This window comes from Caulobacter sp. P1_D6 (assembly GCF_056406095.1).
The window spans coordinates 109,587-167,257 of record NZ_JBFUAW010000008.1 but is presented as its reverse complement, the minus strand read 5'-3'; the positions used below and the strand labels follow the sequence as shown (position 1 = coordinate 167,257).

At 69.8% G+C, this 57,671-nt stretch carries 39 protein-coding genes (2 of these 39 cut by a window edge); 23 read left to right on the top strand and 16 right to left on the bottom strand.

Annotation, left to right across the window (positions count from 1 at the left end; genetic code table 11):
- Together AC1DYP_RS05680 and AC1DYP_RS05675 are read left to right on the top strand one after the other, a co-directional pair.
- On the top strand, positions 1–2,469 hold the 3' portion of the coding sequence (locus AC1DYP_RS05680) for an autotransporter outer membrane beta-barrel domain-containing protein (RefSeq protein WP_477045510.1). Its footprint begins 774 nt before the window's first position; 2,469 of the gene's 3,243 nt are visible here — the last part of the coding sequence; the start codon falls outside the window, past its left edge; the stop codon is at positions 2,467–2,469.
- A 146-nt stretch (positions 2,470–2,615) separates the two neighbouring features.
- Positions 2,616–3,353 (top strand): response regulator, encoded by a 738-nt coding sequence (locus AC1DYP_RS05675; RefSeq protein ID WP_477045509.1) that lies wholly within the window; start codon positions 2,616–2,618, stop codon positions 3,351–3,353.
- Here AC1DYP_RS05675 and AC1DYP_RS05670 read toward each other — a convergent pair.
- Positions 3,350–4,270: a bifunctional helix-turn-helix transcriptional regulator/GNAT family N-acetyltransferase gene (locus AC1DYP_RS05670; protein WP_477045508.1), complete on the bottom strand. Its 921-nt coding sequence runs from the start codon at positions 4,268–4,270 to the stop codon at positions 3,350–3,352. The genes AC1DYP_RS05675 and AC1DYP_RS05670 overlap by 4 nt on opposite strands.
- Positions 4,271–4,544: 274 nt before the next feature.
- A complete protein-coding gene (locus AC1DYP_RS05665) occupies positions 4,545–5,870 on the bottom strand; it encodes an oxygenase MpaB family protein (RefSeq protein WP_477045507.1) in 1,326 nt (441 codons plus the stop codon).
- A gap of 132 nt (positions 5,871–6,002) precedes the next feature.
- Here AC1DYP_RS05665 and AC1DYP_RS05660 point away from each other — a divergent pair, with 132 nt between their 5' ends.
- On the top strand, positions 6,003–6,608 hold the full coding sequence (locus AC1DYP_RS05660; RefSeq protein WP_477045506.1) for a TetR/AcrR family transcriptional regulator: 606 nt from the start codon (positions 6,003–6,005) through the stop codon (positions 6,606–6,608).
- Between the two features lie 10 nt (positions 6,609–6,618).
- On the opposite strand, the gene AC1DYP_RS05655 is transcribed toward AC1DYP_RS05660, so the two are convergent.
- Entirely contained in the window at positions 6,619–9,324 is a 2,706-nt protein-coding gene (locus AC1DYP_RS05655; RefSeq protein WP_477045505.1) for an exo-rhamnogalacturonan lyase family protein, read from the bottom strand.
- A gap of 122 nt (positions 9,325–9,446) precedes the next feature.
- On the opposite strand from AC1DYP_RS05655, the gene AC1DYP_RS05650 reads away from it, so the two are divergent.
- Positions 9,447–10,685, top strand: a complete 1,239-nt coding sequence (locus AC1DYP_RS05650; RefSeq protein WP_477045504.1) for an SGNH/GDSL hydrolase family protein — start codon at positions 9,447–9,449, stop codon at positions 10,683–10,685.
- A gap of 4 nt (positions 10,686–10,689) precedes the next feature.
- Here the strand turns inward: AC1DYP_RS05650 and AC1DYP_RS05645 are convergent, their stop codons facing one another.
- Complete coding sequence (locus AC1DYP_RS05645) at positions 10,690–11,703, bottom strand: LacI family DNA-binding transcriptional regulator (RefSeq protein ID WP_477045503.1); 1,014 nt, start codon at positions 11,701–11,703, stop codon at positions 10,690–10,692.
- 108 nt (positions 11,704–11,811) lie between these two features.
- On the opposite strand from AC1DYP_RS05645, the gene AC1DYP_RS05640 reads away from it, so the two are divergent.
- From AC1DYP_RS05640 to AC1DYP_RS05610, 7 genes are all read left to right on the top strand, one after another.
- Entirely contained in the window at positions 11,812–13,320 is a 1,509-nt protein-coding gene (locus tag AC1DYP_RS05640) for an MFS transporter (protein WP_477045502.1), read from the top strand.
- A gap of 641 nt (positions 13,321–13,961) precedes the next feature.
- Complete coding sequence (locus tag AC1DYP_RS05635) at positions 13,962–17,342, top strand: TonB-dependent receptor (protein WP_477045501.1); 3,381 nt, start codon at positions 13,962–13,964, stop codon at positions 17,340–17,342.
- A 72-nt stretch (positions 17,343–17,414) separates the two neighbouring features.
- Positions 17,415–18,977, top strand: coding sequence for a tryptophan halogenase family protein (locus AC1DYP_RS05630; RefSeq protein ID WP_477045500.1), 1,563 nt, complete (start codon positions 17,415–17,417; stop codon positions 18,975–18,977).
- Positions 18,977–20,455, top strand: a complete 1,479-nt coding sequence (locus AC1DYP_RS05625; RefSeq protein ID WP_477045499.1) for a tryptophan 7-halogenase — start codon at positions 18,977–18,979, stop codon at positions 20,453–20,455. Before AC1DYP_RS05630 ends, AC1DYP_RS05625 begins: the two co-directional genes overlap by 1 nt.
- Positions 20,455–21,501 carry a cupin-like domain-containing protein gene (locus tag AC1DYP_RS05620; RefSeq protein ID WP_477045498.1) on the top strand — a complete coding sequence of 349 codons (1,047 nt, stop codon included), beginning with the start codon at positions 20,455–20,457 and terminating at the stop codon, positions 21,499–21,501. Before AC1DYP_RS05625 ends, AC1DYP_RS05620 begins: the two co-directional genes overlap by 1 nt.
- A complete protein-coding gene (locus AC1DYP_RS05615) occupies positions 21,498–22,220 on the top strand; it encodes a DUF6445 family protein (protein WP_477045497.1) in 723 nt (240 codons plus the stop codon). Before AC1DYP_RS05620 ends, AC1DYP_RS05615 begins: the two co-directional genes overlap by 4 nt.
- Positions 22,221–22,362: 142 nt before the next feature.
- On the top strand, positions 22,363–24,414 hold the full coding sequence (locus AC1DYP_RS05610; RefSeq protein WP_477045496.1) for a glycoside hydrolase family 97 protein: 2,052 nt from the start codon (positions 22,363–22,365) through the stop codon (positions 24,412–24,414).
- An 11-nt stretch (positions 24,415–24,425) separates the two neighbouring features.
- On the opposite strand, the gene AC1DYP_RS05605 is transcribed toward AC1DYP_RS05610, so the two are convergent.
- Positions 24,426–24,800 carry a nuclear transport factor 2 family protein gene (locus AC1DYP_RS05605; RefSeq protein ID WP_477045495.1) on the bottom strand — a complete coding sequence of 125 codons (375 nt, stop codon included), beginning with the start codon at positions 24,798–24,800 and terminating at the stop codon, positions 24,426–24,428.
- Positions 24,801–24,896: 96 nt separating this feature from the next.
- Here AC1DYP_RS05605 and AC1DYP_RS05600 point away from each other — a divergent pair, with 96 nt between their 5' ends.
- Entirely contained in the window at positions 24,897–25,355 is a 459-nt protein-coding gene (locus AC1DYP_RS05600; RefSeq protein ID WP_477045494.1) for a MarR family winged helix-turn-helix transcriptional regulator, read from the top strand.
- 139 nt (positions 25,356–25,494) lie between these two features.
- Here the strand turns inward: AC1DYP_RS05600 and galA are convergent, their stop codons facing one another.
- Together galA and AC1DYP_RS05590 are read right to left on the bottom strand one after the other, a co-directional pair.
- Entirely contained in the window at positions 25,495–28,014 is a 2,520-nt protein-coding gene (gene galA, locus AC1DYP_RS05595; protein WP_477045493.1) for a beta-galactosidase GalA, read from the bottom strand.
- 191 nt (positions 28,015–28,205) lie between these two features.
- Positions 28,206–30,860, bottom strand: a complete 2,655-nt coding sequence (locus AC1DYP_RS05590; protein WP_477045492.1) for a TonB-dependent receptor — start codon at positions 30,858–30,860, stop codon at positions 28,206–28,208.
- 305 nt (positions 30,861–31,165) lie between these two features.
- Here AC1DYP_RS05590 and AC1DYP_RS05585 point away from each other — a divergent pair, with 305 nt between their 5' ends.
- Positions 31,166–31,873, top strand: coding sequence for a DUF899 family protein (locus AC1DYP_RS05585; protein WP_477045491.1), 708 nt, complete (start codon positions 31,166–31,168; stop codon positions 31,871–31,873).
- 149 nt (positions 31,874–32,022) lie between these two features.
- Here the strand turns inward: AC1DYP_RS05585 and AC1DYP_RS05580 are convergent, their stop codons facing one another.
- Both AC1DYP_RS05580 and AC1DYP_RS05575 read right to left on the bottom strand, forming a co-directional pair.
- The gene (locus AC1DYP_RS05580) at positions 32,023–33,384 is read right to left on the bottom strand and encodes a glycoside hydrolase family 53 protein (protein WP_477045490.1); all 1,362 of its coding nucleotides are present in this window, start codon (positions 33,382–33,384) and stop codon (positions 32,023–32,025) included.
- Positions 33,385–33,646: 262 nt separating this feature from the next.
- Positions 33,647–35,971 (bottom strand): acyl-CoA dehydrogenase, encoded by a 2,325-nt coding sequence (locus AC1DYP_RS05575; protein ID WP_477045489.1) that lies wholly within the window; start codon positions 35,969–35,971, stop codon positions 33,647–33,649.
- 153 nt (positions 35,972–36,124) lie between these two features.
- Here AC1DYP_RS05575 and AC1DYP_RS05570 point away from each other — a divergent pair, with 153 nt between their 5' ends.
- From AC1DYP_RS05570 to AC1DYP_RS05555, 4 genes are all read left to right on the top strand, one after another.
- Positions 36,125–36,706 (top strand): RNA polymerase sigma factor, encoded by a 582-nt coding sequence (locus tag AC1DYP_RS05570; protein ID WP_477045488.1) that lies wholly within the window; start codon positions 36,125–36,127, stop codon positions 36,704–36,706.
- Positions 36,670–37,620, top strand: a complete 951-nt coding sequence (locus tag AC1DYP_RS05565; RefSeq protein ID WP_477045487.1) for a FecR family protein — start codon at positions 36,670–36,672, stop codon at positions 37,618–37,620. Before AC1DYP_RS05570 ends, AC1DYP_RS05565 begins: the two co-directional genes overlap by 37 nt.
- 74 nt (positions 37,621–37,694) lie before the next feature.
- Complete coding sequence (locus tag AC1DYP_RS05560) at positions 37,695–40,529, top strand: TonB-dependent receptor (RefSeq protein WP_477045486.1); 2,835 nt, start codon at positions 37,695–37,697, stop codon at positions 40,527–40,529.
- A 200-nt stretch (positions 40,530–40,729) separates the two neighbouring features.
- Positions 40,730–42,202 carry a CehA/McbA family metallohydrolase gene (locus tag AC1DYP_RS05555; protein ID WP_477045485.1) on the top strand — a complete coding sequence of 491 codons (1,473 nt, stop codon included), beginning with the start codon at positions 40,730–40,732 and terminating at the stop codon, positions 42,200–42,202.
- Positions 42,203–42,244: 42 nt separating this feature from the next.
- Here the strand turns inward: AC1DYP_RS05555 and AC1DYP_RS05550 are convergent, their stop codons facing one another.
- From AC1DYP_RS05550 to AC1DYP_RS05535, 4 genes are all read right to left on the bottom strand, one after another.
- A complete protein-coding gene (locus AC1DYP_RS05550; protein WP_477045484.1) occupies positions 42,245–44,008 on the bottom strand; it encodes a chloride channel protein in 1,764 nt (587 codons plus the stop codon).
- A gap of 72 nt (positions 44,009–44,080) precedes the next feature.
- Complete coding sequence (locus AC1DYP_RS05545; protein ID WP_477045483.1) at positions 44,081–44,929, bottom strand: SMP-30/gluconolactonase/LRE family protein; 849 nt, start codon at positions 44,927–44,929, stop codon at positions 44,081–44,083.
- 99 nt (positions 44,930–45,028) lie between these two features.
- Positions 45,029–45,541: a methylated-DNA--[protein]-cysteine S-methyltransferase gene (locus AC1DYP_RS05540; protein WP_477045482.1), complete on the bottom strand. Its 513-nt coding sequence runs from the start codon at positions 45,539–45,541 to the stop codon at positions 45,029–45,031.
- Complete coding sequence (locus AC1DYP_RS05535) at positions 45,531–47,051, bottom strand: AlkA N-terminal domain-containing protein (RefSeq protein ID WP_477045481.1); 1,521 nt, start codon at positions 47,049–47,051, stop codon at positions 45,531–45,533. The genes AC1DYP_RS05540 and AC1DYP_RS05535 overlap by 11 nt, the downstream gene beginning before the upstream one ends.
- 335 nt (positions 47,052–47,386) lie before the next feature.
- Here AC1DYP_RS05535 and AC1DYP_RS05530 point away from each other — a divergent pair, with 335 nt between their 5' ends.
- The 3 genes from AC1DYP_RS05530 (at position 47,387) to AC1DYP_RS05520 (ending at position 51,098) form a co-directional block, all read left to right on the top strand.
- Positions 47,387–48,433, top strand: a complete 1,047-nt coding sequence (locus tag AC1DYP_RS05530) for a hypothetical protein (RefSeq protein ID WP_477045480.1) — start codon at positions 47,387–47,389, stop codon at positions 48,431–48,433.
- A gap of 279 nt (positions 48,434–48,712) precedes the next feature.
- Positions 48,713–49,801 (top strand): hypothetical protein, encoded by a 1,089-nt coding sequence (locus AC1DYP_RS05525; RefSeq protein WP_477045479.1) that lies wholly within the window; start codon positions 48,713–48,715, stop codon positions 49,799–49,801.
- A 244-nt stretch (positions 49,802–50,045) separates the two neighbouring features.
- Positions 50,046–51,098, top strand: coding sequence for an aspartate-semialdehyde dehydrogenase (locus tag AC1DYP_RS05520; protein WP_477045478.1), 1,053 nt, complete (start codon positions 50,046–50,048; stop codon positions 51,096–51,098).
- A 183-nt stretch (positions 51,099–51,281) separates the two neighbouring features.
- On the opposite strand, the gene AC1DYP_RS05515 is transcribed toward AC1DYP_RS05520, so the two are convergent.
- The 3 genes from AC1DYP_RS05515 to AC1DYP_RS05505 all read right to left on the bottom strand — a co-directional run bounded on the left by AC1DYP_RS05515 (position 51,282) and on the right by AC1DYP_RS05505 (position 54,493).
- On the bottom strand, positions 51,282–52,589 hold the full coding sequence (locus AC1DYP_RS05515; protein ID WP_477045477.1) for an acyl-CoA dehydrogenase family protein: 1,308 nt from the start codon (positions 52,587–52,589) through the stop codon (positions 51,282–51,284).
- Between the two features lie 93 nt (positions 52,590–52,682).
- Positions 52,683–53,435: a hypothetical protein gene (locus AC1DYP_RS05510; RefSeq protein WP_477045476.1), complete on the bottom strand. Its 753-nt coding sequence runs from the start codon at positions 53,433–53,435 to the stop codon at positions 52,683–52,685.
- Between the two features lie 68 nt (positions 53,436–53,503).
- Positions 53,504–54,493: a transporter gene (locus AC1DYP_RS05505; RefSeq protein WP_477045475.1), complete on the bottom strand. Its 990-nt coding sequence runs from the start codon at positions 54,491–54,493 to the stop codon at positions 53,504–53,506.
- Positions 54,494–54,735: 242 nt separating this feature from the next.
- On the opposite strand from AC1DYP_RS05505, the gene AC1DYP_RS05500 reads away from it, so the two are divergent.
- The 3 genes from AC1DYP_RS05500 to AC1DYP_RS05490 form a co-directional block, all read left to right on the top strand.
- Positions 54,736–55,338: a GNAT family N-acetyltransferase gene (locus AC1DYP_RS05500; protein ID WP_477045474.1), complete on the top strand. Its 603-nt coding sequence runs from the start codon at positions 54,736–54,738 to the stop codon at positions 55,336–55,338.
- A 203-nt stretch (positions 55,339–55,541) separates the two neighbouring features.
- The gene (locus AC1DYP_RS05495) at positions 55,542–56,870 is read left to right on the top strand and encodes a hypothetical protein (RefSeq protein WP_477045473.1); all 1,329 of its coding nucleotides are present in this window, start codon (positions 55,542–55,544) and stop codon (positions 56,868–56,870) included.
- Positions 56,871–56,994: 124 nt separating this feature from the next.
- Positions 56,995–57,671: the 5' portion of a hypothetical protein gene (locus AC1DYP_RS05490; RefSeq protein WP_477045472.1), read on the top strand. The gene runs 541 nt beyond the window's last position; only the first 677 of its 1,218 coding nucleotides appear in the window; the start codon lies at positions 56,995–56,997; its stop codon lies beyond the right edge, outside the window.

Genomic DNA, 57,671 nt, shown 5'->3' with positions numbered 1-57,671 from the left:
GACCTGCTGCAGGGCGGCGGCGGGGTGAAGGTCACGGCCGACGTGGCCGGCGGCGTGCTGCTGGACGCCCCGCCCACCGACACCAACGACGACACCTCCGACGACGAGGACGCCGACGGCGTCACCGACAGCAGCGAGGGCACGGCCTCGATCACCGCCTACGGCTCGGCTCCCGCCCTGCTGATCGGTTCGGACACCCGGGCCGTGACCCTGGGCGCGGTCGGAACCGGCGACGACGCCTATGGCCTGATCATCAAGGGCTCGATCACGGCGGCGGGCATCCATGACGGGATCAGCGCCACGGGCCTGCAGCTGGGCGGCGACACCGGTCAGTCCACGATCATCACCGGCGGGGTCAAGCTGAGCGGCTCGATCTCGGCCAGCGCCTACGAGGCCGACGCCGTGGGGCTGAAGCTGAACGCCGGCGCCGTGGCCGACACCCTGTGGAACACCGGCGGGATCGCCGCCTCGGTCACGGGCGACACCGCCGTCACCGCCAAGGCCGTGAGCATCGCCGCCGGCGCCAGCATGACCAGCATCACCAACGCCGGGACCATCACCGCCACGGTCGGCGGCGAGGGCGGCTCGTCCTACGCCATCATCGACGAGACCGGCGGCCTGACGACCATCACCAACACCGGCTCGATCGCCGCCTACGTGGTGGCCACCGACGACGCGTACGACACCGACGACAGCGACACCGACGCCGCCAACGAGACGGTCACCGGCGTGGCGACGGCCATCGACGTGTCGAAGAACACCACCGGCGTGACCATCGTCCAGAGCGGCGTCAACGACGGGGACGACGGCGACGACGACGTGGCCGACACCGATACCGACGGCGATGGCGTGGACGACGCCGACGAGCCGATCATCCGCGGCCGGGTGCTGCTGGGCTCGGGCGCCGACAGCCTGTCGATCCTCAACGGCGGCCTGATCGGCGACGTCTGGTTCGGCGACGGGGCCGACAAGCTGACCATCGACGGCACCGGCTACATGATCGGCGCCCTGCACGACAGCGACGGCCTGCTGGACATCAAGATCGGCAACGGCACGCTGGGCCTGACCAACGCCGAGACCATCAAGGCCACCAGCCTGAACCTGGGCGCCGACAGCGTGCTGATCTTCACGGTCGATCCCACCGCCGGAACCCAGACCAAGCTGGTGGTCGACACCGCCACGGTCGAGACCGGCGCCTCGCTGGGCCTGAACTTCAAGAGCCTGCTGACCACGCCGACCACCTACACCGTGATCCAGGCCGGCGCCCTGACCGCCGGGACGATCGACCAGGACCTGCTGGGCCACGTGGCCTACATGTATGTCGCCAACGCCTATGCGACGGGCAACGAGGTCAATATCGACGTGCGGCGGCGCTCGGCGTCCGAGGCCTCGATGTCGCGCAGCCAGACCAGCGCCTACGACGCGGTGTTCGCGGCCCTGTCGAACGACGCCGACATCGCCGGCGCCTTCCTGAACCAGAGCACCCAAGACGGCTTCTTCGGCCTGTACGACCAGATGCTGCCCAGCCAGGGCGAGGGCCTGTTCTCGGCCCTGCAGGCCGTGCAGCAGCAGATCTCGGCGGCCACCGCCAACCGTCCCGACGTCGGCGACCGCTATGGCCCCGACAGCGTCTGGCTGCAGGAGATCAACGCCCTGGTCCGCCGCGAGGACGGCGACACCCAAGGCTCCGACACCCAGGCCCTGGGCATGGTGGCCGGCTACGAGGCGATGGGCGACGCCGGCGGGGCGCTGGGCCTGACCCTGGCGGCGGTCAGCCTGGAAGAGCACGACACCGTCGCCAAGCTGGGCGAGAAGACGACCGCCTCGATCCTGCAGGCCGGCCTCTACTGGCGGCGGTCGGTCGGCGGCTGGCGGTTCAACCTCGGCGGCGGGGCCGGCTACAGCCGTTTCAACGGCGACCGCGGCTTCGTCAGCGCCGACATCGACGGCGACGGCACGGCCGATGTCAGCCTGACCAACACCGCCGCCTGGAACGGCCTGGTCGCCAACGCCTTCGCGGGGCTGGCCTACGAGGCGCGGCTGGGCGACGTCTATCTGCGCCCCGAGGCCCGGCTGGACTATGTCTGGCTGTGGGAAGGCGAGCGTAAGGAGCACGGCGGCGGCGCGGGCTTCGACCTGGCCGTGGCCGAGCGCGAGGCCGACAACCTCAGCGGCGACCTCGGCCTGGTGCTGGGCAAGCAGTACGGCAAGGAGGTCTGGGTGCGGCCCGAGCTGCGGGTCGGCTACCGCCAGACCCTGGCCGGCGCGATGGGCGACACCATCGCCAGCTTCGCCGGCGGCTCGGCCTTCACCCTGGCCGCCGCCAACGACAAGGAGGGGGCTGTGACCCTGGGCTTCGCGCTGCGCGCCGGCTCGGCCCTGTCCTACGTCGCCCTGGAAGGCGGCGCCGAGGCCTCGCGCAAGCAGACCAAGTACACCATGCGGCTGAGCGGAAGGGCGATGTTCTAGATGACCGCCTCGCCTTGCTTCACGCCCCCAACGTCCGTCTTCCCGGCGAAGGCCGGGATCCAGATTCATCCTGAGCGTCTCGCGGGCTTCACCTGGGCCCCGGCCTTCGCCGGGGAGACGGAGAGCCCACGGCGAAAGGGACCGACATGCTGAGTCCCGTGGAAAAGCGCATCCTCATCCTCGACGGCGACCCCGTGGCCCGCCACGACATGACGGGCCTGCTGGCCGGCTACGGCCTGACCACCCTGGGGGCCGGCAGCGCCCGCGAGATGGAGCAGATCCTGCGCGAGACCCAGGTCAATCTGGTGATGCTGGACATGATGCTGCCCGACGCCTCGGGTTTGTTCGTCTGCTCGCGCCTGCTCAGCCTGCCCTCGCCGCCGGCGATCATGATGGTCTCGCACTCGGGCGAGGAATGCGACGTGGTGGTGGGCCTGGAGCTCGGGGCCGACGACTATGTGATCAAGCCCTACCGCCCGCGCGAGCTGCTGGCCCGGGTCAAGGCGGTGCTGCGCCGCCACGACGACACGCGTCCCGAGGAGCCGGCCCGCGAGGCGCCCGCCGTCTACCGCTTCGAGGGCTGGCGGCTGAACGCCGCGACCCAGGAGCTTTTCGATCCTCGCGGCCGGCCCATGGCGCTGTCGACCGCCGAGTTCCTGGTGCTGTGGGCCCTGGTCGCCAGGCCCAACCAGGTGCTGACCCGCGACGAGCTGCGCCAGGGTCCGCCCGACGCCCACGCGCGGCCCGCGCCCCAGCAGGTCAACGTCGCCATCAGCCGTCTGCGCGGCAAGCTGGACAGCGTCGACGGCGGCGCGCACCTGATCCGCACGGTGCGCCATGTGGGCTACATCTTCGCGGCCCGGGTGGACCGGGTGCAGGACTAGGTCAGGTCCAGCGCCCAGGTCTGGCCCACCAGGTCGTGGCCGAACGAATGGTGCGGCGCCTCGTCGACCAGCACGAAGCCGGCTCGCTGGTAGATCCTCCGCGCGGCGACCAGGATGCTGTTGGTCCACAGCTCCAGCCGGCGATAGCCGACCGCGCGGGCCCGGTCCGTGCAGGCCTGGACCAGCATCGCGCCCACGCCGCGGCCCCGCGTGTCGGGCTCGACATACAGCAGCCGAAGCTTGCCGACCTCCGGGGCGTCGCCGCGCACCAGGAAGATCGAGCCCACCACGCGGCCGTCGATTTCGGCGATCCACGCGGCCTCGCGCGCCGGATCGAAGGACTGGACGAAGTCGGCCAGGATTTTCGCCACCAGGGCCTCGTAGTCCTGGGTCCAGCCGTATTCCTGCGTGTAAAGCACCGCTTGGCGATGGACGATCCAGCCCAGGTCGCCGGGCCGCAGGTCGCGCAGGATCACCGCGCCGGCGGGCGCCTCGTCGAACACCTGGCGGATGGACTGGGCGGCCGCGAGCAGGCTCTGGCGCTTGGCCGTCGGCAGGTCCGTCAGCAGGCCGGCGATGGCGTCGTAGGTGTTTCGATCCAGCGCGGCGAACGCTTCGCGGCCGGTGGCCGTCAGCCGGATCGACCGGCTGCGCCCCCCGCCGGGATGCGGCGCCGTCTCGACCAGGTCCCGCGCCTCGAAACGCTTGAGGGTCCGGCTCAACTGCGCCGGGTCCAGGCCGAGGGCGCGGGTGATCTCGGCGGCGCTCGGATCGGTCCGGTGGGCGAGTTCGTAGAGGATGCGGGCCTCGGTCAGCGAGAACGGGCTGGCGTCCAGCTGAGGGTTCAGCAGGCCGAGCTTGCGCGTGTACAGCCGGTTGAAGGCGCGCAGGGCGGCGATTTGCGTCTCCGGGATCATGGCGAGCTCCACCTGCTATGTTGACTGAGGCAAATAATCGATATCTTGACTGAGTCAACATGCGAGGGGAGGGCGTAGAGAGGCAACGCGTCGGTTGCTTCCCTTGTCCCGTCATTCCCGCCCTTGTGGCGGGAACCCCTGGTTCAGCTGACGGTGAGGCGCCTTGGCGCGCTGGCGCGCCACACCCCTGCACCTGCGGCGGACAGAGGGGTTCCCGCCACAAGGGCGGGAATGACGGCCGAAAGAGGCGATCACACCTGAATGTCTCCAGCCGCTACGCCGCCGCCGGCGCGGGGTGGGCCGAGCGGTACTGCGCCGCGTCGGTTACGTATTCGGCGTGGCCGTAGCGGGCCAGCAGCTTGCGCACCCGGTGCTCCAGGGTGGCGTTGGCCGCCTCGCGCAGACCCGGGACCTTGTCCGCCGCCTTGAACGCCAGCATCCGTGCGATCACCCCCAGGGCCACGGTCGCGAACACCAGCCGGTCGAGCGGGTCCACCGAGATCCCCATCCGCGCCGCCGCCGCCCGGTCGCCGTTCATGAAGTGGCGCAGGAAGAAGGCCTTGGCGAAGCGGCGCTCGATGCGGTCGTGCAGGCGGTTGGCGGGCGAGCGGTCGGGCGGCAGGTAGGCGGCCAGGGTGGCGCGGATCAGCGCCCCGCAGGTCTCGTCGTCGAAGCCCTGGCGCAGGGTGGTGTTGCGGGCCGTCATGATCCGCACCACCCCCTCGGGCGTGTCGGCCAGCAGGTCCTGCGGCAGGCCCAGCAGGAAGCAGCGATAGCGCGCCAGCTCCACCTTGGCCCGCTCCTCGCGGGTGAAGTGGCGACGGCCCTGGCGCAGGATCTTGAAGGCCATCAGGAACACCGGGATCAGCCCGGCCGGCATCTGGTCGACCTGTGGGATCGGCACGCCGTAGACCGACACGTCCCAGCGGCCCGAACGAATGGCGTTGAACCGCACCATCGAGTGCATCAGCCGCACCATGGCGGCGGCCTTGAACCCGGCGCCGTGACGCTCCAGCGCCCCCGGCAATACGGTGGTGGCGAAGAAGGTCGCGGTCTCGTTGACGCGCCGGGCGGCGGTGTCGCTGCTCAGGGTCCCGGTCAGGGCCATGGGCAGGGCCGAGTACTTGTTCAGGAAGGTCGCCACGAACGCCCCGCGGATCGCGAACGGCGCCAAATGGGCCGTGGCGTTGAGGTCCAGCCGCGCCCCCTCGCGCACCAGGTCCATGTCGACCCAGTCGGGCGTGGCCTCCATGTCGGCGATGAAGGCGAGGAGCTCCGGCGGCGCGTCGGCCACCGCCTCGACGCCGTGCTCGCAGGCGGTGGTCAGCATGTCGATCAGCCGGCGAAAGCCGTACTTGGGGATCAGGGCGGCGTAGGCGTCGGCGACGATGTCGCCCAGCATGGTGTAGGCCTGGACGCGGTCCAGGTCGTCCTGGGTGACGGTCACGCCCAGGGGGGCGCGGTCGCGGACCACGGCCTTGGACGCGTCCGGTGTGAAGCGTTCGGGCACGGCGTCGAAGTCGACGTTGCCGTACAGCGCCGGCAGCAGCGTCTTCTGCGACGCCACCTTGGCGCGGACCTGGTCGATCGAGAGGCTCATCGGGCTCCTGGGGTTTGCCGAACCCGCCGATAAAGGCGGATCCTGGTGTCGCCGATCAGGTTATGTAAGCGTCGTTCACGTTCCTACTCGCCTTCCCTCGGACGGCGTGGAGCGACGCAGGGAAGGTGGCAAGTGCCTGAAAGACAACGCAGAACGCCGCGCCAGGCCCGTTCGGAATCGACGATCGACGCGATCCTCGACGCGACCTTTCAACTTCTCGAGGCCGACGGCGTCGACAAGCTGACCACCAACCACATCGCCGAGCGGGCCGGGGTCAGCATCGGCACGCTCTACCAGTATTTCGCCGGCAAGCAGGACATCCTGGCCGCCATCGCCCAGCGCCGGGCGGCCAGCGTGCGCGACGCCATCGCCGAGACGGTGATCGAGCGGCCGGAGCTGGGCAGCGTGCGGTCGATCGTCCGGGCCCTGATGCGCGGCTTCGAGGGCTCGCCCGCCACCGGCCAGGTGCTGTTCGACGCCTTGTTCCAGAAGGGCGAGGACGGGATGCTGATGCATCACCACAAGGCCTTCATGGCCTCGATCGCCGGCAAGGCGCGGCTGGAGATCGCCCTGACCGACGAGTCCGCCTTCGTCCTCACCCACGCGGTCATCGGCCTGCTGCGCGCGGCGGCCGCCGAGAAGGACCTGGGCCTGGACCCGGCGGCGCTGGAGGATGAACTGGTGCGGCTGATGGAGGCCTATGTGGCGGCGTTGGCGACCACGCCGCGCAACGCCTGAGGTCCTCTTCCTACTTGGTCGCCACCGACCCCAGCGCCTCCGGCACCAGGGCCAGGTTCATGATCGCCGCCAGGCCCCATTGCGCCGTGCCGTTGGTGGTGACCCCGGCCGCCTCGTCGATGGGGTTGAGCACGTCGGGCCCATCGAAGCGCTTGGTGGCCGTCGACAGGTTCAGGTCCTCGACCACGCCCCTGCCGAAGAACTCCTTCCAGGTCCGTTCGGCCAGAGCCTTGTCGCCCAGCCGCCAGGCCGCATAGGCGGTCAGCCGCGAGTGGCCCTGGCGCAGGCCGTTGGCGCCCAGCGGCTGGCCGAACCGGGCCGTCTGCTCGTCGCGCGGGGCGTTGTACCAGCGGCAATAGTCCAGCCAGGCCTTGTCGTAGGCGGGCTCGCGGATCAGGGCCAGCATCTCGACATGGATCTCGGGCGCGCCGAACGCCGCGTTCAGGTGGCTGACGGCCAGCTTGTCGCCCGCGCCGGAGAACTTGCCGGTCTTGACGTCGTAGGTCGCGCTGCCGGCGAACCACTGCTTCTGCAGGGCGGCGATGGTCCTCATGCCGTCGACGATCCGGGCCCGCCAGCGCGGGTCGCCGGTGCGCTCCCACTCGGTGAACCAGGCCCCGCACAGCGAGCTCCAGTCGGTGCCGAACGAGGCGCGGATCTCGCCCTTGGGCCAGGCGTCGTTCTGCAGCTTGCGGCCGATATTGACCCGGGTCAGGGCCTCGTCGCCGTCGAGCAGGTCGCGCATCAGGTCGCCCACCCGCTCGTCGGCGGTCAGGTAGTAGTAGATGCGGCGGTAGATGGCGTTGCTGACCCGCGGCTGCTTGGAGCTGTCGCCCCAGTGCTGCACCCCGTGCCGGGTGCCCAGGCCGCGGTAGGGACCCACGTGATAGACGTCGACCTCGCCGGTGTGGCGGGTCATGGCCTCGGCCATGCGGAACACGTCGGCCCGGCCGCCGCGCAGATAGCTCAGCCACAGCCACAGGTCGGTCGACAGCTCGGAATTGTCCCAGGCGAAGCCGCCGATGTCGTAGCGCCAGACGTGGCGGTCGACGTCGTAGCTGTGCATGAAGTCGCCGTAGTCCCAGAAGCCGTACCAGCGGCGCTGCTCGATCTGGCCGAGGTAGAACTTCAGCAGCTGGTCCTGGCGGTCCTCGATCTGGGCCTTCAGGGGCGTGCTCCGGTCGGGCAGGCTCCAGGCCCCCAGCACGTCGGCGGCGTGGATCCGCTCGGGCGTGGCCATCAGGCGGGGCGGCTGGTCGTTCAACCGCGCCATCTTCGGGAAGGCCTCGCGGGCCGGCGTCGTGTCCAACGCCCACAGCCGCAGCTCGGTGGTGCGGGCGACGCCGGTGGGCGTGCCCCAGTTCTTTTCGTAGTCCTCGTAGGTGATGTTGAGGCCTTCGGTCTCCTGGGCGTGCGTCTCCATGCCCAGGCCGTCGTGATAGAAGCGGGTGTCCATCACCGGGGCGTCGGGCGACCACAGCCAGGCGGTCAGCTGGGCGACGTTGCCGGCCGCGTTGCGGACCTCCAGGGCGGTCGGCGGGGCGCGCCAGAAGTTGCCCAGGCCGATCGCCGCCCCGCCGGCCGCGCCGCCGACATAGGCCACGCCGCTGGCCCGCTGGCCGCCGTCGGCGTGGATCCAGGCGTGGCCCGGCTCGGTGCGCTTGCGGATGGTGAAGCCGTCGGCCGTCGGCTGCGACAGCAGGAAGTCGCCCCAGTTGGGGATCAGGTGCAGGCCCGCACGGACGGGGGCGGGCATCTGGTCGGCGGGCGGGGTCTTGCGGCCGGCGATCTGGGCGTCGCGGAACGCCTTGCCGGCGTCGCGGCGGAGGCCGGTCAGCGGCTTGACGGCCTCGGCCCAGAGGCCCTCGTCCTGGCCGGTGAAGCGGACGTGGCGGTCGTACAGTTCGTCCGCCATCGGAACGTCTGCGGTGACGCCCAGGCCGCAGACGAAGTCCTTGGCCGCGTCGCCGTCGAAGATGAAGGTGTGCATCATCCGCAGCGAGTCCGCGCCGGCATAGGCGTAGAAGCGCACGATGAACGGCGCCCAGGCGCGGGTCCCCTGCTTGTGGCGGCCCTCGACGCGGATCACCGCGCGGACCGGGCCGGACTGCTCCACCGTCACCTTGTCCAGCGCGCTCTCGAAGGTCTTGCGGGCCACCGGCGTCTGGTCGATCTCGGGCGCGTCCTGGGTCTGCAGGACCAGGCGGACGTTGCGCAGCACCTCGCGGCCGCCCCGGGCGGCGGAGGCGATCAGGGCCGAGCCGTCGCGGGGGAAGCGCCAGGTCGCCGGGCCGGTCGAGACCTCGACGGCGGCCGGAGTCTCGGTCACGCGCACGCCGGCGGCGGCCTCGGACCTGCCGGGCTCGATCGTCAGGCGTTCGCCGATCTCGCCCGCGCCGACCGCGTGGGCCGTCCACTTCAACGAGCCATCGGGCCAGTAGGCGAGGGGCCAGGTCTGCAGGGCCACGGCGGCGCCGTTCGCGCCCTTGGCGCGGAAGGCCTGCTTGCGGGAGTACAGCCCTTGCGGCCAGGGCGTGCCCCAGGTCTGCCCCGCGTTCAGGGCCGGCGGCTTGCCGTCGATCCAGCGGATGTCGGTGGGGGGCAGGGCGCGCGCCCCCTTGGCCGGGGTCGCGGCCAGGACCGGGCTCGACAGTCCGGCCAGGGCTCCGGCCAAGGTGGCTTGCACCAGCACGTCGCGTCGTGTGGGGGTGGTCATGGCCGCTTCTCCCTGTGTGCGTCGTCGTCGGCGTCAGCGGCCGGGCAGCGCGATCTTGCCAGCGACGCTAATTCCATATTCTGTGACGTCAATCCATTTTGTGAGATATTCGGGAGGGCGTCATGGCACGGTTCGGAGCACGGTTCCTGGGGTTGGCGCTGTGCGCGGGGCTGGCCTGGCCGGCGGCGGCCGCGCCGCGTCCGGGCTGGACCGGCTCGTGGGCGACGGCGGTGGTCGCGACCGATGCGGCCAACCTGCCCGCGCCTCAGGGCGAGATCACGATCCGCCAGGTGGTGAGGCTGGGCGCGGGGGGACCGCGCCTGAGGCTGCGGCTGGCCAACACCTTCGGGACCGCGCCGCTGCGGATCGACGGCGCGCGGGTGGCGCTGGCGGGCGCTCCGGGCGGCTCGGCGATCGAGGCGGGGACCGATCGAGCCGTGACCTTCGACGGTCAGGCCGGCGTGACCATCCCGCCCGGCGCGACCTGGCTGTCCGACCCGGTGGCCTTGCCGGTCGAGGGTCTCGCGCGACTGGCCGTCAGCCTGCGTCTGCCCGAGGCTCCGCGCCAGGCGACCGTGCACCGCTCGGCCCGCACCACGGCCTTCGTCGTCGCCGGCGACCAGTTGGCCGCGCCTGAGCTGGCGGGCGCCGCGACCTTCACTCAGTGGGTGCAATTGGCGGGCGTCGACGTGGAGCGGTCGGGAGGCGCGGCGGTCGTGACCCTGGGCGACTCGATCACCGACGGCTCGGGGGCGGGCGTCGATGTCTATGAACGCTGGCCCGACGTGCTGGCCGCGCGGCTGCAGGCCGATCCCCGCACCCGCAACGTCTCGGTGCTGAACGTCGGCATCGGCGGCAACAAGATGTTGAAGGACGGCAGCGGTCAGGCGGCCCTGGCGCGCCTGGATCGCGATGTCCTGGTCCAGCCGGGTGTGAAGACCCTGGTGCTGCTGATCGGGATCAACGACATCGGCGGCTTGTCGCGCGAGGGCGAGGTGACCCCGGAGAAGCGCGCGGCGGTGGTGGCGGGGCTGATCGCCGGCTACCGCCAGCTGATCGCCCGGGCGCATGAGCGCGGAATCCGGGTGGTGGGCGCCACGATCCTGCCGTGCGGGGGCACCAAGATCTACCGCTCCGACGCGGACGCCGACGCCGATCGCCAGGCCGTGAACGCCTGGATCCGGAGCTCGGGCGTATTCGACGCGGTCATCGACTTCGATCGCGTGACCCGCGACCCGGAGCATCCCGAGCGGCTGCTGCCGGCCTATGATTCCGGCGACCAGCTGCATCCCTCGCCGGCAGGGTACAAGGCGATGGGCGAGGCGATTCCGATCGAGGCGCTGGTCGGACCGCGCCGCTGAGATCCTAAGCCCCGCACGACTCCCGCACGATCAGGTCCGTCGACAGCCGCTCCGGGCGGTGGTCGCCGTCGGCGTCCAGGACGCGGGCGACCAGCAGGCGGCCGGCCTTGTAGGTGTCCTGCTTGATGGTGCTGAGCGCCGGAGTGGAGAGCCGGCTCAGCAGCATGTCGTCGTAGCCGACCACCGAGACGTCCTCGGGCACCCGCATGCCCGCCCGGCGCAGGGCGCGGATGGCGCCCAGGGCGATCAGGTCGCTGGAGGCGAAGATCGCGTCGAAGGCCACCTTGCGGCGGACCAGGGTGTTGACCGCGGCCTCGGCCGACTCCAGCTCGAAATCGACCGGGCAGATCAGGGCCGGGTCGGCCTCGAGCCCGCTCTCCTTGAGGGCCTCCATATAGCCGGCGCGACGCTGCATGGCTTCCGGCTCGGTTTCGCCGAGGAAGACGATGCGCTTGCGGCCCAGGCGCGCGAGGTGCGCCGTCGCCCGCCGGCCGCCCAGCAGATTGTCCGAGCCGATCGAGCAGTACTTCTGGCCCGCCAGCTGCGCGCCCCACACGGCGAACCGCGCGTCGGTCCCCGCCAGCTGGTTGAAGGCCTCGTGCAGGGTGCTCTGGCCCAGGAAGATCACGCCGTTGGCCCGGCTGGTGGTCGCCGCGGCGAACAGGTCGTCGAAGCTGGCGGGCGAGGTGTGGCTGACCGTGAAGTCGCAGCCCCGATCGCGCGCCGCCTCGCCGATGCTGGCCAGCAGCTCCAGGAAGAACGGATGCGACAGCGGCAGGGGGCGGCCGTGGGTGCGCGGGGTGACGATGGCGATCGAGCCCTCCGACCCGATCGGCCCCGCCGGCATGTAGCGGCGGAACGGATAGTCGTGCTCCTTGGCCAGCGCCCAGATCCGCTGCTTGGTGCGGGTGCTGATGGACGGATGGTCGTTGAGCGCCCGCGAGACGGTCGACGCGGAGACGCCCGACAGCTTCGCCAGATCGTCCAGCGTGGTGCTGTTGTTGCTACCGCTGCCCATTGCGTCCAGATAATGAGAAAACCACGTTCGCCACCTTTAGCGCACTGAAGGGATTGATTTGCAAGGCAAGCGCCAAGACGTCGCCGGGCCTATCCGGACCCGCGCCGCATGACCAAGGCGCGCCTGTCTTTCACGCAAATCTGGAACATGTGTTGCGGTCTGTTCGGGGTCCAGATCGTCTGGGGTCTGCAGAACGTGAACACCAGCCGGATCTTCCAGACGCTGGGCGCGGACGTCAACGAACTGGCCATCCTGTGGATCGCCGCGCCGGCCACGGGCCTGCTGGTCCAGCCGATCATCGGCCATCTGAGCGACCGCACCTGGGGCCGACTCGGCCGGCGCCGGCCCTATCTGTTCTACGGCTCGATCCTGACGGCGATCTCGCTGTTCCTGATGCCCAACGCGGGCAGCGTGCTGACCGCCAGCCTGATGCTGTGGGTGCTGAGCGCCTCGATCAACGTGGCCATGGAGCCGTTCCGGGCCTTCGTCGCCGACACCCTGCCCGAGGAGCAGCGCACCACCGGCTTCGCCATGCAGGTGTTCTTCATCGGCGCGGGGGCGGTGTTCGCCTCGGCCCTGCCGTGGGCCCTGACCCACTGGTTCGGCGTCTCGGGCCAGGCCGCGCCCGGCCAGCTGCCGCGCTCGGTGCACGTGGCCTTCTATGTCGGCGGCCTGACCCTGCTGGCGGCGGTGATGTGGACGGTCTTCACTACCCGCGAACACCCGCCCGAGACCCTGGCCGACGGCGCCCGCGTCCTGCCCGAGCACCGCACGCCCAGCGTCGAGGGCGCGGCCCTGATGCTGAAGAGCGGGGCGCTGTGGACCATCGCCGGCCTGGTGGCCTGCGCCCTGGCCTTCATGAGCGGCTGGGCGCGCGAGATTTATGTGCTGGCCGGTTTCGCCACCGCCTTCGGCGCCGCCCAGCTGGCCGCCACCTGGCTGCGGCGCCAGGGCCGCGCCTCGCTGGGCGTGCTGGAGGTGGTCGAGGACATGCTGCACATGCCCCCGGTGCTGATCCGCCTGGCGGTGGTGCAGTTCTTCACCTGGTTCGGCCTGTTCGCCATGTGGATCTACACCACGCCCGCGGTGACCGCCCGCCACTACGGGGCGACCGATCCGGCCTCGACGGCCTACAACCAGGGCGCCGACTGGGTGGGGGTGCTGTTCGCCGGCTACAACGGCGTGGCCGCCCTGGTCGCCCTGCTGTTGCCGGCCCTGGCGGCGCGGATCGGCCTGCGGGCCAGCCACGCCCTGTGCCTGGCCATGGGCGCCCTGGGCTTCGTGGGCTTCGTGATGATCGACGACCCGGCCCTGCTGTGGATCCCGATCGTCGGCATCGGGATCGCCTGGGCGTCGATCCTGTCGGTGCCCTACGCCATGCTGTCCAGCGCCGTGCCGCCCCACAAGATGGGCGTCTACATGGGCATCCATAACCTGTTCCTGGTCCTGCCCCAGCTGATCGCCGCCGTGGTGCTGGGACCCGTGGTCGGGCGCCTGTTCAAGGGCGAGGCGATCCTGGCCCTGGGTCTGGCGGCGGCGGCCTTCGCCCTGGCGGCCGTCAGCGCCCTGGCCATCCGCGACCCCGTTCTCGCGCCCAAGCCCGCCCCGGCCCAATAGCCCGTCGATCCCGCCGCCGAGGGCTGGCGGCAAAGCTTGCGCGCGTCTTGTGGGAATCGCTGGCATCCCGGCGTCCTCGAATTTACGCAAGAATTGCGTAAATCAATCGCCACCGCAAGTCCGTAATCGGCATTCCATCGTTCCAAAAATGCCACAACCAACGATTCCGCCCTAAAGTTACCGCTAACGGCCCCAATTTTCGCAAAACAACGCTATTGCGTTCGACGCAAAAGAACGCAAGATTGCGCAAGTCGAGTGACTGGCCGGGGTGCGGGAGCCTATCCACGCCCCAGCCGGAGCCCTCGGCTCCGCAAATCTTGCGAGCCGAGGGGTGAGGCGTTCGCGGCGGAAGACGACGGACAACGGCGAACGCCGTGACGAAGAGGAGGGGAGGGGATGACGGGGCCGCGCGCCCCGCGAGCGACCTGGTCGGGATGACCGGACGCTCAGCGTGTCGAAGCTGGCCGCGCGCCGCGCGACACCGACTGTCTTTCAGCGAAATCCACGATCCGACGCGCCTTCCGGGATGCGGGCGGATCGAGACTGCAGGGGTCCCGCGACGCTCCCGGGAGGGGGGACGCGGCTTCATCAAAAAAAACCCCGCGCGACCAAGGCGCGGGCAGAAAATCAGGGAGAACGGGATGAGCAAGTTCAGTTTCAGCCGCACGCTTAGCCGAGGGGGTCGTAAGACGCTTCTGCGCGGCGGCGTTTCGCTGGTCGCGCTGACCGCGATGAGCGCCGCCATGGGCGCGGCCGCGCCGGCCTTCGCGCAGGACAAGGACGCAGCCGTCGTCGACGAAGTCGTCGTCATCGGCGTGCGCAAGTCGCTGGCGACCTCGCAGGAAATCAAGAAGAACGCCGACACTGTGGTCGACTCGATCACCGCCACCGACATCGGCGCCTTCCCCGACAAGTCGGTCGCCGAGGCGCTGCAGCGCGTGCCGGGCATCACGGTGTCCCGCCTGCAGTCCAGCGACGACAGCTCGCACTTCTCGGCCGAGCCGGCCGGGGTGCTGATCCGCGGCCTGACCCAGGTGCGCACCGAGTTCAACGGCCGCGACAGCTTCTCGGCCGACGCCGCGCGCGGCCTGAACTTCAACGACATCTCGCCGGAGCTGATGGCCGGCGTCGACAGCTACAAGAACCAGACGGCCGAGATGATCGAGGGCGGCATCGCCGGCACGGTCAACCTGCGCACCCGCCTGCCGTTCGACAGCAAGGACCAGGTGATCTCGCTCTCGGGCAAGGCCAACTACGGCAACCGCTCCGAGAAGGTCACCTACGAGTACTCCGGCATCATCAGCAAGACCTGGGACGTCGACATGGGCCGCATCGGCATCATGGCCGACTACGCCTATTCGCACGTGCTGACCCAGACCGAAGGCGTGGTGATGCAGCGCATCGGCACCTTCTGCTCGGCCGGCATGAACGACGTCAACGGCAAGGCGATCGTCAACGCCGACGGCTCGATCCCCTGCACGGCCAATCCCTACGGCGGCTCGGGCTGGCGCTACATCCCCGACCAGGTCAACTACTCGCAGGTCGAGTATGACCGGGTCCGCAAGGGCACGGCCCTGGCGTTCCAGTACGAGAACAACGACGGCACCGTCCGCTTCAAGGCCCAGTACAACGACTCCAAGTACAAGAACGCCTGGCTCGAGCGCAGCGTGAACGTGGTCGGGTTCGGCCTGTGGGCCGCGCCGGCCTATTCGCCGCAGACCACGGCCTTCCTCGCCCCGGCCCAGGGCTCGCCGGCCTTCACCTTCGGCCCGGACGGCATGCTGACCTCGGGCATCCTGACCCAGCCGACCGGCGACTGGGGGTCCAGCACCCAGGACAACATCAACCGCGGCTCGGCGGTCCCCGGCCAGCCCTTCGTCAACTACTGCGGCGGCATCCCGGCCTGCGCGACCCAGCGCCAGGGCCTCTACATCGAGAACCAGGCCCGCAACTTCGACCACTCCGAAGGCACCAGCGACATCTCGGCCAACCTGCAGTGGGACGTCAGCGACCGCCTGCACACCAGCTTCGACGTCCAGTACATCGACGCCGACACCAACAACTACGACATCCTGGTCGCCAACCGCACGATGGCCGACGCCCAGTACCGGGTGAACGGCGACGGCACGCCGCAGATCACCCTGCAGCCGGGCTCGAACGTCAATTACGCGCCGGGCTTCCTGTCGAACCCGCACAACTACTGGATCCCGTTCATCCAGGACCACTACGAAGACAACGACGCCACCGAACTGGCCCTGCGGGCCGACGGCGAATACGAGTTCAACGAGGGCGGCTGGCTGAACTCGCTGAAGGTCGGGGTCCGCTATGCCGACCGCAAGCAGAAGGTCCGCTACTCGACCTACAACTGGTCGCCGGTGGCCGCGCCGTGGAACTGCAACGGCCCGGGCTTCAACATCGACAACACCACGCCCCAGCCCTATCCCGCCGCCTGCGGCCACGCCGGCGACTTCAAGGGCTACGGCGCGGGCATCTGGAGCGTCGCCAGCCTCGACAATTTCTACAACGGCAAGGTGTTCCCCAACAACGAGCTGGTGTTCCTGAGCAAGGCCACGCTGGCCGACCACGACGGGCTGATCAAGGCGCTGAGCGGCGCGACGACCAACTCGCCGATGGCCTGGACCCCGCTGTGCCAGCGCACGACCAACACCGAGGGCTGCTTCATCGATCCCGAAATGGTCGATGTCGAGGAAGAGACCATGGCGGCCTACGGCATGCTGCGGTTCGGCGGCGACGACATGACGATCTTCAACGGCGTCACCGTGCAGGGCAATGTCGGCCTGCGCTTCGTCCAGACCAAGACCACCAGCTCGGGCGGCGTCGCCTTCCCGACCAGCACATGGTACACCTCGGCCGCGACCACGCCCTGCTCGGCGCCGCTGGGTCCCAACTCGGTCACGAACATCTCGTGCTGGCTGACGCCCGACCTGCTGAACTTCAGCAACGGCGGCGGCGCGGAGAACGACTTCAGCGGCAAGCACGACAACTGGCTGCCCAGCTTCAACGTGCGGTTCGGCCTGAGCGACAAGAGCTTCATCCGCTTCGCCGCCTCGCGGGCCATGTCGCGGCCCGACTTCGGCCTGCTGCGCAACTTCGTCGGCGTGCAGAGCCCGGCCCTCAACACCACGCCGGACTCGCCGTTCGTGATCTGGACCGATCCGAACGCCCCGCACGTGGCGGCCAACGTCAAGGGCTATAACTTCCAGTTCAACGCCGACTCCGGCTTCGGCGCGCTGAAGCCGATCACGGCGGACCAGTTCGACCTAGCCTTCGAGCACTACTTCAACGAAAGCAGCTCGTTCAGCTTCGACCTCTTCTACAAGAAGCTGAACGGCAGCATCGCCTACGGCGAGTTCCTGCGCTCGTTCACCAACAACGGCGTGACCCAGAACGTGCTGGTCCGCGGCCCGCGCAACGGCAACGGCGGCGGCGAACTGAAGGGCTTCGAGGTCGCCTACCAGACCTTCTTCGACTTCCTGCCGTCGCCGTGGGACGGCCTGGGCGTCCAGGCCAACTACACCCACACCAAGCAGGAGGGGATCAACAACTCCAACCTGGCCACCCAGCCGGGCTACGCGGCCGGCGGCACGGTGGCGTTCGGCGGCGGCCTGCAGGTCAATGGCGCGGTCATGGACAGCCACCGCCTGGCCGGCATCTCGGACGACTCCTACAACCTGGTGGGCCTGTACGAGAAAGGCCCGATCGCCATGCGCCTGGCCTACAGCTGGCGCTCGTCGTTCCTGACCAACAACCTCGACTGCTGCATCGGCCTGCCGATCTATCAGAAGGGGACGGGCTTCCTGGACGGCTCGATCCGCTATCAGGTCAACAACAACATCGAAGTGTCGCTGGACGGCTCCAACCTCCTCGACACCAAGACGGTGTTCCAACAGCAGGTCTTCGGCGACTCGGCCCTGACCCCCGGCGCCAAGCCGGTGAAGATCGACTCGTCGTGGATCCGCAACGACCGTCGCGTCCAGCTCGGCATCCGCTTCAAGTACTAGTCCCGATCGGGCGACGCCGTCGCGGAGGTCCCGCGGCGGCGTATGCTCCGGCGTAAACGGGAGGCCACGATCATGCAGACTGACAAAGCCGAGGCCCTGAAGGTCGTCATCGTCGGCGGCGGCACGGCGGGCTGGATGTGCGCGGCCGGCCTGGCGCGGCTGCTGGACCCGAAGGCCTACGACGTCACCCTGATCGAGTCCGACGAGATCGGCACGGTGGGGGTCGGCGAGGCGACCCTGCCGCACATCAAGACCTACAACGACATGCTGGGGATCGACGAGGCGCAGTTCCTGCGCGAGACCCAGGGGACCATCAAGCTGGGCATCGAGTTCCGAGACTGGAACCGTCCCGGCGACCGCTACATCCACCCGTTCGGCACGTTCGGCGAGCCTTGGAACGGGGTCGACTTCCAGCACCACTGGGCGCGCGCCCGCCTTGCCGGGCGGGAGGTGGCCCCCTTGCAGGCCTATTCCTACGCCGTGGCCGCGTGCCGGGCGAACGCCTTCGAATTTCCGAACCAGGACGACAAGTCGATCCGCTCGACCTACGCCTATGCCTACCATTTCGACGCCAGCCTCTATGCCGGTTTCCTGCGCCGGTGGTCGACGGCGCGGGGCGTCAAGCGCGTGGAAGGCATGGTCGCCGACATCGCCCGCGACACGGCCTCGGGCCACGTCCAGGACCTGACCCTGAAGTCGGGCGCGCGGATCGCCGGCGACCTGTTCATCGACTGCACCGGCTTCCGTTCGCTGCTGCTGGGCGGGCAGATGCAGGTCGCGTGGCAGGACTGGGCCCAGTGGCTGCCCTGCGACCGCGCCCTGGCCGTGCCGTGCAGGACCGGCGGCGACGGCCTGACGCCCTATACGCGGGCCAGCGCCGATGTCGGCGGCTGGCGCTGGCGCATCCCGCTGCAGCATCGCACCGGCAACGGCTACGTGTTCTCCAGCGCCTTCCTGGGCGAAGATCAGGCGCGCGAGACCCTGCTGGCCAAGCTGGACGGCGAGGCGCTGGACGAGCCCCGGCTGCTGCGCTTCAAGGCCGGTCGGCGGGTGCGCGGCTGGAGCGGCAACGTCGTGGCCATGGGCCTGGCCAGCGGCTTCCTGGAGCCGCTGGAATCGACCAGCATCTTCCTGATCCAGGCGGCCGTGATCGACCTGGTGAACCTGATGCCGACGCCGGGGCCGGGCGACCGCATGGACCCCCGGCTGGTCGCCGAGTTCAACCGGCTGTTCGAAATCCAGTACGACCGGGTTCGCGATTTCCTGATCCTGCACTACCGCGCCAACAGCCGGTTCGGCGAGCCGCTGTGGGACCATGTGCGGACCATGGCTATCCCCGACAGCCTGGCGGCGAAGATGGAGTTGTTCGAGGCCCGCGCGGCCCTGCCGGACTACAAGTACGGCCTGTTCTCGCGTGACAGCTGGCTGTCGGTGTTCGAGGGGCAGGGGCTCGCGCCGCGCGCCCATGACCGTCTGGCCGAGAGCCTGAGCCTGGACGATCTTGAGACCAAGCTGGCCGACCTGAAGACCCGCATCGACAGCAATGTCGCGACCATGACCCCGCACGCCGACTTCCTGGCCCACTACGCGCCCGGCGAGGTCGTTGCGCCGGTCCTGACCCCGGCGGTGGCGTGATGGGCGCGCCCAGCAGCATCGTCGTCGTCGGCCGTGACGCGGCGCTGTGGCTGTCTGCCTGCGTGCTGCGCCGGGCCCTGCGCCCGGCCGGCGTCAGCGTCACGGCCGTCGAACTGCCCACCCGTCTCAGCGCCGCCGACCTCCACGCTAGCCTGCCGCCGCTGGAGGCCTTGCACGGCCTGCTGGGTCTGGACGAGGCGGCCCTGCTGCGCGCCACGCGCGGCGCCTTCTCGCTGGGCCAGAACTTCGCCGACGTCTCCGGCGCGACCCCGGCCTTCTTCCACGCCCACGGCGCCTATGGCGCGCCGATCGACAACCGCGACTTCTTCCCGTTCTGGCTGAAGGCCCGGGGCCTGGGGCTGAACGTGGCGCTGGACGAGTTCTCGCTGACGGCGGCCGCCGCTCGGCAGGGCCGGGTGCTGCTGCCCGACGAGGAGACCGAGGTCTTCGGCCGCACCGACTACGGCTACCACCTGCCGGCGCTCGCCTACGCCGCCAGCCTCAAGACCCTGGCCGGACGCCTGGGGGTGGAGCTGCATCAAGCCCTGGCCGTCACGCCGACCTTGGACGCGGACGGCGAGATCGCCGCCCTGGACCTCGGCGAAGGCCGCTGCGTCGGGGGCGACCTGTTCGTCGACGCCACGGGGGCCGAAGCCGTCCTGATGACCGCCCTGGGCGTGGCCCGCGAAAGCTGGCGTGAACACTTCCCCGCCGACCGGGTGCTGCGCGCCCAGGGTCCACGCTTCACAGCCTTGCCGCCCTATGCCGACATCCGGGCCTGGGCGCGCGGCTGGGTTGGGTTGTATCCGAGCCAGGCTCACACCCACGTGACGCAGGTCTATGCGAGCGATCTGTGTACGGACGACCAAGCCCTGGAGCTGGCTGGCCGCATCTCGGGCCAGGCCCTGACCGACGCCGTCGTCGCCGTCAGCGATCCCGGCCGCCGCGACCAGGCCTGGGCCGGCAACTGCATCGCCGTCGGCGAGGCGGCCTGCGCGTTCGATCCGGTGCACGGCGTCGAGCTGCAGGCCGTGCAGCTGGGGCTGGTGCACCTGCTGTCGCTGTTCCCGGTCGCCGGCGAGTTCGCCGCCGAGCGCGCCGCCTATAACGCCACGATGCGGGAGGTGTACGAGCGCCTGCGCGACTTCCAGTCGGCCCACCACGTCGCCAACCGCTACGCCAAGGCGCCGTTCTGGGAGCGGGCCCGGGCGGCGACCGCCTCCGAGGTTCTGGCCCACAAGATCGCGGTCTTCCAGGCGCGCGGCGAGGTCCCGCCGTCCGAGCACGAGACCTTTGTCGCCGACAGCTGGCGGGCCCTGTTCAGCGGTCACGGCCTGACGCCCGAGACCCACGCGCCAATGATCGACCGCACCCCGCCCGAGACCATGAAAGGCGAGTTCCGGCGCATCCTCTCCTTCATCAAGGAGCAGGTGCTCAAGCAGCCGACCCACGACCTCTATCTGGAAAGCTTCTGCTGATGGATGGCGGCGGCTTGATCAGCGGCGACAGCCTCGACATCGACGCCCTGCCGCGCGTGGCGGCGGTCTCGTGCCCGTCGTCGGCCGAGTTCGACGCCATCGTCCGGGCCGAGCGGCCGGTGGTGATCCGGGGCCTGCTCGACGCCTGGCCCGCCCTGGCCGCCGGACGCCAAGGGCCCGCGGCGCTGAACGCCTATCTCAAGGCCATGGACACCGGCGCGCCGGCTCCGGTCATGGAGGCTCCCGCCGCGACCGGCGGCCGCTTCGGCTATGGCCCCGACCTGCGCGAGTTCGCCTTCTCCAAGCGCCAGGCCGGGATCAGCGAGACCCTGGACCGCATCGAGCGCCTGCTGGGCGATCCGGTCGCGCCGTTCGTCGCCATCCAGATGCTGCCCCTGGCCACGCACCTGCCGGAGTTCGTGCGGCAGAACCCGACGCCCCTTCTACCGTCCCGGGTCATGCCGCGCCTGTGGATCGGCGGGGCAGTGCGCACCCAGACCCACAACGACCGCGACCACAACCTGGCCTGCGTGATCGCCGGCCGCCGCCGCTTCGTGCTGTTCCCGCCGACCCAGCTCACCAATCTTTACGTCGGCCCGCTGGACAACCCGCCGCCGCTGTCGCTGGTCGATCCCGAGGTGCCGGACCTGGCGCGGTTCCCCCGCTACCGCGACGCCTACGCGACCGCGCAGGTCGCTTGGCTGGAGCCGGGCGACGCGCTGTTCGCGCCGAAATACTGGTGGCACCACGTCACGTCGCTCGAGCCCTACAACGCCATGGTCAACTACTGGTGGGGCGACACGGGCGCCGGGCTGGAGCGGGCTAACGACGTCTTCCTGACCGCGCTTCTGGCCTTCAAGGACCTGCCGCCGGGCGAGCGCGCCTACTGGAAGGCGATGTTCGAGGCCTATGTCTTCGCCGCCGACGACGAGGCGACCGCCCACATCCCGGACGCCCTGAAGGGCGCGCTGGGACCGATGAGCCCGTCGTTCCGCGCCGCCTTGAAGCACCAGTTGAAGATGGCCTTCCTGAAGGGCGGCGCATGACCGTGGGCGTGGCGGTTCCTCCCCTGCTGATCGGTCGCCAGATCCGCGTCCAGCTGCGGCATGTCGGCCAGGAGCGCCAGCCGCTGCTGATCGTCGACGACGTGCTGGACGATCCGGACGCGATGATCGAGGCCGCCCGCGAGGCCGAGTTCTACGCGCCCAAGCACACCCACTATCCGGGCCTGAACGCGCCCTTGCCGGAGTCGTACTACCGCACCGTGGTCACCGCCTTGCGCGGCCCGATCGCGGCGGCGTTCGGCCTGAGCAGCGACGCCTACCTCAAGTATTTCGGCTTCTTCGCCCTGGCCACGACGCCGGTGCGCGAGGCCGAGCCGATCCAGAAGATCCCGCACCACGACGGGCCCGATCCCCAGCGGCTGGCCATGGTCCACTACCTGTGCCGGGGCGACCACGGCGGCACCGGCTTCTTCCGCCACAAGGCCACCGGTTTCGAGAGCATCGACCGCGACCGCCACGAAACCTATGTCGCCGTCGCCCAGGCCCAGTTGGCCGCGCGCGGGGTCGGGGCGGCGACCTATGCCGGCCCCGACATGGCCGACTACCAGTTGATCGGCCAGGCGGACTGCGTGTTCAACCGGCTGATCCTCTACCGCAACCACGTCCTGCACTCGGCCCTGCTCGGCCCCGAGCCGGGCAGCGGCGATCCCGGCCAGGGCCGCCTCACCGCCAACGGCTTCATCGAGGCGGTGAAGTCCTGATGCGCCGCTTCACATCCCTTTTCGTCGTCTCCGAGCGGGCGGCGGGACAAGTCCTCCCCTGCGTCTCGGTTCTGGCCTGCGGGGCCGAGACGCCCTTTTTTCTTCTGACGCCCCACTTCCTTCTGACGAAAGAGACCGTTCGATGATGTTGCGAACCTCGGCCCTGTTCGGCGCGCTGCTGAGCGCCCTGGCCGCTCCTGCTTTCGCGCAGGCGGCTGACCGCGAGTGCGCGCAATCGCCGGGCAAGGTGATCGAGGTCTGCGTGTTCGCCAAGGACGGCGGGGCCTTCTACGAGGTGTCGCGCGGCGGCAAGCCGGTGCTGGCGGCCGCGCCGCTGGGCCTGACCTTCGCCGGCGAGCCCGCCGCCCGGATCACCGCCCTGACGGCGGCCAAGCGCGGCGCGTCCGACACCACCTGGGAGCAGCCCTGGGGCGAGCAGCGGACGATCCGCGACAACCACTCGGAACTGACCGTCTCGCTGGCCGGCGACACGGCGCTGAACAAGACCTTCGACGTGACCTTCCGGCTGTTCGACGACGGCCTGGGCTTCCGCTACGCCTACGGCGCCATTCCGACCGGTACGAACGTCGCCGTCACCGATGAGCGCACGGCCTTCAAGCCCGTCGGAGCCTATGACGCCTGGTGGTACGAGGGCCTGGGCCAGGAGCGCGACGAGTACCTCTACAAGCAGACCGACGCCCGCCGGATCACCCTGGCCGAGACGCCGCTGACCCTGAAGCGCACCGACGCGCCCAAACAGGGAGAGGGGGGCCTGTACCTGTCGTTCCACGAGGCGGCCCTGGTCGACTTCCCCAGCATGCTGCTGGCCGGCGACGGTTCGGGCGTGCTGAAGGCCCGGCTGATGCCCTGGCAGGACGGGACCCTGGCCAAGAAGACCGGCCCCTTCACCACCCCCTGGCGCACGGTGCTGATCGGCGAGACCGCCGGCGCCCTGGCCGACAGCCGCATCGAGCTGAACCTCAACGAGCCCAGCAGGATCGCCGACACCTCGTGGATCAAGCCGGGCAAGTACGTCGGCATCTGGTGGGAGATGCACCTGGAGCGGTCCACCTGGGGCAGCGGTCCCAAGCACGGCGCCAACACCGCCAACACCAAGCGCTACATGGACTTCGCGGCCAAGTACGGCTTCGACGGCGTGCTGGTCGAGGGCTGGAACGAGGGCTGGGACGGCGACTGGATCAGCAACGGCGAGAAGTTCAGCTTCACCAAGGCCTATCCGGACTTCGATCTGAAGGCGATCACCGACTACGGCAAGGCCAAGGGCGTCAGGCTGATCGGCCACAACGAGACGGCCGGGGCGGTGCCCAACTACGAGGCCCAGTTGGAAGACGCCATGAAGCTCTATGAGAGCGTCGGCATCTCGCAGGTGAAGACCGGCTATGTCCGCCACAGCGGCACGATCCTGGACCAGACCGGCGAGAAGCAGTGGTTCGCCGGCCAGTACATGGTCCGCCACAACCTGCGCGTCGCCCAGGTGGCGGCCCAGCACCACATCTCGATCGACGCCCACGAGCCCGTGAAGGACACCGGCCTGCGCCGCACCTGGCCCAACATGCTGAGCCGCGAAGGCGCGCGGGGCCAGGAGTTCAACGCCTGGGGCAATCCGACCAACCCGCCCGAGCATACGGTGATCTTGCCGTTCACGCGGATGCTGGCCGGGCCGATGGACTACACGCCGGGGGTCTTCGACGTGGTGCACGGCAAGGCCGATCTGACCCGCCGCGGCCAGTCGACCCTGGCGGTGCAGCTGGCCCTGTACGTGGTGCTGTACAGCCCCATCCAGATGGCGGCCGACCTGCCGGAGAACTACGAGGCCCGCCCCGACGCCTTCCAGTTCATCCGCGACGTGCCCACCGACTGGGAGGTCTCCAGGACCCTGCAGGGCGAGATCGGCGACTACATCGTGGTGGCCCGCCAGCCGCGCGGCGGCAAGGACTGGTTCCTGGGCGCCCTGACCGACGAGGCCGCCCGCAAGCTGACCCAGAAGCTGGACTTCCTGGCGCCCGGTAAACGCTACGAGGCCCAGATCTACGCCGACGGTCCGGGCGCGGACTACATCACCAACACCACGGCGTTGGCGGTGTCGAAGAAGGTAGTGACCAGCAAGGACAGCCTGGACTTCGCGATGGCCCCGGGCGGCGGGACGGCGGTGCGGTTCAGGGCGCTGGACTGATCGCCTGCGCCCTAGGCGGCGTCCTGGATGTCGAAGCGCGCCACCTTGCCGTCCCGAAGACGGAAGACGTGTCCGACCGTCTTGTCCTTGAGCCCGTGCGTCTGCCCCTGGAGCGGCCGGCCTTCGAGGTCGCGGACGGTCTGCAGGACCTCCGCGACGATCGCGCCGTCCGCGGTGCGGCGAAAGCCCACGGGCTCGACGTGCGGACTGACCATGGCCCATTGGCGCGTCCAGTATTCGCGCACGGCCTCGCGGCCATGGACGTGGCCGCCGTCCATGCCGTTGGCCCAGGCGACGTCGTCGGCGAGCGCGGTCAGCACACCGTCGATGTCCCGCGCGTTGAAGCGATCGTATAGGCGTTCAACGGTTTTGACGTCGTCGTCCATCGGGTCTCTCCTTGCGGGGCGCGGGTGTTGCGTTGAAGGGCAACTCAGATACATATGTGCATATGTATCTGAGTTGCGGCGGACGCAAGGGCTGAGATGACGACGAACCTGGATGTGCTCTCGACGCCTGGGCACCTGATCAGCCTGGCGGCGCGCGGGTTCGCCCGGCTCAGCGAGGCGCGGCTCAAGCCGCTCGGATTCGGCGTGGGGCACCTGCCGGTGCTGGTCGCGCTTCGGGACGGCCGGGCCGGCACCCAACGGGACCTCGCCCGCTTCGCCAAGGTCGAGCAGCCGCCGATGGCCCAGATGCTGGCCCGCATGCAGCGCGACGGGCTGATCCAGCGCACGCCCGACCCGGCCGACGGGCGCAGCAGCCGCATCACCCTGACCAAGGTCGCGCAAGCGCGCATGCCGGACGCCGTCGCCGTCCTGCTGCGGGGCAACCAGGAGGCGCTGAGCGGCTTCACGGACGAGGAGGCCGGCCTGCTGGTCGACCTCCTGACGCGTCTGATTGCCAATCTCGACCGGGTCGCGAGCGCCGAGGCGTCGCCTTAGAACGCATCGACATGCAGCGCCTGGGACGAAAACCTCGTCCTTCGACAAGCTCAGGATGAGGTTTCTACGACACAGACCTGTGAATGGTCCTCATCCTGAGCCTGTCGAAGGACGAGGACCACGCACTGGGTCGACAGCTCTAGCCCACCGTCACGCTCACCATGCTGGCCTTCAGCCCCGGCGCGGACGCGGTCACCCGCAGCTCGCCAGCCTGACCGCGTCGTGTACGGACGATCGCCTGGGCCAGGCCGTTGAAGGCCTGGCGCTGGCTGGCGACGTCGGATTCGTGGCTGGTCGGGTTGCCGTTGCCGACGCCGATCACCTGGCCGGGACCGCTGAGCGTGAACGAGATCAGGTTGTCGGCGCGGGGGACCGGCCGGCCCTTGGCGTCCAGCACTTCCACCTTGAGGATGGCGACGTCCTGGCCGTCGGCGGCCACGCGCGAGCGGTCGGCGGTCAGGCGCAGGGCAGCGGGCGCACCGGCGGTCTCGCGGCGTTCGCGCAGGATGACCTTGCCGGCCTTGTAGCCGTGGGCCTCGATCACGCCGGGGGCGTAGGGGACCGACCACTCGACGTGGTGGTTGGGCACGACGTCCCGCACGCCCTGGCTCTTGCCGTTCAGGAACAGCTCGACCTTGTCGCAGTTGCTGTGCGCCCAGACCGCGATCGGCTGGCCCTCGCGGCCTTCCCAGTTCCAGTGCGGCAGCAGGTGCAGCAGCGGCTCGGGACGCCACCAGGCGCGGTAGTAGTAATAGTTGTCCTTCGGGAAGCCGCAGGTGTCGAACGCGCCGAAATGCGAGCTGATGCTGGGCCAGCGGTTGAAGGGCGTGGGCTCGCCGCGATAGTCGAAACCCGTCCAGATGAAGCCGCCGGCCAGCCACGGACGGTCGGCCGCGTGGCTCCACCACTTCTCGGCCGTGGTCGCCCACCAGGGGTGGTCGGTGTCGTAGGCCGGGACGTAGCTCTTGGCCTCGTCGCGCACGTACTCGCCGCGCGTGGTGACCACGCTGGCGCTCTCGGTGCCGATCACCGGCACGTTCGGGAAGCGGGCGTGGAAGTCGTCCATCTTCTCGTGGCGATAGTTGAAGCCCTGGACGTCGATGACGGCGCTGATGCCCTCGCCGAAGCCGGAGTCCATGGCCGCGATGACCGGGCGGGTGGGGTCCAGGCGGTTGACCAGCCGCTTCATGGCGGCGGCCACCTTGGCGCCGCGAGCGGTGCCCTGCTGCGGCTCCTCGTTGCCGATCGACCACAGGATCACCGACGGATGGTTGCGGTCGCGGCGGACCAGCCGCTCCAGCTCGTCCATCGACGTCGGGTCGCTGGACATCCGGCGGGTCTCGTCGATGACGAGGATGCCCAGGCGGTCGCAGGCGTCCAGCAACTCGGGCGTGGGCGGATTGTGCGCGGCGCGATAGGCGTTGTTGCCCATCGACTTCAGCTGCTCCAGCCGCCAGACCTGCAGCGCGTCGGGAATGGCCGCGCCCACGCCGGCGTGGTCCTGGTGATTGCAACTGCCCTTCAGCTTCACCGATTGGCCGTTCAGCAGGAAGCCCTTGGCGCCGTCGAAGGCGATCGAGCGCACGCCGAACCGGGCGACATGGCGATCCACGACCGCGCCGCCGACCTTCACCTCGGTGACCAGGCTGTAGAGGTGCGGGTTCTCCAGCGTCCAGAGGACGGGGCTGGCCAGGGTCACGGTCAGCGACAGCGACTGGCGCTCCCAGGCCGGCAAGCGGCCGGACGCGGCGGCGGGAGTCAGCACCGGCTTGCCGGCGGCGTCCAGCACGGTGTGCAGCAGCTCGAACTCGGCCCTCGTGTCGCCCTCGTTGACCAGGTCGGTGTCGATGGAGACGGTCCCGTCGAGCTTGGCGCGCACGAACACGCCCCACCGCGGCACGTGGACCGGGGCGGTCTTGACCAGCCAGACGTGGCGATAGAGGCCCGCGCCCTCGTAGAACCAGCCCTCGCCCAGGCTGGCGTCGACCCGCACCACCAGGGTGTTTTCGTCGCCGATGTTGGCGATGTCGGTGATGTCGACGCGGAACGGGCTGTAGCCGCTGTCCTCGCGCTCGAGGATGTAGCCGTTGACGATGACCAGGGCGTCGCGGAAGGCGCCGTCGAACTCGATCGACAGCCGCTTGCCGGCGTCGGCGGCGGGCAGGGCGAAGGTCTTGCGGTACCAGCCGACGCTGGTGTCGGGGAACTCGCGGCCCAGGGGCTTGTAGCCGTGGGCGGCGCGCAGGTCCTCGTCGTCGGGCTTGCCGGACGGGACGTAGGCGGGGTTGTCGACGAAGGGCAGCTCGACCGCCCAATCGTGGGGCAGGGTGACGGGCGCCCAGGCGCCGGCGTCGAACTTCGGGTCGGACAGCTGGCTGACCTGCCAGTTCGCGGCCGTCGCGCCGGCCTTGGCGAAGGTGCGCTGGTTGGCCCCGAAGCCGAAGTCGCGGGCCGGGTCCTGGGCGTGGCCCAGCTTGAAGCGCCAGTCGAAGTCCAGCGACAGGCGCTCGCGCGGGGCCAAGTCGATGGCGGGAACGGGCGAGAGCGCGGGCGCGGAAGCCTCGCTCTTGGAAGCGGCGGCGCGGGCGGTCCCAGCGCCGACAAAGGCGGCGGCGCCGGCGGTGGCGGCCAGGGCTTGGCGGCGGCTGAAGTCGACCATGGAGTCCTCACGCGGAAAGGCAAAAAAATGGGGAGGAAGCGGTGCGCTTCCTCCCCCAGTCGCAGGATCATCGGGGAGGGTGATGAATCCCAGCTTGGCGAGCCCGGAGCCTTTGCGAAAGCAAAGGTTCCAAATCAAAGATGGAGCCCGCCGCCGCCACCCTCCGCAGGACCAGAGGGTGACGGAAAGGGTTAGAACTTCAGGGTCACGTCCGCGAGGAAACGACGACCGTAGCTGTCGTAGCGGCCGATCCGGTTGGGATCGTTGTCGCGGTACATCCGCAGCTCTTCGTTGGTCAGGTTGTTGACCTGGAAGCGCACCGCGACGTGATCGTTGAAGGTGTAGGAGGTGCTGAAGTCGAGGGTCTTCTCGCTCTCCAGGGTCTGCAGGTCCGAGCCGTTCCAGCCGTAAATCACGGTCATCGGGCTGTGGTACTTCCAACCCAGGCGCGCTTCGATCGGGCCGTTGGCGTACCACAGGTCGACGGTGGCGGTGTGGTCGGCCAGGCCCGTCATGGAGAGCGGGTTGGTGGCCGGCGAGAACTCCTTCAGGTCGGAGTCGACATAGGCGTAGTTCGAGTAGATCCCGAACTTGCTGAGCGGACCCGGCAAGAAGAAGAACGGCGTCTGGAAGGTCAGTTCCAGGCCCTGGATGTAGCCCTTGCCGCCGTTGGCCGGGCTGGCCACGGTGTAGGTCTGGCCGCCGTAGGTGACAGGGCTCTGCTTCCAGCCGATGTAGGAGTCGACGTCCTTGTAGTAGTAGGACGCGGCGACCAGGGCTTCCGGACGGAAGTACCATTCGGCCGAGGCGTCCAGCTGCCAGGCCTCGAACGGCTTCAGCGTCGGATTGCCGGCGCTGCCCGTCCAGGGCGACCAGTTGGCCAGGGTGCGGCTGGCGCGCAGCTCGTCCAGCGGCGGACGGGCGATCACCTTGGCCAGGCCCAGGCGGAACACCTTGCCGTCGCCGAAGTCGAACTTGGCGTTCGCCGAGGGCAGGATGTCGGTGTAGTCGTTGTCCACCGTCACGGCGTTGAACGCGCCGGCGGTGTCCTGCTGCATGCCGTCGCTGCTGGTCTCGGTGTGGACCACGCGGACGCCGACGTTGCCGCTGGCCCACGAGCCGGCGAAGCTGTCGGCCGCGAAGTTCAGCTTGCCGTAGCCTTCGAAGACCTTCTCGTTGACGCTCCAGCGCTCGCCCAGCTCCTCGGTCGCGTTCGACAGGGCGAAGGCGTTGGGCGCGTAGGCGACCGCCGCGATCTTGTCGATGTCGCCGGTCAGCAGGGCCGGGACGTTGGCGCCGTCGCTCAGCGTGTAGGCCGTCAGCAGGTTGGCCGGAATGGTCGCGCCGGTCGCCGCGGGGGCGAAGCTGAAGCTGGTGTGGTCCTTGGTGCGGTCCGAAGCCCGGACGCCGAACTGGAAGCTCTTGAACGGCACGCCCGTCAGGTCGCGCGTGAAGTCCAGGGTCCCGGCCTTCAGCTCGTCGTTGAGGTGCTCGGGACCGTCATGCGAACCGGCCAGGTCGGCGGTCTGGCTGAGGCTCAGGCTGTCCTGGCTGGTGGTGATGGTCGGGGTCTTGCCGGCGCGCCAGTCGAAGCTGGTCCAGGTCGGCCAGGCCTCGAAACGCACGGCCTTCCAGGTGTTGGTCCGCTCGGCCTTGGAGTAGGAGGCGTCGGCGACGACGGTCCACTGGTCGCCGGTCCACTTGCCGTTCAGGCCGCCGGCGAACAGGTCCTTGTCCTCGGAGTATTTGGCCAGCACGGTCTGCACCGAGCTGAAGGGCAGGGTGGCGGCCACCACGGTGTTGTTGACCAGGGTGAACGAGGCGCCGGCCGCGTGATAGTCGGCGTCGTTCCAGCCGAGGTTGGTGCCGTCGCCGCGGTTCCAGTTGCCCCAGTTGTTGGCGCCCCAGACGGTCTGGTCCTGGACCTCGGTGATCTCGATCTTCGAATAGAGGGCGTCGGCCTTCAGTTCGAAGTTGTCGCTGGGCTTGTATTGCAGGCCGCCCGAGACGCCGGTGCGCTTCTGGTCGATGCGGCTGGCCGACATCTGGGCGCCCCACGGGGTGGCGTCCAGCTTGCCGTCGCCGTTCAGGTCGCTGCTGTAGTCGCTGGCGCCGGCGGGCGGGCGGGCGGCGGAGTCGTTGTAGCCCCAGCCGGTGAACGAGCCGTAGCCGTTCTTCTGGCGCTGGCTGGTCAGGCCCAGCACGAAGGCCAGGTCGTCGTTGATCTTGTGGACCCACGAGCCCGAGGCGCGGTAGCCGGTGGTGTCGTAGTTCGGGATGTCCTTGCCGCCGTCATAGAAGACCGGGCCGGCGCGGAGCACGAATTCGGGGCCCTTGTAGTCGAGCGGGGCGATCGTATCGATGTTGATGGTCGCGGCCACGCCGCCGGCGATCAGGTCGGCCGACTGCGACTTGTAGACCTGGACGCCCGAGACGACTTCCGACGGGTAGATTTCCCAACGGACGTTGCGGTCGGGCTCGGACGAGGCGACTTCGCGGCCGTTGACCAGGCCCAGCACCAGGCGGGCGCCCAGGCCGCGCACGACGGCCTGGCTGTCGTTGCCGCGGTCGCGGGTGGCGTTGACGCCGGGCAGGCGGGCGATCGATTCGGCGATGGTGACGTCGGGCAGGACGCCGATGTCCTTGGCCGAGATGGCTTCGACGACCTTGTCGGAACCGCGCTTCACGTCCAGGGCCTCGCGCAGGCTCTTGCGCACGCCGGTGACGACGACTTCGTCGACCTGGGCGGAGTCGGAAGCCGGGGCGGGCGCGGTTTGCGCGTGGGCGCCGGCGGCGGCCATCAGGGCCAGGCCGCTGACGGCGGAAAGAAGCTTGTAGTGAGACATCATGGTTCCCCCAAAGGACGACGGCGCGGCGTTCTTAAGACACCGCTGCTCATGTTGTGATGCGGACTGGTGTGGCCGGCGCTGAAAGACCGCCGATACAGGTGGGCGCGGTGGCCGCGCCGATGCGCTTCTGACGAACGCTCCCCGCCGACGTCGAGCGCCAGCTGGGAAGCGCTATTTATCATATCAATCACACATGACAAGCCTGGCCATGGATAGCGGTGTCAATTCACGGTCTTGGTGTGGCGCGGGGACCACTTGGGCCGCTCGCGGGTTATGCTGTGGCCGGACACGGAGACCCGACCATGGACGCCCGTACGACCCTCACCCCCGCCGCCGAGCTGGCCGCCCGAAGCCCGGTGCGGTTTCCGGGCGAGAGCCCCGAATACCGCGCCGCCCGCACGGCCCTGCTGGCCGAGGAGCTGGAACTGCGTCGCCACCTCGAGCGCGTGGCCGAGCAGCGSCGCGCCCTGCCGCCGGGCGGCGAGGTTCGCGGCGACTACCGGTTCGAGGGCGAGGAAGGGCCCGTCGACTTCGCCGGCCTGTTCCGTGACAAGCAGACCCTCGGCGTCTACAGCTTCATGTTCGGCCCGCAGCGCGAGCGGCCCTGCCCGATGTGCACGGCGCTGCTGGGACCGCTGGACGCCAACGCGGCGGACCTCGACCAGAAGATGTCGCTGGCGGTGGTGGCCCGCTCGCCGATCGAGCGCCTGGTCGCTTTCAAGAAGGAGCGCGGCTGGCGCAACCTGCGGCTCTACACCGACCTGAACGGCGAGTACTCCCGCGACTATTTCGGCCTGCTGCCGAACGGCGACGAGATCCCGGCCTACAACGTCTTCACCCGCCAGGACGGGACGATCCGCCACTTCTGGTCCGGCGAAATGACCGGCGACAGCGCCGACCCCGGCCAGGACCCGCGCGGCGCGCCAGACCTGGTGCCGCTGTGGAACTTCCTGGACATGACGCCGGAGGGGCGCGGCGGGGATTGGTATCCGAGCCTGGAGTATAGGTGAGGGCTAAAATGATCCGCTCATCCCGGCGAATGCCGGGACCCAGATGGAATGGCTTTGCGGCTGACGCCAAAAAGCTCTGAGCTATTCCAATCCGCCACACCGCTATGGGATCTGGGTCCCGGCATTCGCCGGGATGAGCGGATTTTATCTTACTCCCCCACCTTCACCACGCTGGCCCGCTGCCCGACGGTCGCCGTCACCGCCGATGCGCCGGCCACCGCCGGAGCGGTCGCGGCCGTGGCCACGGTCACCGAGGTCCCGGGCGCCAGGCGGGTGCGGTAGACGAAGGCGTCGCCTTCGCGGACCATCGGGCGGGGCCCGACGCCGCCCAGGAAGTCGCCGTCGATGAAGGCGGTGTCGCCCGAGACCTTGGTCTTGAACGTCACCTCGACCGGCAGGACGTAGCTGTGCTTCAGCCAACCCTCGGCGCTGTCCAGGGCGGCGCCCTTGTAGTCGAACACCGCGGCGTTCTCCCAGTTGGAGCCCTTGCCCCAGCGGGTGCCGCAGGTCTTGGTCGAGACCCAGGCCGGCTCCCAGTAGAAGACGCCCGTGCCGCCGTTGTTCAGCACCAGCTGGGTCAGGTCGACCAGGTACTTCTCCTGGCCGGCCGGGGTGGCCGGATAGCCGGCGATCAGCGAGTCCTCGCCCAGCAGGTTGGGCGAGCTGTCGGCGTTCTCCGTCGTGAACGGATAGGCCGTCTCGACCACCAGGACGTCGGCCGCATAGGTGTTGCGCAGGCGGTTGATGGTCTGGCCCAACTGGGCCATCGAGCGCTTGGACCACTTGCTGTAGTAGCTGAGGCCGATGATGTCGTAGTCGGTGACGCCCGCCTTGGCCGCGGCCTCGAACCAGGGCTCGGCGTTCTCGGGCTGGGCGATGTGCAGCATCAGCCGGGGCTTGGTCCCGGTCTCGCGGCTGACGTCGCGCACCGCCTTGATGCCGGCGTTGAACAGCAGGGCGTTGCGGTCCCAGTTGATCGGCTCCTTGGCCTTGGCCAGGCTGGAGACGATCTCGCCGTTGGTCTCGTTGCCCACCTGGACCAGCTCGGGCGTCAGGCCCTCGCGGTTCAGCTCGGTCAGGGTGTCGTGGGTGAAGGCGTACAGCGCCTTGGCCTGGTCGGGCGTGGAGAGCTTGGCCCAGGCCTTGGGGGCGATCTGCTTGTCGCCGTCGGCCCAATCGTCGGAATAGTGGAAGTCCAGAAGCACCTGCATCCCGGCCTGCTTGGCCCGGCGGATGCTGCGCTTGACGTCGGCCAGGTTGGAATACTTCGTCCAGTCCGGATCGTTCCAGATGCGGATCCGCGCCACGTTGGCGCCGGCCGACTTGAAGAACTTGAACTGGTCGACGCTCGTACCGCCGGATTTGTAGACCGCGCCGCAGTCGTCCATCTCGTTGGCGTAGGAGATGTCGACGCCGAGGTAGATCGGGGGCTTCGTCGGCTCGGCCTGGGCCGTGGCGAGGCTGATCAGGCTGGCCATGGCGACCAGGGTGAAGCGGCGTTTGCCCCGCATGACGTTTCCTTCCGACGTTACGCGCCTCGTCGAGGAGGCGGCGGGAAGGTCGCTGCAATTATATTATAAATCAAGCCTGCATTTGGAAACCCTCTCCATGGGGAGAGGGAGGGGCCCAAGCGAAGCTTGGGAGGGTGATGGGGTAAGACGTCAACCGGCGTGCCGGCAGGGCGTTTGAGTGAAAACGGTGAGGGTGTAACCCCTCACCCTCCCACCGCTACGCGGCGGGCCCCGCCCTCTCCCTCAGGGAGAGGGTTCAAGATTACAGCGTCACGCCGCCGAACGTCCGTTGCTCCTCGACATCGAGCTCAGGCCGCTGCGTCACGCCGTCGGTCCAGATCGGACGCTTCGCCAGCCGCGCCTCCGACGCCGCCCGCATCGCCAACCCGTCATGCGCGAAGTCGTCGACCTCGATCACCGCCGCCACGGCCTTGTCGGCGGCCTCAAGCGCGGCGATCTCGTCGGCCGTGACCCAGCCGCCCTCGACCCCGTCCTTCCAGTGGCGGATCTTCTGGGCGCGCAGGCGGTCGTGGATCGGCTGGGTGGCGACCACGCGTTCGAAGGCGTCGATCAGCTGGCCGACCGCCTCGTCCTTGCCGCCGACATAGACGTTCTCGATCAGCCGGTCGCGGGTCTCGGACGGCGCCAGCAGCAGCTCGGCGCAGGCGGTGGTGACCTTGTCCGACGGGCCCCGGCGGCGCGGTCCCAGCGGCAGGATCGCCGCGCGCAGCAGCCAGCCCGCGAGCTGGTTGGGCAGGTTGGCGAACACCTCGTCGAAGCGCTGCTCGATGGTGGCGAAGCCCGTATCCATGCACCATTGCAGCAGCGGGAAGTCGGCGTCCTGGCGGCCCTCGTCCTCCCAGCGCTTCAGGGCGCCCGACAGGAAATAGAGCTCGGCCAGGATGTCGCCCAGCCGGCCCGATAGCATCTCCTTGCGCTTCAGCGCGCCGCCCAGGGTCAGCAGGGCGATGTCGGAGGTCAGCGCGAAGGCGGCGCTGTAGCGGCCCATCTTGCGATAGAACTTGGAGGCGCGGCCGGCGTCCGGCGCGGGAGCGAAGGCGCCGTCGGTCCAACTGCGGCCCCAGGCCCGCAGGCCCGTGCGCACCGCGTGGGCCACGTGTTTCCAGAACACCGCGTCGAACTCGGCCAGGCCCTTGGCGCGGTCCGCCTCGCCGATGGCCAGGATCTCCTGCAGCATGAACGGATGGGCCCGGATCGCGCCCTGGCCGAACACCATCAGGCTGCGGGTCAGGATGTTGGCGCCCTCGACGGTGATGCCGACCGGGATGGCCCGGTATTGCGAGCCCATGTAGTTGCGCGGCCCCTCGATCACCGCCTTGCCGCCGTGCACGTCCATGGCGTCGTTGATCACCACGCGCATCCGCTCGGTGGCCCCCGACTTCAGCAGGGCCGAGATCACCGACGGATGGTGGCCCAGGTCCAGGCCCGTGCAGGTCAGGCGGCGCGCGCCGTCCAGCAGGTAGGCGTTGCCGGCGATGCGCGCCAGGCGCTCCTGCACGCCCTCGAACTTGCCGATCGGCACGTGGAACTGGCTGCGGATGCGGGCGTAGGCGCCGGTCGTCATGGCGCTGAACGCCGCCGCCGCGCCCGACATGGCCGGCAGCGAGATGCCGCGCCCGGCCGCCAGGGCGGTCATCAGCATCATCCAGCCCTGGCCCACGCGCTCGGCGCCGCCGATCACCAGGTCCATGGGGATGAAGACGTCCTTGCCCCAGTTGGGGCCGTTCTGGAACGTCTGGAAGGCGGGCAGGTGGCGGCGGCCGATCTCTACCCCGTCCGTGTCGGTGGGAACCAGGGCGCAGGTGATGCCGATGTCCTCGACGTCGCCCAGCAGGTGATCAGGGTCCTTCAGCTTGAACGCCAGGCCCAGCACCGTGCAGACCGGGCCCAGGGTGATGTAGCGCTTGTGCCAGTTCAGCCGGATGCCCAGGACGTCCTGGCCTTTCCACGTGCCGCGACAGACCACGCCCTCGTCGACCATGGCGCCGGCGTCCGAGCCGGCCTCGGGGCTGGTCAGGCCGAAGGCGGGGACCTCGCGCCCGTCGGCCAGGCGCGGCAGCCACTCATCGCGCTGGGCCTGGGTGCCGAACTTCATGATCAGCTCGCCCGGGCCGAGCGAGTTGGGCACCATCGCCGTCACCGCCGCCGAAGCCGAGCGGGTGGCGATCTTGCGGACGATCTCGGCGTGGCCGTAGGCAGAAAAGCCCAGGCCGCCATATTCCTTGGGGATGATCATGCCGAAGAACTTCTGGCTCTTCAGATAGGCCCAGGTCTCCGGCGACAGGTCACGGGTCTCCCAGGTCATCTGCCAGTCGTTGACCATGGCGCACAGGGTGTTGACCGGTCCGTCGATGAAGGCCTGCTCGTCGGGCCGCAGCTTGGCGGCCGGGAAGGCCAGCAGCTCGTTCCAGTCCGGATCGCCGGTGAACAGGGCCGCGTCCCACCAGGTGTCGCCGGCGTCGATGGCCTCGCGCTCGGTCTGCGACAGGGCGGGCATCACGCCACGCGCCCATTGCAGGATCGGCCGGGTGATCAGGTCCCGCCGGAAGTTGAAGCTGCTGGTCATGACGCCACCTTGAAACTGCGATGGTGCTCAAACGCCCCGCGGCGCGACGGGCTCCCCCGCAGTTGGCGACGGCCTGTCAGCAAACCGACACACGATGCGGCTAGTGCAGCGCTTCATGACCCTGGCGCGCGATGAGGGGGCGGGACGTCTTCCATGGCTTGGCTTCGTGACATCGACCGCTGGTTCGCCGCCAGCGTGCTGCCCTACGCCGGCAACTACCGCGCCTACGCCCGCAAGCTGGTCGGCGACGAGGGCGATGCCGAGGACCTGGTGCAGGAAGCCTACGCCAAGGTGCTGGGCGTGGCCGAGTGGCGGCGGCTGGAGGCTCCCGAGCGGTTCGTGATGACCATCATCCGCAACCTGGCCTTCGAACGTTTCCGCCGCGCCAAGGTGGTGGGCATCCGTCAGATCGGGGTGCTGGAGATGGACGCTCTGCCCGACCCGGCGCCGGACGCCTATGCGGTGACCAGCGCCCGTCAGGAGCTGGACATGGTGCTGGCGGCGCTGGAACGCCTGCCCGTCCAGTGCCGAAAAGTGCTGACCTTGCGAAAAATGCACGGCCTGTCGCCTGGACAGATAGCGGTTAGGTTGAACTTGTCCGTCTCTACAGTCGAGAAACACCTTGCGAAGGGCCTCAAGCTCTTGACCAAGGCCCTGGCCACGGGCGATGGCCGCAGTATCGAGAAACGATCGAGTTCATGGCGCAACCGGGCGATCAAGACAGAGACGCGCTGATCGCCGAGGCCTCGCTGTGGCTGGCGCGTCTCGACGCCGGTCGTGCTTCCGAACAGGACCTGGACGCCTGGCGCGAGGCCGATCCTCGCCGCGCGGCGGCCTTCGCCGAGGTGGCCAGCGCCTGGACGCGCCTCGACGCCCTGCGTGACGCCGACGACCAGACGACTCCCAGGCCCAGTCGCCGGACCTGGCTGGCCGGCGGCGGCGCGGCCCTGGCGGCGAGCCTGGTCGGCGGCGCCTGGCTGGGCCGCGACGTGCTGCTGCGCGACCGCGTGGTCACCGGGGTGGGCGAGCGCCGGACCCTGGCCCTGCCCGACGGCAGCTCGGTCGAGCTGAACACCGACACCGAGGTCTTCTGGCGGTTCGACCGCAAGCGGCGGCGGCTGTGGCTGTCGCGCGGCGAGGCGGCGCTGATGGTCGTCCACGACAGCCTGCGGCCGTTCGAGCTGTTCACGTCCCAGGGTTTGGCCCGCTTGGCCGCCGGCCAGTTCAACGCCCGCCTGCGGCCCGCGGGGCTGGACCTGATCGTGCTGGCCGGCCAGGCGGCGGTGCGGACCGCCTCGGGCGCGGCCCAGGCCCAGGTCACCGGACCGGCCGACGCCCGCCAGGCGCTGGAGATCACCGCCCACCACATCGACGTGGTCGCCACCCCCGAGGCCGAGGTCCAGGTGGTCCAGGCCTGGCGGCGCGGCGAAATCGTCTTCGAGGGCCAGGCCCTGTCGGTCGCCGTCGAGGAATACAATCGCTATCTGACCCGCAAGCTGGTGATCGGCGACGACAAGGCCGGGGCCCTGCGCCTGGGCGGACGCTTCCTGACCGGCGATCCCGACAGCTTCCTGGACGCCCTGCGCACGACCTTCGGTGTACGGATCGTCGAGGACGGGCCGTCGCGAATTCTTCTTAAATCTCGATAGGGGTTTTGCCCCGCTCCCCCGTCTTGCCGTTCGAGACGCCGATCACGGCGATCCAACGACAAGGGGGCTCTCCTATGATCAAGACCTTGGGCCTGCGCATCGGCGCATGCGCATTGCTGGCCACCACGGCCCTGGTTTCCATCGTCCCGGCCGCCGCCCAGGCTCAAGCCGCCGCGCGCGTGACCTTCGACATTCCGGCCGGCGACACCGCCGCCGCCCTGAACGCCTTCTCGCGCCAGGCCGGCGTGCAGCTGATGTTCCCCTACGACGTCGCCGCCCGCCACCGGACCGCGGGGCTGAAGGGCGCCTACGGCCGCGAGGAGGCCCTGCGCCGGCTGATCGACGGCGGCGAGCTGGAGATCGCCTCGGCCAACGCCCAGGTCATCACCCTGCGCCAGAAGGGCTCGGCCCCTTTGGCCGGTGAGCCGGCGGCTGACATGGTCGGCGAGATCATCGTCACCTCGCGCGCCGGCTCGGACGCCCGCACCCGGCTGGAGACCAGCTACGCGGTCACCACCATGAGCGCCGAGTCGCTGCGCCTGCGCTCGCCGATGGGCGTGGCCGACGCGCTGAAGGCCGTGCCCGGTTTCTGGGTCGAGGCCTCGGGCGGCGAGGCCAGCGCCAACATCCGCGCTCGCGGCATCCCGCAGGAGGGCTATTCGGCCATCGCCCTGCAGGAAGACGGCGCGCCGATCCAGCATGACGGCGGCCTGGGCTATCTGAACGCCGACCAGTCGTTCCGCCTGGACGAGACCATCGACCGCATCGAAGTGGTGCGCGGCGGTCCCTCGTCGATCTTCGCCTCCTACGCCCCCGGCGGCACGGTCAACTTCATCACCCGCAAGGGCGGCGACACGCCGGAAGGCCTGGCCAAGGTCCAGATCAGCGACTACGGCACCAAGCGCGTCGACCTGTTCTACGGCGGCCCGCTGGCGGCCGGCTGGCACGCCTCGGTCGGCGGCTTCTGGCGCGAGGAAGACGGCATCCGCGACCCGGGCTTCACGGCCAACAAGGGTTATCAGTGGCGCGTCGAGGCCGGCCGCGAGTTCGAGCGCGGCAGCATCGAGTTCAACCTGAAAAACCTGGACGACAACGTCATCCTGTTCGCGGGCGTGCCGCTGAAGTTCAACGCCGCCGGCGACCCCAGCGCCGCTCCCGGCTTCGACCCGCTGACCGGCACCCTGGCCGGCCCGGAAACCGCCCACCTGACCCTGCGCGGCCCGACCGGTCCGTTCGACTGGGACCTGACGCGCGGCACCGAGGTCGAGCTGACCCAGGCCACGGCGATCTTCAAGTACGAGCCTTTCGACGGCTGGCATTTCTCGGACACGCTGCGCTACCGCACCTCGGAGTCCAAGCGCATCGGCCTGTTCCCCAACACCCCGGTGCTAGGAACGGCGCGCATGGCCCAGGTGCAGGCCGACTTCCTGAAGGCCAACAACAACGCCGCCAACCTGGGCCAGGTCATTCCCGGCGCCGTCGGTCTGCAGCTGCGCTACAGCACCACGCCGGACCAGGTCTTCCAGACCGCCGGCGCCGGCCAGAACGGCAACGGTCTCGTGATCGACGGGTCGCTGCGCTACGTCTCGGTGCCGCTGGACGAGCTGATCAACGACGCCCGCGTCACCCACAAGTTCCAGTTCGGCGACCAGAGCCACGACGTCGCCTTCGGCGTCTACACCGCCCACGTGGAAGAGGCCTTCAACCGCTACTCGGCCAACGCCCTGCTGGACGTGCGCAGCAACGCCCGACGCCTGGACCTTGTGGCCGTCGACGCCGCCGGCAAGGCGCTCTACAGCTTCACCGAGAACGGCATCAGCCGTTACGGCGCCGAGTTCGCCAACGGCGACGGCAAGTCCAACACCGTCGCCCTGTACCTGACCGACGAGTGGAGCATCACGCCCAAGCTGCGCATCGACGCCGGCGTGCGCTGGGAGAAGATCGAGTTCGAAGGCCGCAGCGAGCGGTCCGCGACCAAGAACCTCGGCCAGTCGCCGACCCCGGCCGACGACACCGTGCTGGCCGGCACGGGCGTCTATGACCGCCTGGACCGCAAGTTCGACCACGCCGGCTGGACCGTCGGCGTCGACTACAAGTTCACCGGCGAGATGGGCATGTTCGGCCGCTTCACCTCGGCCTTCCGCCTGCCGTCGCTGGGCGACTACATCACCAACGCCACCAACTCGACGGGCACGGTCCAGACCATGGATCTGTCGGAGTTGGGCTTCAAATGGGTGACCCCGAAGATCGAGCTCTACGCCACGGCCTTCCAGACCACCTACGACAACCTCGGCTTCGGCAGCCTGGTGTTCAACCCGACCACCGGCGCCTATGTCAGCCAGACCAGCGTCACCGACACCAAGACCCTGGGCCTGGAACTGGAAGGCGTGGTGCGGCCGGTCTCGTGGTTCGACCTGCGCTTCAACGCCACGCTGCAGAACCCCGAGTTCGGCGACTACAAGTTCGAGGAGGCCTGCACGGTCGCCGCGTCCGACCCGACCTGCCAGGTCAAGCCGCCGGCGGCCACGGCCAGCCGCACCCGGGACTTCACGGGCAACCAGCTGATCCGCGTGCCCAAGACCTCGTTCCGCCTGACCCCGGGCCTGAACCTGATCGACAGCAAGCTGCGGCTGGAAGCCAGCGTCGAGCGCTACGACGACCGTTATTCGGACGCCGCCAACAGCTCCAAGCTGCCGGCCTACACCCTGGTCAACGCGACGGTCCGCTACAACATCACCGACGCGCTGACGGTCTACGCCTACGGCAACAACCTGTTCGACGAGCTGGGCCTGACCGAGGGCAATCCGCGCGCCGGCCAGATCATCAGCGGCGAGGCCGGGGCCCTGTACGGCATCGGCCGGCCCGAGTTCGGCCGCTCGTTCCGCGCGGCGCTGATGTACCGCTTCTAAGCTTCACATTTCGCCTTGAACCACTCCACCGCCGTCTTCCCGGCGAAGGCCGGGATCCAGATTCATCAGGAGCCTCTCGTGGGTTTCACCTGGGCCCCGGCCTTCGCCGGGGAGACGGATGTGGTCGATTCTTCCCCTGAATTCCCCGCGACTAGGGCGGCCGGTTTGCACCGGTCGCCCGCCTTTTTAGGGAGCCGAACATGGTCCGTTGGCTGGCGCTGATCTTCCTCTTCCTCGCGGCCCCGGCCTGGGCGCAAACCGCCAAGCCCGACCTGGTCCTGACCGGACAGGTGCTGGGCGCCGACCACCAGACCTATAAGCCCGTGACCTTCGACGTGCCCGACGGCGTCACCCGCCTGACCGTCGAGGTCGACTACGCCCGCGACCAGAAGACCGTCGTCGACCTGGGCCTGCTGGACCCGGTGCGGTTCCGTGGCTGGAGCGGCGGCAACAAGAAGCGCTTCACGCTCTCGACCGAGGACGCCACCCCCAGCTACCTGCCCGGCCCGCTGCCGGCCGGCCGCTGGACCCTGCTGCTGGGCGTGCCCAACGCGAGGCCCGGCTCCAGCGCCGCCTACGAGGCCAGGATCACCTTCGAGCGCGGCCCCGTAACAACCAGCTTCGCGCCCGCGCCACTGAAGGCCGCGCCCGGCTGGTATCGCGGCGACCTGCACATGCACACCGCCCACAGCGACGGCTCGTGCCTGGCGCAGTCCGGCGTCCGCGCGCCGTGTCCGGTCTATCGCACCGTCGAGGCGGCCCAGGCCCGCGGCCTGGATTTCATCGCCATCACCGACCACAACACCACCAGCCACTACGAGGCGATGGCCGAGCTGCAGCCGGCCTTCGACCAGCTGCTGCTGATCCCCGGCCGCGAGGTCACCACCTTCCAGGGCCACGCCAACGTCTTTGGCCCCACGGCCTTCATCGACTTCCGCCTGGGCGATCCCAGCGTGCCGACGATCAAGGCCCTGCAGGACGCGGTGGCGGCGGCCGGCGGGGTGTTCTCGATCAACCACCCCAGCTCGCCGTCGGGCGAGATGTGCATGGGCTGCGGCTGGACCGTTCCGGACACGGACTATGACCAGGTGCAGTCGATCGAGGTCGCCAACGGCGGCTCGCAGCGCGCCCAGGGCGGCGGGGCCGAGGGGCCGCTGTTCGGAGTGCCCTTCTGGGAGGCCCAGCTGAACGCCGGCCACCGCATCACCGCCGTCGGCGGCAGCGACAACCACGACGCCGGCCTGCCCCCCGAAACCCCCGGCGCCGTCGGTCGCCCGACCACGGTGATCCACGCCGAGGAACTGTCGACGGCCGGTGTCCTGGCGGGCGTTCGTGCGGGCCGGGTGTTCATCGACCTGGACGGGACCAAGGACCGCACGCTGGACCTGACCGCCCGCGCCAAGTCCGGCCAGGCGGTGATGGGCGGCGTCCTGACCGCGAAGCCGGGCGAGGCGGTGGCCTTCACGGCGTCCCTGGCCGGCGGCGAGATGTCGGGCCTCGAGGTGATCCGCGACGGCGCCAAACTGGCCGTGACGGTGAGCCCGACCGGCGCCTTCACGGTGAAGATGGGCGACAAGGCCACCTGGGTGCGGCTGAACCTGCGCGACGCCCAGGGACGGCTGCTGCTGATCGGCAACCCGATTTACTTAACCCCTCATCCTCCCACGCCTTAGGCGCGGGCCCCTCCTTCTCCCTCTGGGAGAAGGTTCGTGACGCTACCCCGCTTCCCCCGTCAGCTCGCGCCGCGCCTTGTCCAGCTCCTCGGCGTAGCGCCGCGTCGCGTAGGCCTCCGACAGGATCCCGATCACCTCCCGGTTGGCGTCGATCACCGCCAGTTCGTCGGCCTGGGTGTGGTCGAAGGCGCGCATGACGTCCTTGATCGACTCGTCGGGCGACAGGGCGGTGTCGGCGTAGAGCACCAGCGTGGCCACGGGCAGCTCGCTGTCGTCGGGATGGGCGTAGGCCAGGGCCGTGCGGACGATGCCGGCGTAGCGGCCCGTGGCGTCCAGGGCCACCACCCGCTTGGTCGAGCCCAGCGGATAGCGGCGGCGGAACTCGGCCAGGGTGGCCTCGGCGGGGATGGTCTTGGCGTCCTTGCGCATCATCCGCCCGGCGGTCAGGGGGCGCATCCAGCTGACGTCGTGGGCGCTGCGGATGGTCTCGCCGCGCAGGTGCAGCCGCCAGGTCGAGAACGAGTAGCCGAAGGTCTCGCGCACGATGGCGCTGGCGATCAGCGAGGCCACCAGTGCCGCGGCGGCCACCGTGAAGTCGCCGGTCGCCTCCAGCACCAGGAACGACATGGTGAAGGGGCCGCCGACCACGGCCACGCCGAACGCGCCCAGCCCGACCAGGGCCGCCACCGTCGGGTCCAGCGACGGCAGCCAGGGCACGAACACCGTCAGGGCCGCGAAGATCTGGCCCACCAGCACGCCCAGGAACAGCGAGGCGAAGAACAACCCGCCCCGGAAGCCGAAGCTCAGCGACACGACGCTGGCCAGGGCCTTCATGGCCAGCAGAACCACCAGCATCCGCAGGCTCAGGTCCGCCGTCAGATTGACGTGCACCGCGCCGTGGCCGGCCGACAAAGTCTGGGGGGTGATCAGGGCCATGGCCGCCAGCCCCAGCCCGCCGACCATCGGCCGGAAGGTCTTGGGCAGCTTGGTCTTGCCGACCAGCCCCTCGGCCGAGGCGACCAGCCGCATCAGGGCGATGCCGGCGAACGCGCAGACCACGCCCAGCAGGGCGTAGAGGCCGTAGTCGAACCAGGACTGCACGGCCGGGGTCGAGGTCTTCAGCAGATAGGGCAGGCCGCCCATCCGTCCGGCCACCAGCACCGCGGCCAGGGCGGCGGCGGCCACGGGCGCCAGGTTGGCGACGGTATAGGCCCCGATGACGATCTCGAACGCGTAGAAGGCGCCGGTCAGCGGCGCGCCGAACGCGGCGGCGATGGCCGCCCCGGCTCCGGCTCCGACCAGGGTGCGCATGTCGGCCCGGCGCAGGTTCAGCCGCTGGCCGGCGAACGAGGCGATGGCCGCCCCGGCCTGGGCGTAGGCGGCCTCCAGCCCGACCGAGGCGCCGACCCCGTTCGACAGCAGGGTCTGGCCGCAGATGAAGGTGCTGTCGCGGATCGACAGGTGGCCGCCGTGCAGGGCGTTGGCCTCGACCGGGTCGACGGCGGGCTTGGGGCGATATTTCAGCCAGGCCCAGGTGGCCACGCCCAGTACCAGGCCGCCGATCGGGATGGCCAGCAGCCGCCATGGGGCGATCACGCTCTGGGCGCTGAGCCGCGCGTCCATGTCGATGGCGAACAGCAGCACCTGCAGGCCGTGGGCCAGCTTGGCCTGCAGCACCGCCAGGGCTCCGGCCCCGGCGCCGATCAGGATGGCCACCGCGATCAGCCACAGCTCGCTGGACCGGATCCGCCGCCGCAGCCAGCTCAGCCAGCGCACGGAGGTGGTGGTCGGAAGGGACAGCTGCATGACGCTCGGGGTTCCGCGGGACGCCGCCATCTTACGGGCTGGGCGGAGCGTGGCAACGCGGGGTGTGGCGGCCTAGGCGCGCGGCGCGGCGGGCGCGGGAGCCTGGACGGTCAGCACCACGCCGCTCGGCGACGGCTGGGCCATGCCTTCCGGCCCCCGCCAGTCGGCGGCGACGATGAACAGGGTGCTCCCGTCCGGCCCGCCCAGGGCGCAGGAAAAGCAGCCGCGATCGACCTCGACCCGGGCCAGCACCCGTCCGCCCTCGGCGACCCGCACGCAGCAGCGCCCCGGCACGCAGGCGTACCAGACCGCCCCTTCGGCATCGAGGCAGATCCCGTCGGGATGGCCGTCGACCTCCGCCCAGACCCGCCGGTTCGCCAGGCCGCCGTCGGCCGCGATGTCGAAAGCGGTCAGGCGCTGGCCGTAGGACTCCGCCACGATCAGGGTCTTGCCGTCGGGCGTGATCGTCATGCCGTTGGGAAACTCGAGCCCGTCGGCGACCTGGCGCGGCGCGCCGTTCGGCGTGACCAGGGCGATGATCCCGGTGGTCACCTCGCCGTGCGGGAAGTCGAAACCGATGTTGTTGACGTAGGCGTGGCCCCGATTGTGGACCACGATCTCGTTCCAGGGCTTGTCGGACAGGTTCGACAGGTCGGCATAGGGCTTCAACTGGCGATGCGGGGCCATGTACGACACCTGGCCCGCCGCGCTGACCAGCAGCCGGCCGTCGGGCAGGGGATCTATGCAGAACGGCAGGGCGTCGACCGGCACGATCGTCTCGCGACAGCCGGCCATGTCGACCGTCACCAGCTCCCGCGCGCCCCAGTCGCAGATCCACAGCCGCCCGTTCCACCAGCGCGGCGACTCGCCCATCACCAGGCCGTTCAGCAGGGTCCGGGCTTCGAGGACGGGAATGGTCATGGCGCGCTCCTGAGGGGTCATCTCCCTAGGACGCGGCGGGAGGCGCGATTTCGACAGGGCGTCTTCGAAATGTCGGTGGAAAGCGACGAACGGCGCCGATCAGGGCTGGACGCCCTCGTGCGCCAGCAGCCAGCGCTTGCGTTCGATCCCGCCGCCGTAGCCGGTCAGGGCGCCGCCGGTTCCGATCACCCGGTGGCAGGGCACGACGACGGCGATCGGGTTGGCGCCGTTGGCCAGGCCGACGGCGCGCACGGCGCTGGGGCGGCCGATCCGCTCGGCCAGGCGGGCGTAGCTGGTCGCCTCGCCCAGCGGGATCTCGACCAGGGCGTTCCACACCTGCCGCTGGAAGGCCGTGCCGCCGATCGCCCAGGGCACGGTTCTGAGCGCCGCCAGCTCGCCGGCGAAATAGGCCGCCAGGCCGTCGCGCACCGCCGTGGCCGTCGCGCCGGTCTCCACCGCCCGACCGCGGTGGTGCAGGCGCAGGGCCCGGGCCAGGCGCTGGGGCTGGTCGTGGAACTCCAGCACCCGCAGCCGTCCTTGCGCGTCGGTGACCACGTCGATCTCGCCGATCGGGGTGGCCAGCACCTCCAGCGCCAGGACCTCAGGCCGCACGCTTGACCTTCCGGACCGGCGGCGCGCCTTCGTCCGCGAGCGAGGCCCACAGGTGCAGGGCGGCGTAGGCCCGCCAGGGCCGCCAGGCCTCGGCCCTCGCCAGCAGCTTTTCCGCAGTCGGGCGAACGCCGTCGGCGTCGGCCAGGGCGCGCATCAGGGCGACGTCGGCGGCCGGGAAGGCGTCGGGCTCGCGCAGCTGGCGCATGGCGATGTACTGCGCCGTCCATTCGCCGATGCCGGGCAGGGCGCGCAGGCGGGCGACCATCTCGGTCAGGCTGGCGTTCGGGGCCAGCAGGTTCGGATCGGCCGCGATCGCCGCCGCCATGGCCGACAGGCAGCGGATGCGCGCGCCGGGCATCTTCATGCCGGACAGGTCGGCGGCGGCCAGGCGCTCGGCCGACGGGAAGGCGTGGGTCAGGCCCGGCTCCGCCCCCAATCCGGGAGAAGTCTCGGCCAGCGGCTCGCCGTGCGCGGCCACCAGGTCGCCGGCCAGCTTGCGGGCCTGCACGACGGTGATCTGCTGGCCCAGGATCGCCCGCACCGCCAGCTCGAAGCCGTCCCAGGCGCCGGGCACCCGCAGGCCGGGCCGCAAGAGCACCATCCGCGCCAGGTCGGGATCGCGCGACAGCACCTCGCCGATGCCGACCGGGTCGGCCGACAGGTCGAACACCCCGCGCACCCGGGCCAGGATGCGCGGCAGGGCCGAGGGCTTTGGAAAGCGCACCGCCACGCTCAACCGATCGCCGCCGATCGGCGTCACGGCGATGGTCCCGGCCGCGCCGTCCAGGGCGATCACCCGGCGATAGACGTTGCCGTCGACGTGCTCGACGCCCGGGATCGCGCGCATGGCCAGGAAGGCCAGCATGCCGTCCCAGTCGTAGGGCGGGCGGTAGCGCAGGGTCAGGGAGATGGCTTCTCCGGCCGGCGCGGGGAGCGCCTTCCTCCGGCGCAGGGCGGCGGGCGGGCGGTCGTAAAGCTGCTGGAAGGTCTCGTTGAAGCGCCGCACGCTGCCGAAGCCGGCGGCCAGGGCCACCTCGCCCATCGGCAGGTCGGTCTCGTGGATCAGCTGCTTTGCCAGCAGCACCCGCCGGGTCTGGGCCACGCCTACAGGCGTCGCCCCCAGATGCTGCAGGAACAGCCGCCGCAGCTGCCGCCCGCCGACGCCCACCCGCTCGGCCAGGGTCTCGACGTCGCCCCCATCCTCACTTGAAGAGTCGAGCGCGCCCGCCTCGATCAGGGCCAGGGCGCGGCTCACCGTGTTGGACGCTCCGTTCCAGGCCCCCAGCTGCGGCGAGGTCTCGGGCCGGCAGCGCAGGCAGGCGCGGTAGCCGGCCTCCTGGGCCGAGGCGGCGCTGGCGTGGAAGGTGACGTTCTGGCGCAGCGGCGTGCGCGCCGGGCACACCGGCCGGCAGTAGATGCCCGTCGTCTTCACGGCCACGAACAGCCGGCCGTCGAAGCGGGCGTCGCGGGTCTGGATGGCGCGGTAGCAAACGTCGGGGTCGAGATCCATGCGCCCGATCATAACCCGGGGCGGGGCGACGTCTCGCGGTTTTCGGACGTCGTCATCAGCAACGTCTGAGTGCCGACGGGCGCGGGTGTCGCCACCCGCATGCAATCTTCGCGCGACAAGTAGTGTTTGCGTTGAAAGTGTCGATTCATCGACATTTCCACGAATAGTGATGTGAAGTCGACATTGCCGCTGGTGCGTAAGCTTAGGTGCGACAAAATGCGCGATCAAAACGGTCCAATACACGAACCTTAACGCGCCATTCGGCACGAACATTAGAAGGTGATCAACCGCGATGATCGCCCAATAGGCCTCAAGTTCGGTCTGGGGCCATCACCATGAAATATCCCGTCATCTGGGCGACGAGCGCGCTGGTCGCCGCTGTCGCCATCTCCGCCTCTCTTGTCGGGGGAGGGGCCGTCGCTCGCCAGGAGCGCGGCGCGCCGGGCGTCAGCCTGGCCCGCGACGTCGTCGCCGCGGCCAGCGCCTTCGAAACCTACACCCGCGGCGCGGGGACCATCTCGGCGGCGTTCGAGAGCGGCGGCGGCGTCGCCGACGCCCTGGCCAAGGGCGCGGCCTACCAGCCCCAACAGCTGGAAGCCGGCATGATCGCCTACGGCGCCATCGCGGCGCTGCAGGAGCAGGCCTTCATCGACGGCGTCCGCCAGGCGGCGCGCGAGACGCCCGCCGAGGTGCTGATCCAGCGCCTGGAAACCAATCCCGACAGCGTCCTCGAGATCGACGGCGTCGGCGCCGCGGCCCGCCGGGCCCAGGCGGCCCTGCTCAAGCGCGGCGCGCCGCTCGGCGTCACCGGCAAGGCGGTCAAGCAGGCGGCCTACGACGTCCAGCACCAAGGCTGGTCCAAGGCCACGATCGCCGACAGCGCCGGCCGCCTGGCCAAGGTCAAGGCGATGTCGGCGACCTTCTTCGCCCCCGGCGACGAGGATGCGGGCCGACTGATCCAGGCGGCGACCGCCCCGCGCGAGGGCGGCGGCTTCGGCGGCGGCGGCGAGGGCGGCGCGGCCTTCACCCCGGTGACCGTGCGGGCCTCGGCCCTGGCGGCCCTGGCGGTGCTGGGCGCGGCCGGCGACGAGGATGTCGCCAGGCTGGACAAGGTCATGCACGAGCCGAAGAGCGGCTTCTGCATGAAGATGGCCAAGCTGAACCTCTACCAGTGCCTGGCCGTGGCCGGTCCGCACTACGAGGACGTCTTCTGCCTGGGCCAGCACGCCCTGATCGACACCGCCCAGTGCGTCACCGGCGCGGCGGGCGGAGCGGCGGTTCCGACCGCGGCGCCGGCGCCGCGTCCGGTCCCGGGCTTCATGATCCCGACCGCCGGCCAGGCCGTGGCGACGATGAGTTCACCGGTCCCGGCGGGGAACTAGTCCGCCTTCGTCCGTGCCCGTCATCCTCGCCCAGGGCGCGAGGATGACGACGCCGGCCGCGCCCTGCGCCTGTATTAACCAGAGTAGAAATGTCGAGTACTCGACATTTCCTCAGTAGAATCCCTATTCATCGCCCGTGGAATACCTTACCGCGACAAAAGCGCGCAGTAAAATGGTCCAATACATGAACCATAACGCTCGATTTGGTAAGAATATTCGGGAATGTTCAATCGCGAGGGACGTCTAGTAGGGGCTGAGGTTCAGCCTGGGGCTATCAAGATGAAAAAGTCAGTCCTTTGGGCGACGAGCGCGCTCATCGCCGCCGTCGCCGTGTCCGCCACCCTGGCCGCTGGAGGGGCGGTTGCTCGCCAGGAGCGGGGTGAGCCCGGCGTCAGCCTGGCCCGTGACGTCGTCGCCGCGGCCAGCGCCTTCGAAACCTACACCCGCGGCGCCGTGGCCATTTCGGCGACGTTCGAGAACGGCGGCGGCGTCGCCGAGGCCCTGACCAAGGGCGGGGCCTACCAGCCCGAGCAACTGGACGCCGGCATGATCGCCTACGGGGCCATCGCGGCCCTGCAGGAGCAAGCGTTCATCGACGGCGTCCGCCGGGCCACGCGCGACGTCCCGCGCGAGGTGCTGGTCGCCCGCCTGCGGGACGATCCCGAAAGCGTCATCGAGATCGAAGGCGTAGGCGCGGCCGCCGGTCGGGCCCAGGCGGCCCTGCTGCAACGCGCCGCGCCGCTGGGGATCACCGGCCGCGCGGTCAAGAAGGCGGCCTACGACGTCCAGCGCCAGGACTGGTCCAAGGGCCCGATCTCCGACACCGCCGGCCGTCTGGCCAGGATCAAGGCGATGTCGGCCGCCTTCTTCAATCCCGGAGAAGACGACACCGGCCGGCTGATCCAGGCGGCGACCGCCCCGCGCGAGGGCGGCGGCTTCGGCGGCGGCGGCGAGGGCGGGGCGGTGTTCACGCCGGTGACCGTGCGGGCCGCGGCCCTGGCGGCCCTGGCGCTGCTGGGCGCGGCCGACGACGACAGTGTCGGCGACCTCGACAACATCATGAGCGAGGAGAAGAGCGCCGGCTGCATGAAGATGGCCAAGCTGAACCTCTACCAGTGCCTGGCCGTGGCGGGTCCGCACTACGAGGACGTCTACTGCCTGGGCCAGCACGCCCTGACCGACACCGCCCAATGCGTCAGCGAGGCGGTCGGCGCGCCGCGCACCCCGGCCGCCCCGGCGGCCAGCCCGGTTCCGCGTCGGGCGCCGGGCTTCATGATCCCGGTGGGCGGCCAGACGGTGGCGGCGATCGATGCGTCGGATCCGACCGAGGCCGGGGCCTGGGGACCTTCGTCCGCCTATCCGAAGTAGCCGCCTCCTGAAGCGGGCGCGTCGGAAGGTTTACATCCGCCGCGTCCGCCCCTAGAGAGCTTGGCCATGTCCGTCGCCATGACCAAGGCCATTATTCGCAAACCGACCCGCTTGCGCGGGGCGTCTGCGGGTGTGCGCGAGGTCTAGAGCGCGACGATCCGGACAGAGCCCCGCCGACGCGCGGGGCCGTTCTTCCAGACCGGCAGACCTCCCCGCGCCTCCGCACCCTTAGGAGACGCATGACATGAGCCCGGCCTTTTCCCCTTCCAATCCCCTGTCCAGGACGCCTCGCGTCGGCATCGTCGGCGCGACCGGCCTGGTCGGCGAGATGATGCGGACCCTGCTGGCCGAGCGGCGCTTTCCGCTGGCCTCGCTGCGCCTGTTCGCCTCGGCGCGATCGGCTGGAACGACGCTGAATTTCGGCGGCCGGGAGATCGTGGTCGAGGACGCCGCCAGCGCCGACTATGCGGGCCTGGACATCGTGTTCTTCTCGGCCGGCGGCGACACCTCGCGGGAGCTCGCGCCCAGGGTCGCGGCGGCCGGGGCGATCGTCATCGACAACTCCTCGGCCTGGCGCGACGACCCGGACGTGCCGCTGGTGGTGGCCGAGGTGAACCCCCACGCCCTGGCCTCGATCCCCAAGGGCATCGTCGCCAACCCCAACTGCACCACCATGGCGGCCATGCCGGCGCTGAAGCCGCTGCACGCGGCCGCGGGCCTGAAGCGCCTGACGGTCAGCACCTACCAGGCGGTGTCCGGCGGCGGCTTGGCCGGGATCGAGGAGCTTCGCGAGCAGGTTCTGGCGGTGCGGGACGGCGGCGCGGCCCTGGCGCGGGACGGCGCCGCCGTGGCCTTCCCGGCGCCCCGGAAGTGGGTGGCCCCGATCGCCTTCAACGTGGTGCCGCTGAACTACAAGCTCGGCGGGGACGGCTACACCGAGGAGGAGGCCAAGCTGCGCGACGAGACCCGCAAGATCCTGGAGATCCCGGGCCTGCCGGTGTCGGGCACCTGCGTGCGGGTGCCGGTGTTCACGGGCCATTCGTTGTCGATCAACGCCGAGTTCGAGCGGGCGATCTCGGTGGCCGATGCGCTGGATCTGCTGGGCCGCGCGCCGGGCGTGGTGCTGGTCGAGGCGCCCAACCCGCTGGCGGCCACGGGCCAGGATCCGGTGTTCGTCGGACGCGTGCGGGCCGACCCGACCGTCGAACACGGCCTGGCGCTGTTCGTGACGGGCGACAACCTGCGCAAGGGCGCGGCGCTGAATGCGGTGCAGATCGCCGAGGTGTTGGTGGGGTAGGGCGACAACCCATTGGGGTCAGCCCGCGATCTCACCACCCCACGGATCATCCTTCTTTTCGGCTGAAGCAGGGGTCCTCGGAACAAGTCCGAGGATGACGGATGGTGGGAGCGGGGGGCAAAAGAGAAAGGCCTCCCGGAGCGATCCGGGAGGCCTTCATCATGTCAGCGCGGAGAGCGGACCCTAGCGGATCCCGGCCACTTCGCGGGCCCGCTCGCGCTCGGCCTTCTGCTGGTAGGCCAAGTCGCCGTACTTGCCGTACTCCATGCGGGCGATGGTGCGCTCGTGCACCTCGTCCGGGCCGTCGGCCAGGCGCAGGGTGCGGATGCCGGCATAGGCCTTGGCCAGGCCGAAGTCGGTGGTCACGCCGCCGCCGCCGTGGGCCTGGATGGCGTCGTCGATGATCTTCAGGGCCAGGCGCGGGGCCGCGACCTTGATCATCGCGATCTCCAGGCGGGCCGACTTGTTGCCGGCCTTGTCCATCATGTCGGCGGCCTTCAGGCACAGCAGGCGGCACATCTCGATGTTGATGCGGGCCTCGGCGACGCGCTCCTCCCAGACCGAGTGGTCGGAGATGTACTTGCCGAAGGCCTTCCGGCTCATCAGGCGCTTGACCATCTTCTCCAGCGCCACCTCGGCGGTGCCGATGGTGCGCATGCAGTGGTGGATGCGGCCGGGGCCCAGGCGCCCCTGGGCGATCTCGAAGCCGCGGCCCTCGCCCAGCAGCAGGCCTTCCTCGACCGGCACGCGCACGTCCTTGAGGATGACCTCGGCGTGGCCGTGCGGGGCGTCGTCATAACCGAACACCGGCAGCATGCGGACGATCTCGATGCCGGGGGCGTCCATCGGCACCAGGATCTGGCTCTGCTGCTGGTGGCGGCTGGCATTGTCGGGGTCGGTCTTGCCCATCACGATGGCGACCTTGCAGCGCGGATCGCCCACGCCCGACGACCACCACTTGCGGCCGTTGATCACGTAGAAGTCGCCGTCGCGCTCGATGCGGGTCTCGATGTTGGTGGCGTCCGAACTGGCCACCGCCGGCTCGGTCATCAGGAAGGCGCTGCGGATCTCGCCGTTCATCAACGGGCGCAGCCAGCGCTCCTTCTGCTCCAGCGTGCCGTAGCGCATCAGCACTTCCATGTTGCCGGTGTCGGGCGCCGAGCAGTTGAAGACCTCGGACGCGAAGCCGATTTTGCCCAGCTGTTCGGCGATCAGGCTGTATTCGAGGTTGGTCAGCTGGACGCCCTCGAACTGGAAGGTGTCGTCGACATGGACCTGGCCGCTGTGAGGCGGCATGAAGAAGTTCCACAGGCCGGCGGCCTTGGCCTTGGCCTTGAGTTCCTCGACGACCTGGACGACCTTCCAGCGCTCGGCCCCGAGCACGTTCATCTCGGCCTCGTAGACCGGGACGGCGGGAACGATGTGCTCTTCCATGAACGCGGTCACGCGGTCGAGGAAGCTGCGCTGGGTGGCGGAGATTTCGAAATCCATGGCGTTTCCCGGTCCCGTTCTTGTGCTGTCAAACGCTTGTTTGAAATGGTTCTAGCACCGAACTGACGCGGACGGCAAGCGGGGTTGGCGGCGCTATCGCCCGTTGATGACCTTGGCGCCCTTGGCGTCGAACCAGACGACGCCGTCGCCGTCCATCGCCAGGCCCTGCCGGACGAACATTTCGTGGGGAACCGCTTCCCTAAGGGCGGCGACAAGGCCTGGCGTGAAGATGCTGTTCCATTGCGCCAGCAGTTCGGCCTTGTTGCGGATGGTCTTCGGGCGGTCGCCGTTGATCCGCAGCGGATACGACACCGCGTCGGCCGCCGCAGCGCGGTCGCCGCGCACCGCCGCCTTCAAGAACTTGCTGGCTCGGGCTTCGAAGGCGGCGTCGGACACGTCGGTGATTTCCTCGTAGTGCCGAGCCCGAGGCGGTCCGTCATACGAGGTCGAGAAACCAATCTCGACGGGCAGGGTCCGGGCGCCCTGGGTCCAGGTTCCGGCTAGGCCGGTCGAGTTGTAGAAGGTCAGGGCCTGGCCGCGCGCCGAGGCGTTGGTGACTAGATGCAGCCGGAACGCGCCGCCGCCTGGCTCCCGAAGAGTCAGGGTGTCGCCGTCCATCCGGCCGGTCAGCGGGATATCTGTCAGCGACTTGACGTAGAAATAGTGGGCGGACACGAAGTCGCGGTGATCGCGCACGGTCAGCTGCATGCCGACCAGGTAGGTCCCGACCTTGCCGTCCATGCCGAACGTGCTGAGGCCCTTGGGCGGGTCCTCCGCTCCGGCGCTCGAGCACAGGGCCAAGGTCACGGCCAGGCCAAGGGCGGCTGCCTTGATTGCGAACGCCATTCGAAACTCCTCCGCGTCAGCCGAGCCTAGTCAGCTTCGCGAGGCGTCACCACCCTCGGCGCGGCCCCCTACAGCACGTAGTTCACCGCGATCACCGGGGTCACCGAGGCGGTGGTGTTGCGGCCGGCCGGGACGATGCGGGCGCCGGCGATCACGCCCAGGACGGGGCTGAAATTGTACTCGACGGCCGGGGCCAGGATCAGGGCCTGGCTGACCGGCGAGCGGCGCTCGTAGGCCGCGCCCGCCCCGTCGACGCCGGACACCGTGGTCGCCGCGTCGCGCTGATAGGCCAGGTCGATCGCCGCCACCCACCGGCGGGTGATGCTATATTCGAAGGCCAGGTCGACAATGAACGAGTCGCCCGGCTTGGCGCGGCCGTCGAAGCCGACAGGCGTGCCGTAGACGCTGGCCCCCTCGACGTCGGCGTGGCCCGAGCGGGTGTAGGCGAAGTTCAGGCGGGTGCGCAGGATCCGGCCGTTCGGCGTCCAGAAATAGGTCTGGGAATTGACCCCCAGGGTGGTGGCGTACGCGCCGCTGCCGAAGCCGTCGTTGGGGCGGTTGTCCAGCTTGTCATAGCGGCCCGTGGGCAGGGTCTCCTGCAGCAGCACCGAGACCGTCGGGGTGCGGCCGCCTTCCTTCCACTGGGTCAGGCGGTACTGGCCCTGGACGGTCAGGTCGCCCAGCTGGACGCCCGAGCTCGACCGGCCGCCGGCCTTGGCGTAGCCGAAGCGGGGGATCATGCCGGCGGTGAAGGTGTCGGTGACGCCGTACAGCAGGTAGGTCAGCGAGCCGAAGGTGTCGGAATCGGCCACGTCGTGGCGCTTGCCCTCGCCGTCGAGCACGCCGTAGGGCTTGGCGTCGTACAGATAGGGCTCGATCAGCGCCCGGCCCTTGGGCAGGGTCGAGGCGCCCGAGGCCAGGATCGGTCCGGTCCACCAGGCCTCGTCCAGCGACTGGCGTGACGACCCGACGTTGTCGGCGAGAGCGGGGGCGGCCAGGGCCACTCCGGCCAGCAGCGATGCGGTCCCCAGGCGGGTCCGTCGGATGTTCGAAATCATGGCCTTCTCCCCTCGGCGTCGCGGCCTTGGGCGGCCGCAGGTCGTCGTTAAGCGGTCGCGCGCGTCGCCGCCGCCCGGAACTTGCGCATTCGGGGTGTCGGGATGTGTCAGCAGCGCGCGCCGCCCTTCACTCTCGACGCCGTCTTCCCGAGCGCAAAGAACCACCACGGCCGAAAGAAGGGGCGCCAATCCGTTCGGACCCGCCTTGCGCGGCGCCGCCGGTCGAGGTCATTGTCCCGCGCATGAACATCCAGATTCACCCCCTCGAAGGCCGCTACGTGCGGCTGGAACCGATCACCCTCGAAATGGCCGGCGACCTGCGCGCCGAGCTGAAGGGCGCGATCGACTGCGATCCCGCCAGCTGGGAGATCATGTCGACCAACGGCTGCGGCGAGGGCTTCGCCGACTGGTGGGGCGCGCTGAAGGGCGAGACCCAGCGCGGCGAGCGGATCGGCTTCGCCATCCGCCGGCTGAGCGACAACAAGGTGGTCGGCACCTCCAGCTATCTGAACATCCGCAAGCTGCATAAGGGTCTGGAGGTCGGCTCGACCTTCCTGCACCCCGACGTCCGTTCGGGCCCGGTCAATCCGGAGTCCAAGCGCCTGATGCTGGGCCACGCCTTCGACGCCGGCGCGATCCGGGTGGAGTTCATGATCGACGAGCGCAACAGCCGCAGCCAGGCGGCCATCGAGAAGCTGGGCGCCGACCGCGAAGGCGTGCTGCGCAACCACAAGATCACCTGGACCGGCCACGTGCGCGACACCGCCGTGTTCTCGATCACCGACGCCGACTGGCCGGGGGTCAAGCAGCGCCTGGACTTCCGCCTGCAGGAAACGTTTGCCTAGTCCGGATCGTCATCCTCGGAACAAGTCCGAGGATGACGGGCATGAAAGGGCGGTGGGCGACTTGCCCTCCAACCCGCGCCCAATTGTCACGGTTTTGCGAAGAACGCTGATCTTTGAGGTAAAGATGGCGTTAGCTATGTTCTCGTAAAGATTTCGCCAAGCTTTCGCGCGTAGTTTCCGGCTCCATGACGGCTATTGCGTGCTTGAGAATTCTGGTCGCCGGGACCGCCGAGGCGGGTCGGAACATCCCGGTGTCCCAGGTGGAAGCCGCCGCGGACCTGTATCTCAAGCATCGCTGGAAGGCCCCTCGCCGCTACGGCGCCGTCGCGCCGCTGGCCTTCGTGCTGGCCGACACCAAGGCCGAAAGCCTGGATCCGGTCGAGATGCAGACCCTGGCGGTCGAGCTGGAAGCGGGCCTGTTCCCCGGCCGTGAAGCCGGCCAGGTCTGCCTGCTGACCTTCGAGGGCGACGAGTCCGCCGTCCTGCAATTCGCCAGCCTGTCCCAGGCCTCGCTGGCCAGCCTGATCGCCGGCCGCGGCTATGCCGGTCCGGCCGGCCACGTCCAGGTGATCACCGCCGAAGAGATCCGCGCCGTCCCCAGCGCGCCCAGCGAAGCCGTGGTCGACGAGGCCCTGCACGCCGCCCTGGCCCAGACGGAGCTGGCCCAGAGCGCGCCCGCCGCGCCCGCCGCCGAAGCCGCGCCCGCCGCGACCCCGGCCGCCGAACCCGCTCCGGCCGCCGCTCAATCCGCGCCCTTGGCCGCACCCTCGGCCGCTCCGCCGGCCGCCGCCGCGACGAAGCCCAAGCCCGCGCCGGCGCCCGACAAGCCCAAGCCGCCGCCCCCGCCCGCCACCGGCTGGTGGGGCCTGTATCATCCGCCGTCGGAATCGTTCGTCGGCGCGGTGATCGGCCTGCGGTCCGACCTGCTGGGCCCGCGTCCCACCGAGGACGCCGCCCTGCTGTCCCGCGACCTCAACTGCCTGAACGACGCCCAGGCCGCCTTCGCCAAGGCCGGCGACGCGGGCATGCTGTTCGTGCCGTTCAGCTTCTGGAACCTGACCAGCCCAGCCTCGCAAGAGGCCTACAAGCGCCGGCTGTCGCGCTATCCGATGGCCATGCAGGCGCGCCTGGGGGCGACGATCTACGACACCCCGCGCGAGCCTTCGCTGGGCCTGCTGAACCAGATCCGCACGTTCCTGCAGCCGCACTTCGCCTTCATCGACCTGAACATCACCGAGCCGAACTTCCCGGTCGGCACCCTGCCGGGCGACCTGGCCACCAGCATCACCCTGACGTTGCCGGACGATGACCTGCGCATCCGCGTCGAGGCGATCGCCAAGTTCGCCTCGGCCCAGAGCGCCTATCGCGCGAAGGGCGTTCGACAAGGGGTGACCGGCCTGCGTGACGCCCGCGAACTGGAAGCCTGCCGCGCCGCCGGCCTGCGCTTCGTCTCGGGTCCGGCGATCAGCGACCTGATGGCCAGCCCGATCGGCGCCGCCCCGGCCCAGGGCCTGCCGCTGAAGGTCGCCTAGCGACCTAGACCCGGCGTTCTCCGCGACAGTGGGTCGCGGACAATTCCTCGCGCGCATCCGGATTCCGCTAACCTTCCCCGTGCATCCTGCCCGCATGACAGCGATCGCGTGCTTGAAGGTCTTCGTGGGCGACGAACTGCGGTTCGCCGACAACGACACCATGGCCGGTTTGGTCGGCAAGGTGGCCGGCGCCTATCTGGAGACCACCTGGCTGTGGCCGCGCCGCTATGGACTGGTGGCCCCGTTCTCGTTCGTCCTGGCCGACCCGCGCGCCACCAAGCTGGACGCCCGCGAGCTGCAGGCCCTGGCCCGCGACCTGCAGTTCAAGCTGTTCGGCGAGAAGGGCGAGGGCGACATCGCCCTGCTGATGTTCGAAGGCGACCAGACCGACGTCATGCGTTTCGCCGGCCTTCACGCGGCCGAGCTCAAGGCCCTGCTGGCGGGCGAGGACGACGGCTCGATCGCCGGGCGCGTCTGCCGCATCACGCCGACGGAGATCAGCTCGGTCGTGCCCCAGGGCGGACCGATCCACGGCGCGCCGACCATGGAGGAACTGGCGGCCCTGGCGCCGCTGGAGGCCAGCGCCGGTCCGCCGGCCCGGGTCGGCTATCGCGGCGTCTATCACGGCCCCCGACAGGTGTTCATCGGCAGCATGGCGGTCTGGCGGCAGGCCCAGGTCTCCTCCGCGTTCGGCCTGTCGGCGGCGGGCGTCGAGGTCGACCGGCCCGAGGACGACATCCTGGTCCTGGGCGCCGCCGCCGAGGCCCTGGCCGCCGTGCCCGTCGGGGTGATGTTCTTCCC

What these genes read in the sequence shown, in the direction of transcription:
- galA (WP_477045493.1), bottom strand. Translation starts at nt 28,014, where the DNA reads ATGGTCGACTTCAGCCGCCGCCAAGCCCTGGCCGCCACCGCCGGCGCC.
- AC1DYP_RS05545 (WP_477045483.1), bottom strand. Translation starts at nt 44,929, where the DNA reads ATGACCATTCCCGTCCTCGAAGCCCGGACCCTGCTGAACGGCCTGGTG.
- AC1DYP_RS05555 (WP_477045485.1), top strand. Translation starts at nt 40,730, where the DNA reads ATGGTCCGTTGGCTGGCGCTGATCTTCCTCTTCCTCGCGGCCCCGGCC.
- AC1DYP_RS05640 (WP_477045502.1), top strand. Translation starts at nt 11,812, where the DNA reads ATGACCAAGGCGCGCCTGTCTTTCACGCAAATCTGGAACATGTGTTGC.
- AC1DYP_RS05565 (WP_477045487.1), top strand. Translation starts at nt 36,670, where the DNA reads ATGGCGCAACCGGGCGATCAAGACAGAGACGCGCTGATCGCCGAGGCC.
- AC1DYP_RS05675 (WP_477045509.1), top strand. Translation starts at nt 2,616, where the DNA reads ATGCTGAGTCCCGTGGAAAAGCGCATCCTCATCCTCGACGGCGACCCC.
- AC1DYP_RS05530 (WP_477045480.1), top strand. Translation starts at nt 47,387, where the DNA reads ATGAAATATCCCGTCATCTGGGCGACGAGCGCGCTGGTCGCCGCTGTC.
- AC1DYP_RS05600 (WP_477045494.1), top strand. Translation starts at nt 24,897, where the DNA reads ATGACGACGAACCTGGATGTGCTCTCGACGCCTGGGCACCTGATCAGC.
- AC1DYP_RS05570 (WP_477045488.1), top strand. Translation starts at nt 36,125, where the DNA reads ATGGCTTGGCTTCGTGACATCGACCGCTGGTTCGCCGCCAGCGTGCTG.
- AC1DYP_RS05500 (WP_477045474.1), top strand. Translation starts at nt 54,736, where the DNA reads ATGAACATCCAGATTCACCCCCTCGAAGGCCGCTACGTGCGGCTGGAA.
- AC1DYP_RS05610 (WP_477045496.1), top strand. Translation starts at nt 22,363, where the DNA reads ATGATGTTGCGAACCTCGGCCCTGTTCGGCGCGCTGCTGAGCGCCCTG.
- AC1DYP_RS05625 (WP_477045499.1), top strand. Translation starts at nt 18,977, where the DNA reads ATGGGCGCGCCCAGCAGCATCGTCGTCGTCGGCCGTGACGCGGCGCTG.
- AC1DYP_RS05615 (WP_477045497.1), top strand. Translation starts at nt 21,498, where the DNA reads ATGACCGTGGGCGTGGCGGTTCCTCCCCTGCTGATCGGTCGCCAGATC.
- AC1DYP_RS05645 (WP_477045503.1), bottom strand. Translation starts at nt 11,703, where the DNA reads ATGGGCAGCGGTAGCAACAACAGCACCACGCTGGACGATCTGGCGAAG.
- AC1DYP_RS05635 (WP_477045501.1), top strand. Translation starts at nt 13,962, where the DNA reads ATGAGCAAGTTCAGTTTCAGCCGCACGCTTAGCCGAGGGGGTCGTAAG.
- AC1DYP_RS05590 (WP_477045492.1), bottom strand. Translation starts at nt 30,860, where the DNA reads ATGTCTCACTACAAGCTTCTTTCCGCCGTCAGCGGCCTGGCCCTGATG.
- AC1DYP_RS05505 (WP_477045475.1), bottom strand. Translation starts at nt 54,493, where the DNA reads ATGATTTCGAACATCCGACGGACCCGCCTGGGGACCGCATCGCTGCTG.
- AC1DYP_RS05655 (WP_477045505.1), bottom strand. Translation starts at nt 9,324, where the DNA reads ATGACCACCCCCACACGACGCGACGTGCTGGTGCAAGCCACCTTGGCC.
- AC1DYP_RS05535 (WP_477045481.1), bottom strand. Translation starts at nt 47,051, where the DNA reads ATGGATCTCGACCCCGACGTTTGCTACCGCGCCATCCAGACCCGCGAC.
- AC1DYP_RS05670 (WP_477045508.1), bottom strand. Translation starts at nt 4,270, where the DNA reads ATGATCCCGGAGACGCAAATCGCCGCCCTGCGCGCCTTCAACCGGCTG.
- AC1DYP_RS05525 (WP_477045479.1), top strand. Translation starts at nt 48,713, where the DNA reads ATGAAAAAGTCAGTCCTTTGGGCGACGAGCGCGCTCATCGCCGCCGTC.
- AC1DYP_RS05605 (WP_477045495.1), bottom strand. Translation starts at nt 24,800, where the DNA reads ATGGACGACGACGTCAAAACCGTTGAACGCCTATACGATCGCTTCAAC.
- AC1DYP_RS05620 (WP_477045498.1), top strand. Translation starts at nt 20,455, where the DNA reads ATGGATGGCGGCGGCTTGATCAGCGGCGACAGCCTCGACATCGACGCC.
- AC1DYP_RS05650 (WP_477045504.1), top strand. Translation starts at nt 9,447, where the DNA reads ATGGCACGGTTCGGAGCACGGTTCCTGGGGTTGGCGCTGTGCGCGGGG.
- AC1DYP_RS05575 (WP_477045489.1), bottom strand. Translation starts at nt 35,971, where the DNA reads ATGACCAGCAGCTTCAACTTCCGGCGGGACCTGATCACCCGGCCGATC.
- AC1DYP_RS05580 (WP_477045490.1), bottom strand. Translation starts at nt 33,384, where the DNA reads ATGCGGGGCAAACGCCGCTTCACCCTGGTCGCCATGGCCAGCCTGATC.
- AC1DYP_RS05520 (WP_477045478.1), top strand. Translation starts at nt 50,046, where the DNA reads ATGAGCCCGGCCTTTTCCCCTTCCAATCCCCTGTCCAGGACGCCTCGC.
- AC1DYP_RS05630 (WP_477045500.1), top strand. Translation starts at nt 17,415, where the DNA reads ATGCAGACTGACAAAGCCGAGGCCCTGAAGGTCGTCATCGTCGGCGGC.
- AC1DYP_RS05665 (WP_477045507.1), bottom strand. Translation starts at nt 5,870, where the DNA reads ATGAGCCTCTCGATCGACCAGGTCCGCGCCAAGGTGGCGTCGCAGAAG.
- AC1DYP_RS05515 (WP_477045477.1), bottom strand. Translation starts at nt 52,589, where the DNA reads ATGGATTTCGAAATCTCCGCCACCCAGCGCAGCTTCCTCGACCGCGTG.
- AC1DYP_RS05560 (WP_477045486.1), top strand. Translation starts at nt 37,695, where the DNA reads ATGATCAAGACCTTGGGCCTGCGCATCGGCGCATGCGCATTGCTGGCC.
- AC1DYP_RS05550 (WP_477045484.1), bottom strand. Translation starts at nt 44,008, where the DNA reads ATGCAGCTGTCCCTTCCGACCACCACCTCCGTGCGCTGGCTGAGCTGG.
- AC1DYP_RS05510 (WP_477045476.1), bottom strand. Translation starts at nt 53,435, where the DNA reads ATGGCGTTCGCAATCAAGGCAGCCGCCCTTGGCCTGGCCGTGACCTTG.